Raw genomic sequence first — 57671 nt, 5'->3', positions numbered from 1 at the left:
GCGGGGGCGCCACCACTCGTAAGGCGGTGTCTGGGGCCAGCCTTCGGGTGAGTCCTCCCAGGTCTCGCCGCGGCCGTAGGGGGCCAGGTCCATCATGTTGAAGTCGAAGCGGATCCGGTCGCCCGCCCGCGCAGTGGCGAAGTAGGTCTGGTGGATGCCCTTGGGCGTCCTCAGGAACACGCTCAGGCCGAAGGAGTCGCCTGCGCCGCAGTCGGCGCTGAACGTGGTGCCGGCCGACGAGGCGAAGGGGAAGGCCCAGCCGAAGCGTGAGGCCAGCTGCCGGAGCCGGTCGATCGGGATGTCGGAGACCACTGCGAATGTGATGTCCCGCCGGTTCAGGTGGTCCAGGTGCGGGACGTTGTCGATCAGCGTGGCGCAGCCCGGGCACACGTGGTCGGGACCGGTGTCCATGAACTGGTACACGACCAGCTGGGACCGGCCCTGGAACAGGTCCGACAGCCGCAGCGGCCCGCCCGGGCCGGTGAAGTCGTGGTCGGACAGGGCGACCATGGGCAGGCGCCGGCGTTTCGCAGCGAGCGCGTCGAGGGCCCTGGTCAGCTTCTTCTCCTCGGCCAGGAGCTCGCCGAGGGCCTTCTGCCACTCTTCCCGAGTGACCACCGGCGGCGCCGCCGGGCCTCGATCAGGTTGTGTCGTGGTCATACGAACAAGGACCGCCGGGCCGGGCGGAACTCATCGCCGGTGTCCCGGTCAGTGACCCCGCACGCGGTTGCGACCGGCGGACTTCGCCTCGTAGAGCTGGGCATCGGCCCGCGAGAGCAGGGTGGCGCGGGTGTCCCCGGGCACGGCGACGGCCGTGCCCGCGCTGAAGGTGATCACCCGGCCGGGGGTGAGGCCGGACCAGTCCTGCCCGGCCACCTCGGTGCGAGCCCGCTCGGCCACCTCCCGGGCCCCGCGGCCGGCGTCGGCCGTCACGATCAGCAGCTCCTCGCCGCCGAGCCGGGCCGCGAACGAGCCGTTGCCCCCGGCCTCGGCCACGCAGGCCTGCAGCACCCGGGCCACCACCCGCAGCACCTCGTCCCCGACCTCGTGCGAGAACGAGTCGTTCACCGACTTGAAGTGGTCCAGGTCGATCAGCGCGACCCCGAGCGTGCCGGCCGTCTCGAGCAACCGGTTCAGCCTCTCCTCCACGAACAGCCGGTTGTGCAGTCCGGTCAGCGGGTCGCGCCGGGCCTCCTCGCGGTAGCGGGCGGCCTCCTCACGGGCCTTGTCCGTCTCGAAGATGGTCTGGCGGGAACGGGCGGCGGCCTCCCGCTGGGCCGAGAGAAGGTCCCGGTCGGCCGCGTGGAACGCCTTGTAGGCATGGAATGCGCCCTCGAAGTCACCCAGGGCAGCGAGCACCTCGGCTTCTTGCTCGAGGATGCGCACCTTCATCCGTCCGTGCCCCTCGGGCCCGCACGCCGCCCGGGCCCGCTTCAGCGTGAGCGCCGCCTCGGCCGGCTCGCCCAGGCTTCGCTGCGCGACGGCGAGCGTGAGCAGGTACTCGGGAGGCGCATCGGCGACCTTCGTGTCCATCTGGCCGGTGGCGTCCACTGCTTGCTGGGCGGTCTCGACCGCAGCGCGGGCGTCTCCGCGCAGGAGGTGCACGTTGGCGATGGTGTCGAGGACCCCGGCGTTCAGCGGGCGGTTGTGCTTACGGCTGAGCTCGATCAGCATCTGTGCCTGAGCCTCGGCATCGGCCGTGTCTCCGGCACTCAGCGAACCGTAGGCCCGGTTGTTGGCCACCATGATGCGCATGTGGATGTCGGTGTCGGCCAGTTCCTCGGCGCGGGAGTACCAGATCAGGCTGTCCTGCCGGGCGCCCAGGTCGTCGAGCAGGTCCGCCCCGGTGAGCATCACCCGGGTGCGCAGCCGACGGGAGACGTCCGGACCGAACGCCGCTACCGCGTCCATCACCCGGTCCAGGGCGGCGGCCTGATCGCCCAGGTCGTTCTGCACCCGCGACATCACCCATTCGCTACGGACCACCAGTTCCGGCTCCAGCTCGATGCCGAGCTCGCGACTGCGGTCGATCAGCTCCACCGCGGTGGCCTGATGCCCTTCCCGCCCCGCGGCCTCGGCCTGCCAGATCAGCGCGCACGCCACGGCGCCGACGTCGGAGAGGGCCTCGGCCTGCTGCTGCAGTTCGTGCGCGCGACGGCGGGCCTCGGAAGGCCGGGAGCCGACGAGCTCGTCGAGAGCAGCGAGCTCGGCCCGGATCCGGGCGTTCTCGCTGCGCCGGACCACGAGCGCCTCGTTGCCCGCCATGTTCCTCCCCCTGGTGCCCGCGTTCTGGTGCCCGCAACTGTTGGTTCAGTCGGTGCAGATCCGATTACGCCCGGCCGACTTCGCCGCGTACAGCTGCGCATCCGCCCGGGCCAGCAACGACGAGCGGGTGTCGCCCGGCACGGCCATGGTCATGCCCCCGCTCAACGTCACGATTCTGCCTGGCGTGATGTTCGTCCACTCGTAGCTCTCGACCGACGCGCGGAACCCTTCGACGACCGCGTAGGCCTCCGACTCGTCCTCAGTTATCAGAATCAGCAGCAGTTCCTCGCCGCCCAGACGGGCGGCGAACGACCCGGCGTCGGGAATCGCGGCCGCGTTCTCCAGCAGTCCGGCGACGATACGCAGCACCTCGTCGCCGACCTCGTGCGAGAACGAGTCGTTCACCGACTTGAAGTGGTCGAGGTCGAGCAGGGCCGCGCTGACCTGACCGGGCGGGCGCCGGCCGTCCAGCAGACCAGGCAGCCGTTCCTCCACGTACAGCCGATTGCGTAACCCGGTCAGCGGATCGCGCCGGGCCTCCTCGCGGTAGCGGGCGGCCTCCTCCCGGGCGGTGATCGTCTCGAAGATCGTCTGCCGGGCGCGGGCCTGGGCCTCGCGCTGCTGGGAGAGCAGCTCCTGGTCGGCCGCGTAGAACTCCTTGTGGGTCTCGAAGGCCGCCCGGTAGTCCCCCAGGGCCGCCTCCACCTCGGCCCGCTCCTGCAGGATGTCGGCCCGGGTACGGGCGTAGGCCTGGGTACCGCACAGGTCGTCGGCCCGCTTCAGGGTCATCGCGGCCACCTCTGGCAGGTTCAGGTGGCGCTGGGCGACGGCCAGGGTGAGCAGGTACTCCGGCAGCGCGTCGGCGACCTTGCTCTCCAGCTGCTGCGCGGCCTGCACGGCCTGCTGCGCGGTCTCGGCGGCGGCCGCCGGGTCCTGGCGCAGCAGATGGATCCGGGCAACGGTGTCGAGGGCGTCGGCGTTGAGCGGCCGCTTGTACCGGGCACTCAGCGTGATCAGGGTCTGGGCCTCGTGCAGCGCCTCCTCGGCCTCCCCCGCCTCCAGCGCGCCGTAGGCCCGGTTGTTGACCACCAGCATGTGCATCCGCCCGTCCCCGGCGGACAGCTCCTCGGCGCGGGAGTACCAGATCAGCGAGTCCTCGTGGGCCCCCAGCTCGTCCAGCAGGTCGGCGACCTTGATCAGCACCCGGGTGCGCAGGCGCCGGGGCACCTTCTCGTCGAACGCGGCCACCGCGTCCATCGCGTGTTCCAGGGCGGTCGGGCGGTCGCCGAGGTCGGTGTGGATCCGGGCCATCAGCCAGGCCGCCCGCACCGCGTGCTCGGGGCCGAGCGGGGCGTGGGCGTCGCGGACGTGGTTGATCAGCTTGGAGGCAGCGGCCGGGTCACCGTTGCGCTGGTTCGCCTCGGCCTGCCAGAGCAGGGCGGTGACCAGGGCGTCGTGATCGCCGAGCGCCTCGGCCCGCTCGCCGAGCGCCACGGCCCGCTCCAGGGCCGCGGCCGGGTCGAAGCCGACGATCTCGTCCAGGGCCGCCAGTTCCTCGGCCAGTTCGGCGCTCGCCACGATCGGGTCCTCGCGGGGTCGGTCCACCTCGATCACACCCCGCGCCTTTCTGCGATTCCGCTCAGGAGAACGACCGGACGACCACGCTGTCGTCCTGACCGGCCAGTCGGTGACACGGCCCGGACGGCCGCCCACAGTCTGACCGGATCCGGGCCTGGCCGCGCCCGAGGACCAGCAGTTGTCCAGATCTGTCCTGCACCCCCGGACGGCTGGTGGGCACCGTGTCATTATGGCCGCCGTCACGACGAATGCACGGTCAGTAAGCGTTCGACATTCACAAATTCCGTAACGGCCGTCACGCTCTGCTCTGACACCTCAACCACGCCCGGGCTCCAGACACCGCCCGCCTCAAGATCGGCAGACCGTTCTACCTGCTGATCCCGACCGTCCCCGCGATCTTCTTCTCGCCTCGGACGCCGATCGCGGCGCCCTCACCGTCGAGCGCCGATGCGGTCAGCTGCCAGCTGTAGGTGCCCTCGGCCAGTTCCTTCCCAGCCGCGTTGCGGCCGTCGAAGACCAGGTCCCGGATGCTGCCGTCCGGGCCGGTTCCGGTCAGGGTGCGCAGGACACTTCCGGTCTTGGTGCTGCGGATGGTCAGCTTCACCCCGGTGACCGGCTTGGACAGGTCGAACTGGGGCGTCCAGGTGTCGGCCCGGCCGTCGCCGTTGGGGGTGAAGCTCCCTGAGGCGAAGGTGCCGATCAGGCGGGGCCGGTAGGGCACGGTGTAGCTGCGGTAGACCACCACTGCGCCGGTGTTCACCCGGCGGGCCAGGAAGTGGTCGTCGAGCCGGAGCGTGCGCCCGGCGCCGGCGTACGCCCAGGGCCGGGAGGCCGGGTCGTCCACGTTCAGCGTGTACGTCTTCGCGTTCGCGTTCCAGGCCAGGGTGCCCTCGCCCGACGTCAGCTCGACCAGCGGCCCGGTGATCCTGATCTTGCGGACCTTCGCCGAACTCAGCGTGCGCAGACTGATCTCGCGCCCGCCGGACTGCCAGGCGACGGTGTTGCCCCAGATCGTCACCTTGGGCGAGTCCGCCTTGACCGTGGCCAGTTTGCCGGGATTGCTGCGGGATTTGGGCCGGTCGAGGTCTCGGAGCCAGATGTCCGTGTACCCCGGCTTCTTTGCCGTACGGGAGTAGACCAGCCGGGGCCCGTACAGGTCGTCCGTGCCGGACCAGGCGCCGATGTTGCCGGCCGCAGCCCCCGGCCGGGAGTAGATGAGCTTGCCCGTCGGGTCGAAGACGTGCCCGGCGGCGACCATGTACGGGCCGGAGGCGTTGGGATACCGGTCGTCCGACTCGCCCGTGGGCTGGAACGACCAGTCCTGCTTGACGGTCGCGGTCGTCTTGCCCCGGTCGAGAAGACGCCAGGTGAAGGTGCCACCTGTGATCGGGCCGCTCACCACACCGCGTCCGGCCGAGAACGACATGCTGTCGTCGGGACCGCCCGGTAGATAAGCGGTTCCGGCCTCCTCGGTCTCGTCCCCGAACACCGGGCTGCCCAGTCCGGTGACCGGGCGCGACCAGACCTGCATGGCCGGGGTCTGCAGCGGGCTGGAGTCGAAGGGGTCGAAGATCGGGTTGTCGGAGTAGTAGATCCGCCCGGCGGCGAACGAGATGCCCTGGACCGGTGCGTTCGGCGCGCCGACGGTAGCCACCCGGTCCACCGTGGAGCCCTGCACCTCGTACACCCCGATGTGCTCGCTCCGGCCTCCGGTGCCGAACAGCCAACGGTCCCCGTCCGCCATGAGGTAGGCCGAATCGTCCGGCACCTCGATGGTTTCCGCGACGCCGGAGGAGCTGACCGTGCGCAGACGCCAGATTCCGTCGCGCCAGTACAGGTAGGCGATCCCCTGCTGCCCGGCCACCTTCGGCACATTGTCGGCGTAGTCGTCGGTCTCCTCGTACCTGGTCACCGGCCCCCCGGAGCGTTCCCGGATCTTGATGACCTGCGGCTCGCCCACGGTCTGGTTGCTCCACCAGGTGATCGTGGTGGGTGAGATGTCGTACCCGAGCACGGACGTCTCGGTGGCCACCCGCTCGACCTCGCCACTGCCGAAATCGATCACGTCGAGGAAGATCTGGCCCTGGTTGTCACTGCTCACGACCAGCACGCCGTCGGTGGTCAGGTCGAGGTTCCAGAGGTTCTGGCCGACCTTGGCGAGGCGGGTGACGGTGCCGTCGGCGAAGCGGGTGGAGATCAGGTAGCCGCCGGTGGCACCGATCCAGCTGTCCGAGGTGTAGGCCAGCGGGCGGGAACTCACGGTTCCCAGAGCCGTGTCCACCCCGCTGATCACGTTCATCCGGTGCATCTCGTAGCGGGTCGGGCTGCCGGGCAGGTCGAGCACGTAGCCGAGGTGCTGGCCGACCACGCCGAGGAAGGAGACGTCCCACATCCGGTCGGCCGGCACCGGCAGTTCGCGCCTGGTCATCTGCTCACCGGGAGCACCGGTGAAAAGCCCGGAACCGGAGGCGTTGAGCACTCCCGCCTGTACCGCGTAGCCCTCGTCGGACCCCCCGAGCAGGGTGAGTGAGACCTGCTCGGACTTGTGCTGGGGCACCGGGGTGGAGTTCGTGTTGGCGTGGGCGGGCGTGGTAGGGAGGGCAAGGACCAGCCCCAGCAGGGCACTCACCCCTGCGACCAGCAGAACCCGCCTGGAACCGTGACCGGACATGGCCGCCCCTCACATCGCCGTGAAGCACCATTGTGACCACGCGACTACGCAGGAGAGCGGGATTCCACTCGCCAGGAGCAGTTTCGAGCCGAGCGGCCGATTGGCAGGTGGGCCCTTCGGTCCAGAGCTTGTGGACGGGTGGTGCCGGGTCGTGCGGGTCGGTTCACGGTTCGGTGGTGGCGATGTGCCCGTGCTGTTGTTTCCACGAGCCCACCACCACGGTGGCGGCCAACACCAGGGCCAGACCCAGCGCCGTCAGGGTCGGGCTGAGCGGCAGCAGGCTCACCGCGGCCACCACGGGCAGCGCGACCGTGGGCCACGGCCAGGCCGCCGACCAGCGCGCCGCCGTTCCGGCCATCACCAGAACCAGGCCGGCCAGGAAGAGCCCCACTCCGGCGCACAGGGTGAAGCGTCCGGCGGTGGTGAGCGCGCCGCTGGGATGCAGGATGTACTCCTCGATCCCGATCCCCACCGCGGCCAGGCCGATGAACAGGGGAAGGTGACCGTAGACGTACCGGTCGTGCCGCCCGCTGGCCGGCCGGTCGTCCTCAAGCAGACGGTGTTTGCCGGCAGCCCCGCCCAGATCGAAGTACGTCCACCAGAGCGCCGCAGTGATCACGAACCCGATACCGGCGGTGGTGAACGACGCCATCCGCCATTCGGTGTCGTGCAGGCCGACCACGACCGACGCCACGCACTCGCCGAGCACCAGCATGGCGAAGAGCCCGAAGCGCTCGGGCAGGTGTTCCTCGTGAAGCGGCACGTGCTCACCGAAGCGGGTGGCCAGCAGCGGCGCCGTGGCCTCCACGAGAATGCCCACGCCCCAAAGGATGTAACGCGCCGGGCCGGGCACGGCCAGCGACACCGACCACAGCAGCACCCCGAAGCCGGTGGCCCCCATATAGATCGACAGGGTGCGGCGGGCGTCGGGCACGTGGCGGTAGGCGCGGGCGTACAGAGCAAGCAGCAGGATCTGGGAAACCAGGTACCCGGCCGCGAACCAGACGGAACCGGTGGTGGTGGCGGTGGAGGCCGCCGCAGCCATCATGGCGATCGCGAACGTCTGCCCGAGTTTGGCCAGCCGATAGGGGACGTCGTTGGTGTCGAAGCGGTTGGAGTACAGGGTGGTGGTGACCCAGGACCACCAGATCACGGTGAAGAGCCCGGCGAACACCGCGGCCCCGCCCCAGGTGAGGTCCCGGGCGAACGCCCCGGTGAGCTCGGCGACGACCAGGACGTAGGCCAGGTCGAAGAACAGCTCCAGCCGGGAGGCCGAGCGGTCCTCCCCGGTCCGCAGGCGCGGCGGCTCGATCAGAGGGAGCGCGGTCGGCGCCGGCCCCTCCTGCTCGTTCGGTTCTGCCTGCTCGTTCGGTTCCGCCTGCTCGTTCGGTTCCGCCTGCTCGCGTGGTTCCGCCTGCTCGCTCGGTTCTGCCTGCTCGTTCTGGGCGGCCCGGTCGGGCTCGAACTCGTCGTCGGAGTGCCGGCCCGACTCCCAGCCCGACTCCCGGCCCGACTCCCGGCCCGATCTCTGGCTCGATGTCTGGCCGTCCGGGCCCTGTCGAACGGGCGCGCTCCCGCCCTCGTCCTGAACCTGCCCGTCCTGCTGTGCCGCATCCCTGCGCATACCGGCTTCCTCTTCCTGATCGCGCGTTCGGCGGAATGAGACGGCGAATCAGGCTCATCCTGGTCGTCCAGGTGAAACCCGCCAGTACACACGGGCCATCTGACAACGAAGGTGCTGTCGGCCAGAGGACACGCCAGCAAGAGAACGCGGGACGAACAATCCTGGCGACCAGCATCCGCCGACCAGAGATCGTCGGACCGGGCGCTCGCAACGAGCCAGCAGACACGGCGGCCCAGCGCGGCGAGGCAGGTGTCGGAACCAGACCACGCACCACTACGGCACGCGTGAGGGCCAGGCGGCCGGCCCGCCGAGACAGTGCCTCTACGTGTAAACAAAGCCTGCTGTGGCAAGACTTTGTTTACACGTAAGGCCTCGCGGACAGGGCTTTTCACGCAATTGACCCCACAGAGCGGCCAGACCGGCTGGTCGAGGTAGGACAACAGCCGTAACTACCGGAGAGGCGCACCCAGGCGCACGGGCACGCCGACAGCCACCCAGGCGGACAGGTGGCCCGGGCGCCCGTCACGGGGCGACTGCCGCGGTACCCGAACACCGCCGACCTGGCTTGGCCGTGCTCGCAAGGCTCCTCATCGTTCTCGATGGAGCATGGGTAACCGGTCTCGATCCAGCACCACGGCTACACGAGGTTGCGTGCGAACAAATAAACGTGCGTGGTCTCGTCGGCCGGTTCCACCAGGGGGACGCGGCGAACCTTCCATCAGCTGCCGGCTCGGCGGACGCAGTGGTCTCCTCGTTCGGGCGGCCGTGGCCGGGGCGGCCACCCCACGCCGAGGCGCAGATTCACACTGAGGCGGGCATGCACACCCAGGCCGCCACCCACGCCCACAGCCGCTACCTCGCCCGAGCGAACGGGCACACCAGGGGCGGACAAGTACACCCAGGTCGCCACTTACCCCAGGCGGACGAACACACCCACACCACCACCCACCCAGGCGGACGGGCACTCCGAGCCTCCACCCACTCTGAGGCGAACAGGCAGACACCGCGCGATAGGTGATGGTGCCCATTCAGCGGCGCGACCCCAGCGCGGCGAGGCCGCGCTGGGGAAGCCGGCGGTCCAATGCGAGCTCGCCGGGCCCGAACCACCGTGGAGCAGCGTGGTGTAGGCCCGGCGAGCGCGCAGGTCAGCCAGGTAGACAGCCAACCTCCCGCCGCCGCGGATCAGCCAAGCGAGCAGCGAACCCCCTGCCACCGCGAATCAGCAAGCAGGCAGCAAACCCTCCTGCCGCCCGATCAGCCAGGTAGGCAGCGAACCTCCTACCGCCGCGAATCAGCAAGCAAGCAGCAAGCCTTCTACAGCCACGGATCACCTGAGCAAGCAGCAAACCTGTTGCCACCGCAGATCAGCCAAGCAAGCAGCAAACTCCTGCCGCCGCGGATCAGCTAAGTGAGGGGCGACCCCTCCCTGCCGCCGCGATCAGCCGAGCAGGGGGCGGACCTCCTGGCCGAGGAAGCGGATGAAGCCTTCGATGTCGGGCTCGTCGGACGTGGCCTGCAGGATGACCGTGGAGCAGCCCAGGGCTCCGAGCCGGCGGACGTCGGCCGCGATCGCCTCGGCGTCTCCGGCGATGCCGTTGCCCGGGCCGGGCCGGCGGCCCCAGATGGGTAGTTCGGCGTCGACCCGGGCCTGGGCGTCGGGACCGGTGGCGGCGATCTGGCCGACCGAGATCTCGTGGCCGGCGGCGCCGCCCGGCTTGGACCGGGCCGCCTCCAGCACCAGCTGCACGCGGCTGCCGAGCTCCTCGTCGGAGCCGGCCCAGCTCAGCATCGAGCCGTCGCCGACCTCACCGGTGAGCTTCAGCGTCTTCGGGCCCTCGCCTCCGACGTAGAGCTTCGGCGGGGTGGCCGGCGGCCAGTCGAGCTGAACGTTGGTGAGGTTGACGTATTTGCCCTCGACGGTGACCTTCTCGCCGTGCAGCAGACGGCGCAGCGCCGTGGAGTACTCGCGCAGCAGGGTGAGGGGGGAGGCGGCGCGATTGCCGACCTGGCCCATCCAGTCCTGCACACCGTGGCCCACGCCGGGCAGGAGCCGGCCGGGGAACATCCGTTCCAGCGTCGCGATCTCCATCGCCGTGAGCGCGACGTTACGCAGCGGGGCGGGCATCAGGCCGATACCGACCCGGATGCGCTCGGTCCAGGCCAGGGCCGCGGCGGCGCTGGCGACCCCGCTCTCTTTGAAACAGTCTTCCCAGACCCAGAAATCGTCCAGCCCGGACTGCTCCGCAGCCACCACGAGGGAGCGCAGCCGCTCGGGTGGGACGACGGGCACGAAGGCGACACCCAGCCGGGGCGGCGGTGTCGCGCTGGTGTTGTCTGCCGTGGAAGTCATGACCTCTATCATGCCCGCGGGCACCGACAGTTTCACGGCGACCGGGAAGACAGGCCCAAACCAGCGATCGGCCCCCGGCACGAGGCCGGAAGCCGATCGACACAAGATCCGTGGAGCGGACCTAGCGGATGATCCTGCGCGAACGCAGCGAGGCCAGAGCCTCTTCCAGGATCGCCTGCCCGTCCGCGTCGCTCCGGCGTTCCTTCACGTACGCCAGGTGCGTCTTGTAAGGCTCGTTGCGGGGCGGCGAAGGCGGGGCGTTGCGGTCCTGCCCGGCCGGGAACCCGCAGCGCGGGCAGTCCCAGGTCTCCGGCGGCTGCACACCGGCCTCTTCCGAGAAGCTCGGCTTCGTCTCGTGCTTGTTGGCGCACCAGTAGGAGATGCGGAACCTAGGGGCCGTGTCGCCCCGCTCCGCCTCGCCCATCGGTCCGGCGCCAACTCGGCTACCGCGGATAGCGTTGCCACTCGCCACCGTGAATCCTCTCCTTCAGTACCCGGACTCGCGCCGGTTGCCGTATGTCCGTCAGAACGCGTCGGGGAAGAACCTGTAGATCAGGTTCAGCAGCACGATCACGATCGCCCAGGTGATCCCGATGGCGATGGTGAAGCGGTTGAGGTTGCGTTCGGCGACCCCAGAGCTGCCCATGCTGGAGGACATGCCGCCACCGAACATGTCCGACAGGCCACCGCCCCGCCCCTTATGGAGAAGGATCAGCAGTGTCAGGATCAGGCTGGTGATGACGAGAAGCACCTGAAGAATCAGGCGTAGCACGGACACGACGCGGACCTCTATCTCGTTTGCAGGTGTGGGGAAGCAGTCTCAGGACACAGAGTAGGCGATGCGCGGCCCCGGATCGGACAGATCGGAGGCCGCGCGCCGCCCGACACGCGGTTTTTACCAGACCTGAGCGTGCAGCTCAGGCTGTCTTATGGTCCCGATAGCGGACAATTGACGCGAATTCACCGGGATCGATGGACGCGCCGCCGACCAGAGCACCGTCGACATCTTCCTGCGCCATGATCCCGGCCACGTTCTGCGCCTTGACCGAACCGCCGTACAGGACCCGCACGGACGCCGCGACGTCCGCCGAGTACAGCTCCCCCAGCCGCTTGCGCACGGCCGCGCAGACCTCCTGCGCGTCGTCCGGGGTGGCCGTCTCGCCCGTGCCGATCGCCCACACCGGTTCGTAGGCGATCACCAGCGTCCCCGCCTTCTCGGCCGGGATCCCGGCCAGGTCGGCGTCGAGCTGGGCCAGGCAGTGCTGCACCTGGCGGCCTTCCTTGCGCACCTCGAGGCCCTCGCCGATGCACACGATCGGCACCAGGTCGTGCTTGATCGCCGCCTTGGCCTTGGCATTGACCAGGGCGTCGTCCTCGTGGTGGTACTGCCGGCGCTCGGAGTGGCCGACCACCACGTAGGTGCACTTCAGCTTGGCCAGCATCGCACCGGAGATCTCCCCCGTGTACGCGCCCTTGTCGTACTGCGACACGTCCTGCGCGCCGTAGCGGAAACCGAGCTTGTCCCCGTCCACCAGGGTCTGCACCGAACGCAGATCGGTGAACGGCGGAAGCAGCGCCACCTCGACGGCGTCGAAGTCGTGCTTCGCGTCGTCGAGGGTCCACGCCAGCTTCTGCACCAGGTGGGCCGCCTCGAAGTGGTCGAGGTTCATCTTCCAGTTCCCCGCCATCAACGGGGTCCGGGAAGGGGCGCCGTTGCCCTTGGCCGCCATCAGCTCTCCAGTACGGTCAGGCCGGGAAGGGTCTTGCCCTCCAGGAACTCCAGGCTCGCCCCGCCGCCGGTCGAGATGTGGCCGAAGCCCTTCTCGTCGAAGCCGAGGGTGCGCACGGCCGCGGCCGAGTCACCGCCGCCGACCACGCTGAAGGCGTCCGAGTCGACCAGCGCCTGGGCCACCGCGCGGGTGCCGTGGCTGTACGGCTCCATCTCGAAGACGCCCATCGGGCCGTTCCAGAACACCGTCTGGCAGTCGGCCAGCTTGGCCGCGAACAGCTTCCCGGACTCCGGGCCGATGTCCAGGCCCAGCCGGTCGGCCGGGATCGCGTCCGCCGCCACCACGTCGTGCTCCGCGTCGGCCGCGAAGGCGGCCGCCGCGACCACGTCGACCGGCAGCACCAGTTCGACGCCGCGCTCCTTCGCCCGTTCGATGTAGCCGCGGACGGTGTCGAGCTGGTCCTCCTCGAGCAGGCTCTTGCCCACCTCGTGGCCCTGGGCCTTGAGGAAGGTGAAGACCATGCCGCCGCCGATCAGCAGCCGGTCGGCCGTGTTCAGCAGGTTGTCGATGACGCCGAGCTTGTCGGAGACCTTCGACCCGCCGAGCACCACCGCGTAGGGCCGCTGCGGGGTCTCGGTGAGGCGCTTGAGCACCTCGACCTCGGCCAGCACCAGACCGCCGGCGGCGTGCGGCAGCTTCTGCGCCACGTCGTAGACGCTGGCCTGCTTGCGGTGCACCACGCCGAAGCCGTCGCTGACGTAGCCGTCGGCCAGGGCCGCCAGCTCGTCCGCGAAGGCGCCCCGCTCGGCCTCGTCCTTGCTCGTCTCGCCCGCGTTGAAGCGCAGGTTCTCGAGCACCAGGAGCTCACCGTCGCCGAGCGCGGCGACGGCGGCCCGGGCGGACTCACCGACCGTGTCGGCGGCCAGCGTGACGTTCACGCCGGGCAGCAGTTCCTTGGCCCGCTCGACCGCCGGGGCCAGCGAGTACTTCTCCTCCGGAACGCCTTTCGGCCGGCCGAGGTGGGCGACGACGACGACCTTGGCACCGGCGTCCAGGAGCCGCTGCCAGGTCGGCAGCGACGCCCGGATCCGGCCGTCGTCCGTCACCGCGCCGGTCTCCTTGTCCAGCGGCACGTTCAGGTCGCTGCGGACCAGGATGCGCTTGCCGGAGAGGGAACCGAGCTCGGTGGTGAGGTCGTCGATCGTCCTCATCGAGCTCACAGACCGGTGCCGACGAGGGCGACCGCGTCGACCAGGCGGTTGGAGTAGCCCCACTCGTTGTCGTACCAGCCGACGACCTTGACCTGGTTGCCGATCACCTTGGTGAGGCCGGCGTCGAAGATGCACGAGTGCGGGTCGGTCACGATGTCGCTGGAGACGATCGGGTCCTCGGTGTACTTCAGGAAGCCCTTGAGCTCGCCCTCGGCGGCGGCCTTGATCGCGGCGTTGACCTCCTCGACGGTGGTCTCGCGGCCGGCCGTGAAGGTCAGGTCGGTGGCGGAGCCGGTCGGGACCGGCACGCGCAGCGCGTAGCCGTCGAGGCGGCCCTTGAGCTCGGGGATCACCAGGCTGATCGCCTTGGCGGCACCGGTGCTGGTCGGCACGATGTTCAGGGCGGCGGCGCGGGCGCGGCGCAGGTCCTTGTGCGGGCCGTCCTGCAGGTTCTGGTCCTGCGTGTAGGCGTGGACCGTGGTCATCAGGCCCTTCTCGATGGTGAAGGTGTCGTTCAGGACCTTCGCCATCGGGGCCAGGCAGTTGGTGGTGCAGGAGGCGTTGCTGACGATGGTGTGCTTGGCCGCGTCGTACTGGGTGTGGTTGACACCCATCACGATCGTCAGGTCCTCGTTCTTGGCGGGGGCCGAGATCAGCACCTTCTTGGCGCCACCGTCGATGTGCGCCTTCGCCTTGGTGGCGTCGGTGAAGAAGCCGGTGGACTCGACCACGACGTCGACGCCGAGGTCCTTCCAGGGCAGGGCGGCCGGGTCGCGCTCCTCCAGCGCCTTGATCTCCTTGCCGTCGACCACGATGGCGTCACCGGTCGAGGTCACCTCGGCGTCCAGGCGGCCCAGGATCGAGTCGTACTTGAGCAGGTGCGCGAGGGACTTGTTGTCGGTGAGGTCGTTGACGGCAACGATCTCGATGTCCGCACCAGCCGCCCGGGCAGCGCGGAAGAAGTTACGGCCGATCCGGCCGAAGCCGTTGATGCCAACGCGAACAGTCACTTCTCGTTTCCTCTCGTCATCCACAGCGCGCCGGTGGCGACCGGCGCCGGTGTTGTGGTGTGCAGCACTCACCCTACGGGGTGCTTTTCGGCTACGGATGTCCAGACAGACCCTGTGAAGGTCCCGTGTCCGGACCGGTGATCGGAGGGCCAACGGCCCGTGAACCGGTGACGACCGGCCCATGGCCGGACCGGGCCGTCCCGCGCAGTGCCCACGACCCAAAAGGCCTTCGAACAGTGGACGTCCTCGAGGACGTCCGCTGTTCGGCCGGGTCGTGTCCCGGGCGGCTCAGGCGTCGAGCATGTCCGGCGTGAGGTTGGCGTCGGTGCCCGGTACGCCGAGGTCGGCGGCCCGCTTGTCGGCCATCGCCAGCAGCCGGCGGATCCGCCCGGCCACCGCGTCCTTGGTCATCTGCGGCTCGGCCAGCTGGCCGAGTTCCTCCAGGCTGGCCTGCTTGTGCGCCAGCCGCAGCTTGCCGGCCGACTTCAGGTGGTCGGGCACGTCGTCGCCGAGGATCTCCAGGGCCCGCTCGACCCGGGAACCGGCGGCCACCGCGGCCCGCGCCGAGCGCCGCAGGTTCGCGTCGTCGAAGTTGGCCAGCCGGTTGGCGGTGGCCCGCACCTCACGCCGCATCCGCCGCTCTTCCCACGACATCACCGCGTCGTGCGCACCGAGCCGGGTGAGCAGCGCGCCAATCGTGTCACCGTCGCGGATCACCACCCGGTCGACCCCGCGCACCTCGCGGGCCTTGGCCTGGATGCCCAGCCGGCGGGCCGCGCCGACCAGGGCCAGGGCGGCCTCCGGGCCGGGGCAGGTGACCTCCAGGGCGCTGGAGCGACCCGGCTCGGTAAGCGAGCCGTGGGCCAGGAAGGCGCCCCGCCAGGCGGCCTCCGCGTCGCAGGTGGCACCGGAGACGACCTGCGGCGGCAACCCGCGCACGGGACGGCCACGGCCGTCGACCAGACCGGTCTGGCGGGCCAGCGACTCTCCGTCACGGATCACCCGGACCACGTAGCGGCTGCCGCGGCGCAGACCGCCGGGCGCCAGAACCACGATGTCGCTGCTGTGCCCGAACACGTCGCTGATGTCTTTGCGTAGCCGCCGGGCGGCCGCGGCGGTGTCCAGCTCGGCCTCCACGACGATGCGGCCGCCGACGATGTGTAGCCCGCCGGCGAACCGGAGGGTGGCCGAGACCTCGGCTTTGCGGCAGCAGGGCTTGGTGACCTGCAGCCGACTCAATTCGTCTTTGACCAGTGCCGTCAATGCCATGAACAGCATCTTGCCACCGAGCGCAAGCATGGTTCGTGAACTTGTGAAACCCGGCGCCCGTCGGCCTCGGGCGAGGCCTGGGCGGCCGGATCACACACCGTCGTGCACTCCCCACCCGGGGAGCCGGCTCACCCGTTCAGCGTGATCGAGCCACTGAACAGATCACGGTAGGCGGCGGCCAGCCGCAGCGGGTCGTGCCGTGGCGTACCGTCACCGATCGCCACGTCGCGCGTGACCAGGACCGCGCCCATCCCGCGGGCCGCGGCGACCAGCGAGGCCTCGTCCTCGATCTGCGAGGGGTCGACCAGGACGGCGTCGATCCGCAGATCGGGGGCGTGCGCGGCGAGCACCTCGAGATGCTTCTCGGGCGAGAACCCGTCGGTCTCCCCCGGCTGCTGGCCCAGGTTGAGGGTCAGGCAGATCTTCGAGTCGGTGCGGGCCAGGGCCCGGGCCAGCTCGGGCACCAGCAGGTGCGGCAGGACGCTGGTGTACCAGGACCCGGGGCCCAGCACCGTCCAGTCGGCGTCGCGCACCGCGGCGAGCACCTCGGGACGGGCCGGCGGGTCGTTGGGGCTGAGCTGCACGCCGATCACCTGGCCGGGGGTGGTGGCCACGGCGACCTGGCCGCGCACCGTGGTCAGGCCGGCCGGGTCGTCCGGGTCGATCCCCAGCACGGTGGCCTCGATGTCGAGCGGCACCGCGGCCATCGGCAGCACCCGGCCCCGGGCCCCGAGCAGCCGGGCCACCCAGTCCAGGCCGCTCACCGGGTCGTCGAGCAGTTCCCAGAGGGTGACGATGAGCAGGTTGCCCAGGGCGTGGTCGTGCATCGCCCCGGCGCTGGCGAACCGGTGCTGCAGCACGTCGCGCCACAGCAGGCCCCACTCGCTGTCGTCGCACAGCGCCGACAGTGCCATCCGCAGGTCGCCCGGCGGCAGAACGCCGAACTCGCGGCGCAGCCGCCCGGACGAGCCGCCGTCGTCGGCGACCGTCACCACGGCGGTCAGGCGGTCGGTGAGGTGCCGTAGCGCCGACAGCGACGCGGCCAGGCCGTGACCGCCGCCGAGGGCGACCACGTTGGGCCCGCGGCCGCCCCCGGCTGCGGGCACGCCAGGGACTCGGCCGGGCGTGGGTAGCGTCACTCGCGCCCCAGATCACGGTGCACGGTGGTGACCGCGACGCCGTCGCCCTCGAGCTTCTGCGACAGCAGCTCGGAGATCGCCACCGACCGGTGCTTGCCGCCGGTGCAGCCGACCGCGATGGTGGCGTAGCGCTTGTTCTCGCGCACGTAGCCGGCCAGCACCGGCTGCAGGGCCAGGGCGTAGCGGTCGACGAACTCGGCTGCGCCCTCCTGACCCAGCACGTAGTCGGCCACCTCCTGGTCGAGGCCGTTGTGCGGACGCAGTTCGGGCACCCAGAACGGGTTGGGCAGGAACCGCACGTCGGCCACCTGGTCGGCGTCCAGCGGCAGGCCGTACTTGAAGCCGAACGACATCAGCAGGATCCGGATCGCCGGGTCACCGGCGTCGCCGAACAACGCGATGATCTTGCTGGCCAGCTCGTGCACGTTCAGCCGCGAGGTGTCGATCACGGTGTCGGCGTTGCCGCGCAGCTCCCCCATGACCCGGCGCTCCTCGCGGATGCCGTCGAGCGGGGCGCCGTCGCCCTGCAGCGGGTGCGGGCGGCGGACCGACTCGAAGCGGCGCACCAGCGTCTCGTTGGTGGCGTCGAGGAAGAGCAGGCGGGTGCGGATACCGCTGTTCTCGGCGGTGGAGACCGACTCGGCCAGGGCGCTGAAGAAGGACCGGCCGCGCACGTCGACCGCGACCGCGATCCGCCGCACCCGGGGTTCGGCGGTGGCCGCCAGCATCGCCAGCTCGGCGATCAGCTGGGGCGGGAGGTTGTCGACCACGTACCAGCCGAGGTCTTCCAGGGCCTTGGCCGCGGTGCTGCGGCCCGCCCCCGACATGCCGGTGATGATCAGGAGCTCGGACGCGGAGCCCGGGCCGGACGCCGCGCTGTCGTGATCGGTGGCGGGCGTGTGGGTGGACGAGGCCACCGTCTGCGCGATCGCGGTCACCATCGACTCCGAGTCCATCGCCTCGGCGGGCAGGGCCTGCGAGGCCACCGGTTCCGAGGTGCCGCCCGGGTTCGGGGCGGGCGGCTGCGGGGTGGAGGACTGCTGGGCCGATGGTGCCGGACCCGCCGGCCCGGGCACCTCGGGGGTGCTGGTCACGTGCACTCCAAATTTCTCGGGTCGGAACTTGTCGGGCGATGTCTGTGGATTCGCCGGGTCAGTCGAGCAGTTCCCCGGTGGCCATGTCCACCGCGACAGGCTGCTCCCCTACCACCGTGTCGCCCTCGGCGGCGGCCCGGTCGGGGTTCAGCGTGTCGGACACCGCCTGGGCCACCTTCGGCCCCACCCCCTGCACCGAGGCGATCGCCTCGACCGAGGCCGCGCGCAGCTTCTTGACCGAGCCGAAGTGAGCCAGCAGCGCCTTCTTCCGGGCCGGGCCGAGGCCGGGTACGGCGTCCAGCTCGCTGGCCGTCATGGCGGTGCTGCGACGCTGGCGGTGGTGCGTGATGGCGAAGCGGTGCGCCTCGTCGCGCACCCGCTGCAGCAGGTACAGGCCCTCGCTGGAACGCGGCAGGATGACCGGCTGGTCGTCGTCCGGGATCCAGACCTCTTCCAGGCGTTTGGCCAGACCGCAGAGCGCCACGTTCTCGATGCCCAGCTCGCGCATCGCCGCCGCGGCAGCGGCCACCTGCGGGGCACCGCCGTCGACCACGACCAGGTTGGGCGTGTAGGAGAACTTGCGCGGGCGCCCCGTTTCCGGGTCGATCCCGGACGGGACCCCGGCGGGCACGCCTCCCTCTTCCTCGAGAGAGGGCGCCTGGTCGAGGATCTCGCCGGTGGCCGGGTCGGCACCGGCGGCCACGGCGGCCCGGGTGGCCTGCTCCTGCTCGATACCGGCCTTCTCGTCGAGCAGCCGGCGGAAGCGGCGGCTGATCACCTCGCGGATCGAGGCCACGTCGTCGGAGCTGCCCTCGGCCAGGCTCTTGATCGTGAACTTGCGGTACTCGGACTTCTTGGACAGCCCGTCCTCGAAGACCACCATCGAGGCGACCACGTTGGAGCCCTGGATGTGCGAGATGTCGTAGCACTCGATCCGCAGCGGCGCCTCGGGCAGGTCGAGTGCCTCCTGGATATCCTGCAGCGCCTTGGACCGGGTGGTCAGGTCGCCCGCCCGGCGGGTCTTGTGCAGGGTGAGGGCCTGGCCGGCGTTGCGGGCCACCGTCTCCATCAGGGTGCGCTTGTCACCGCGCTGCGGCACCCGCACCTCGACCCGGGAACCCCGCAGCCCGGCCAGCCAGCTCTCGACCTCCTCGAGGGCCGGCGGCTCGTGCGGCACCAGCACCTCGCGGGGCACCGCCTCACCGTTGGTGTCGCCGTAGACCTGCTGCAGCAGGTGCTCGACCAGGTCGCCGGTGGAGACGTCCTCCACCTTCTCGACCACCCAGCCGCGCTGGCCGCGGATCCGGCCGCCGCGCACGTGGAACACCTGCACCGCGGCCTCGAGCTCGTCGTCGGCCAGGGCGAACACGTCGGCGTCGGTGCCGTCGGGCAGCACCACCGCGTTCTTCTCCATCGCCCGCGACAGCGCCTTGATGTCGTCGCGCAGCCGGGCCGCCTGCTCGAACTCCAGGTCGTGCGAGGCCTGCATCATGTCGCGCTCCAGGCGCTTGACGTAGCGCTCGGTGCGCCCGCCCATGAAGTCGCAGAAGTCGTCGGCCAGGCGCCGGTGCTGCTCGGCGTCGACCTTGCCGACGCAGGGCGCCGAGCACTTGTCGATGTAGCCCAGCAGGCAGGGCCGGCCGACCTGACCGGCCCGCTTGAACACCCCGTTGCTGCAGGTGCGCACCGGGAACACCCGCAGCAGCAGGTCGACCGTCTCGCGGATCGCCCAGGCGTGCGCGTAGGGCCCGAAGTAGCGCGTGCCCTTGCGCTTGGCCCCGCGCATGACCTGCACCCGGGGGAACTCCTCGCCCATGGTGACGGCGAGGTAGGGGTAGGACTTGTCGTCGCGGTACTTCACGTTGAACCGCGGGTCGTACTCCTTGATCCAGGAGTACTCCAGCTGCAGCGCCTCGACCTCGGTGTTCACCGTGGTCCACTCCACCGAGGCGGCGGTGAACACCATCGTCTGGGTACGCGGGTGCAGCCCGGCCGGATCGGCGAAGTACGAGTTCAGCCGCTGGCGCAGGCTCTTGGCCTTGCCCACGTAGATGACCCGGCCGGAGGCATCGCGGAACCGGTAGACCCCGGGTTGCTCGGGAATGGTTCCGACCGCGGGTCGGTACGTAGACGGATCAGCCACAGATCCACCTTAGGCGGCACCACCGACAGTTTCCGGTCGTGGGGTCGCCCGGCAGTGCTGCCGGTCCGGACGACCCCGCCGTCTCACTCCCGGTTGCGCGCCCGCAGCATCCGCGAGACCTCGTCGGCCCGGCCGAGCAACGTGGACGCCACCACCGGCGCCAGGTCTGCCTTGGTGGCCGCCAGCGCCCGGTCCACGAACTCCTGGTCCTGGCCGAACAGGGGGAACATCCCCTCGGTGTAGTAGAGCCCGGGGATCATCCCGCCGGCGTGGATGGTGGGCAGCAGGGCCAGGTACTTCTCGCCGTACCCGGCCAGGAGCTCGTCCTGGCCGGGCCGCCAGAAGGCGGTCGTGACCGAGCGCACCGCCCCCAGCGGCACCTCGCGGTTCGCCAGGGCCTGCCACACCTCCGCCTTGCTCTCGGCGTCCGGAGCCGCCGCCCGTACGGCGAAGGCCCGGGCCTTGGCGTCCGGGTCGGGGTCGGAGGCCAGCAGGTCGCTCACCGCCGGGCCGGTGTCGACCCCGAGCTCGGACAGCCGCACCAGGGCCCGCCAGCGCAGCTCGATGTCGTCGCCGATCAGCTCTTCCACGTCGGTGCCGACCCGGACCAGGGTGCGCAGCGCGGCCGCCCGCAGCGCCGGCTGCCCGGCCAGGTCACGGCAGACCTCGGCCAGCTCCTCGGCCTGGCGCTCCCGATGCGCCGCGGGCGACCAGAGCTCGGTCACGTTCGCGGCCAGCGTCAGGTAGGTCTCGGCGATGGAGGGCACGGTCTCGACCCGGAGCGCTGCGAGCAGACCGGAGAACGTCTGCCCCGCGCTCACCTCGCCGGCCAGCAACGCGTCCCAGATCGACGAGACCGCGACCGCGCGGGCGATCGTCGTGGGCAGTTTTCCGGCGACCTCGGCCGACGCCACCGGACGGGTGCTCGCGAAGGTGAGGTCGTCGTCGTTGAGCAGGTAGAAGTCCGCCCCGGCCGGCAGGTCCACGGGGGTGCGCGCCGCCTCGACCTCGACGAGCTGCTGGGCCTCGCGCACCAGAGTCCCGTCCTGTTCGCGGTAGGCACCGACCGCGAGCACCTGCGGGCGCGGCGCCCCGGCCGGGCCCTGCCCCACCAGAACCGGCTGCCCGGCCGCGAACTCCAGGGTGAACCGGTCGGTGCCGGCCGTCTCCAGCCAGCCCGCCCGCCAGGCGTCCAGGTCCTTGCCGGAGGCGGCCCGCAGCTCGTCCACCAGGTCCTGCAGGGTGGTGTTCTGCCAGGCGAAACGGCTGAAGTACGAGGTCATCCCGGCCCGGAAGGCCTCCTCGCCGACGTAGACCTGCAGCTGCCGCAGCACCGACGCGCCCTTGGGGTAGGTGATCGCGTCGAAGATCGACATCGCCTGGGCCACGTCGCGGATCGGCTGGCGGATCGGGTGCGAGACCGGCCCCTGGTCGGCCAGGTAGGCCTCGAGCTTCTGGTCGGTGAGGTGCCGGGCCCAGGCGCTGGTGTGGCGGGTGGCCGAGGCGGCCGCCCAGTTGGCCGCGAACTCGGCGAACGACTCGTTCAGCCACAGGTCGTCCCACCAGCGCATGGTCACGATGTTGCCGAACCACATGTGGGCCATCTCGTGCAGCAGGATCCGGGCCTGCAGCTCGTCCTCGCTGGGGGTCGGCGGGTTGCGCCGCAGGTGCACGTCGGCCCAGGTGACGCAGCCGAAGTTCTCCATCGCGCCACCGAACTCGGGCACGAACACCTGGTCGTAACGGCTCTGCGGGAAGGGCATCCCGAACTGCTCGCCGAAGAACTGCAGGCCTTCGGCGGTGACGGTGAACAGCTTGTCCGCGTCGCGCTCGAGCACCGCGGCCAGCGAGCGCCGGCAGTACAGCCCGAGGTCGTACTCCCCCACCGACCGGCGCACCTGGTGGAACGGGCCGGCGTTGACCACCGTGTTGTACGGCGACAGCGGCGGGGTCGGGGCGAACTTCCAGACCGTGGACGATCCGGCGGCCTCGGTCTGGGCCGCACCGGAGTTGCTGGTCACCGTCCAGCCGGTGGGGGCGGTCACCGTGAAGGCGTGCGGGGCCTTCAGGTCCGGCTGGTCGAAGCAGGCCCAGACGAACCGGGCCTGGTCCGGCTCGAACGTCATCCAGAGGTAGACCTCGCCGTCGGCCGGGTCCACCGCCTTGTGCACCCCGGCGCCCTCCCGGGTGTCGGCCTGCTCGCACTCGACCACCAGGACGTTGCTCTCGGCCAGATCGTCCAGCGGCAGCCGCCCCTGCGCCGCCGGGCCGAGCTCGCGGCCGTTCAGGGTGGCGCCCAGCACGCGGGCCGCGGCGTCGACGAAGGTGGACGCCCCCGGCCGGGCACAGGTGAAGGTGATGGTCGAGACCGTGCGCACCACCGGCCCGGTCGGCAGATCGGTCAGATCAACGGCGATGTCGTAGCGCTGCACGTCCAGCAGCCCCGCCCGCTCCTCGGCCTCGCCCTGCGTCAGGCTCTTGACTTCCCCCACGATCGCGCTCCCCACCTCTGCGACTTATCGGTCAAAACATCGATCAAACCCATCCTGGCCCCGCCCGTCCACCCTTTCCCGCAACCAACCCAGCGCCGCGTGTCCCTGGGCCCGCTGGAACGCGCGCAACGTGGGCAGGTTCTGCGGCGCGGGCAGTGAGGCCTGGTGCAGGAAGAATCCGGTGACGGCGGCCAGCACGGCATTCACGTCGTCGGGCGCGGCCGCGCGAGCCGGGCCGAACTGCGCCCAGGCCGATCCGGGCGCAACCCCACCGAAGGCTGCGGCGCTGGGCAGGAAGAGCAGGAAGTCGCACCAGGCGGCCCCCACCGCCGCGTGCGGCCAGTCCACCACGACCACCTCACCGTCGGCGGTGATCAGCAGGTTGTCGTCGCGCAGATCAGCATGCAGAAGAGTGGAGCCGCGCGCCGCGGCCGGGGCCCGGGCCTCCAGCGCGATCAGGGACTCCAGGTGCTCGCGGGCCCAGGGGTCCGGCACGAGATGTTCGCAGTCCCGGAACTCCCGCCATCCGCTGAGCTTCCGGGCTATCACGTCGGCGAACGCACGGGTGGCCGCCGGTGGGGCCGGGGTCAGGTCCTCGGCCATCCGTTCCAGCGCCGCCATGACCCGCGCCAGCTCCTCGGCCTGCCAGGGCAGCCGCGGCGGCCGGCCCTCCACGTCCTCGATGACCAGCGCCACCCAGTCACCGTCGTCATAGAAGTTCAACAGCCGAGGGGCCTGCACAGACGTGGGCAGGTAGTCCAGCACCTGTGCCTCACGCCGGTGGAAGTGAGGCGCGTCGGGATTCCGCGAGGTGCCGACCACCTTCACGAACACCCGGCGCCCGTCGGCCAACTGCAGCCGCGAGGCCACCCCGGGCGAGAAACCACCCGGCTGCGACTGTTCTCCGACCACCGGCGTACCGAACCAGGCCGCGACCTCGTCCCGGACGTGGGCCGGCAGGTCTCCCCACAAGATGCGCACACCCCAGTGTGCTCGGCGCCACACCCTTCCGGCCCCGAAACCCGCCCATACGGGTGCCGAACCACCCACGGTCCGGCGTCACCCCAGCCCAGCGCCGGATCCAGCGGCCGGAAGAGTGGACCGGCAGGCTCACCGACGTCCTTACTTCAGGTGCGGAACTGGCCCCCCGCGCGCCGGTGACTCCCCCGCAACTCGGCTTCTGCGTCGCTACCACGTAAACTTTTGACCGGCCAGGGGCGAGAGGCGCTGCAACGGGCACTGCGTGAGCAGTTCCCGCCACGCTCACCTGCGGCTTCGAGCACGACAAGGGCGCCCCTCTCAGAACGTGTCGTCATCCGTGTCGGAGTGGGGTTGCAAGAATGAGTCAGGATCGTACGAGCGCGCTGCGCGAGCTTCTGGACAGCCGGATCGCGGTGCTGGACGGCGCCTGGGGCACGATGTTCCAGAACGCGAAGCTGTCCCCGGACGACTACCAGGACCCGCGCCTGGCGAACCATCCGAAAGACGTGACCGGCGACCCGGACCTGCTCAACATCACCAAGCCCGAGGTCGTCCTCGACATCCACCGGCAGTACCTGGCCGCCGGGGCCGACATCACCACCACCAACACCTTCACCGCCACGAGCATCGGGCAGGCCGACTACGGCCTGGAGTCGATGGTGCGCGAGATGAACCTGGAAGCCGCCCGGATCGCCCGCCAGGCCGCCGACGAGGCCTTCGAGCAGACCGGTGTGAAGCGCTACGTGGCCGGTTCGGTCGGCCCGCTGAACGTCACGCTGTCGCTCTCGCCGAAGGTGGAGGACCCGGCCTTCCGGGCCGTCACGTTCGAGCAGGTCTACGCCTCCTACGCCGAGCAGATCGAGGCGCTGCGCGACGGTGGCGTCGACCTGCTGCTGATCGAGACCATCTTCGACACGCTGAACGCCAAGGCCGCCTCGGCCGCGGCCCAGGACGTCGCCCCCGACCTGCCGGTCTGGTTCTCGATCACGATCGTCGACGCCAGCGGCCGCACCCTCTCCGGGCAGACGGTGGAGGCCTTCTGGCGTTCCATCGAGCACGCGAACCCGCTCGTCGTGGGCGTGAACTGCGCGCTGGGGGCCGCCGAGATGCGTCCCTACGTGGCCGATCTCGCCCGGCTGGCCGGCACCTACACCGCCAGCCACCCGAACGCCGGCCTGCCCAACTCGTTCGGCGAGTACGAGCAGGAGCCGGGCGAGACCAGCCACCTGGTCGGCGGTTTCGCCGCCGACGGCCTGGTCAACGTGGTCGGCGGCTGCTGCGGTACCACCCCCGCGCACATCGCGGCGATCGCCCAGAGGGTGAAGGACCTGCCGCCGCGGCCGCGGCCCAGCATCGAGCCGCAGACCCGGTTCAGCGGCCTGGAGCCGATGAACATCACCGAGACCACCGGTTTCGTGATGATCGGCGAGCGCACCAACGTCACCGGCTCGGCCAAGTTCCGCCGGCTGATCGAGGCCGACGACTACCAGACCGCCGTCGAGGTGGCCCTGGACCAGGTCCGCGGCGGCGCCAACGTGCTCGACGTGAACATGGACGCCGACCTGCTCGACAGCGAGCAGGCCATGGTGACCTTCCTGAACCTGATCGCCACCGAGCCCGAGGTGGCCCGGATCCCGGTGATGGTCGACAGCTCCAAGTGGAGCGTGCTCGAGGCCGGGCTGAAGTGCCTGCAGGGCAAGGGGATCGTCAACTCGATCAGCCTGAAGGAGGGCGAGGAGGTCTTCCTCGAGCACGCCCGCCGGATCCGCCGTTACGGCGCGGGCGTGGTGGTGATGGCCTTCGACGAGACCGGTCAGGCCGACACCGCCGACCGCCGGGTGGAGATCTGCGGACGGGCCTACGACCTGCTGGTCAACGAGGTCGGATTCCCCGCCGAGGACATCATTTTCGACCCGAACGTGCTGGCCGTGGCCACCGGCATGAGCGAGCACAACGACTACGCGCGGGCGTTCATCGAGTCGCTGCCCCGGATCAAGGAGCGCTGCCCGGGCGTCCGGCTGTCCGGCGGTATCTCCAACCTGTCGTTCGCCTTCCGTGGCAACAACGTGGTGCGCGAGGCGATGAACTCGGCCTTCCTGTTCCACGCGGTGCGCGCCGGACTGGACATGGGCATCGTGAACGCCGGTCAGCTCGCGGTCTACGAGGACATCCCGAAGGACCTGCTCGAGCTGATCGAGGACGTGCTGTTCAACCGCCGGGAGGACGCCACCGACCGGCTGGTGACGTTCGCGGGCACGGTGAGCGGTGCGGGCACCAAGCGTGTGGTCGACCTCTCGTGGCGCGAGGCGCCGGTGAACGAGCGGCTGAGTTACGCGCTGGTGCACGGCAACGTGGACTACATCGAGGCCGACACCGAGGAGGCCCGTCAGCAGGCCGCCCGTCCCCTCGAGGTGATCGAGGGCCCGTTGATGGACGGGATGAAGGTGGTCGGCGACCTGTTCGGCGCCGGCAAGATGTTCCTGCCCCAGGTGGTCAAGAGCGCCCGGGTGATGAAGCGCGCGGTGGCCTACCTCGAGCCGTACATGGAGGCCGAGAAGGCCGAGGCGCTGCGGCTGGGCAACGTGCCCTCGGGGCGGGCCAACGCCGGCAAGGTCGTGCTCGCCACGGTCAAGGGCGACGTGCACGACATCGGCAAGAACATCGTCGGAGTGGTGCTGGGCTGCAACAACTACGAGGTGATCGACCTCGGGGTGATGGTGCCGGCCGCGAAGATCCTGCAGACCGTGGTCGACGAGGAGGCCGACATGGTGGGCCTTTCCGGCCTGATCACGCCCTCGCTCGACGAGATGGTCAACGTCGCCGAGGAGATGCAGCGGCGCGGCATGAACACCCCGCTGCTGATCGGTGGGGCCACCACCTCCCGTCAGCACACGGCCGTGCGCATCGCCACCGCCTACGAGGGCGCCACCGTGCACGTGCTCGACGCCTCCCGGGTGGTCGGCGTGGCCTCCGCCCTGCTCAGCCCCGAGCAGCACGACGGGTTCGTCGCCGACACCCGCACCGAGCAGGAGCGCCTGCGTGAGGCGCACGCCAACCGCCGCGCCAACCCCCTGCTCTCGCTCACCCAGGCCCGGGTGAACGCCGAGAAGGTCGACTTCTCCGAGATCCCCACGCCCACGTTCACCGGGATGCGCGCGGTCACCGCCGACCTGAACGAGCTGCGGGCGATGGTCGACTGGACGTTCCTGTTCCTGGCCTGGGAGATGAAGGGCAAGTACCCGGCGATCCTGGAGAACCCGGCCGCGCGCGACCTCTGGGACGACTCGCAGACCCTGCTCGACGAGATCATCGAGGCCGGGCACTTCACCGCGCAGGGGGCCTACGGCTTCTGGCCGGCCCACTCCGAGGGCGACGACATCGTCCTGGAGAACGGCGTCAAGTTCCCGATGCTGCGCCAGCAGACGGTCAAGCCCGAAGGGCGCCCCAACCGCTGCTTGTCCGACTACGTGGCCCCCGCCGGAATGGGCGACCACGTGGGCGGTTTCGCGGTCGCGATCCAGGGCGCGGAGAAGCTGGCCGCCTCCTACGAGGCGCAGAACGACGACTACCGCGCCATCATGGTCAAGGCCCTGGCCGACCGCCTGGCCGAGGCGTTCGCCGAGCACCTGCACCTGCAGGCGCGCCGCGAGTGGTTCGAGCCCGACGCCCAGCCGGTGCTGGAAGACCTGCACGCCGAGCGCTTCCGGGGCATCCGGCCGGCGCTGGGTTACCCGGCCTCTCCCGACCACGCGCTCAAGACGGAGCTTTTCGACCTCTTGAAGGCCCCCCAGGTGGGCATCACGCTGACCGAGAACTACGCGATGTCCCCCGCCGCCGCGGTGAGCGGCCTGATCTTCGCCCACCCGTCCTCCCGGTACTTCACGGTGGGCCGGATCGGTTCGGACCAGGTCGCCGACTACGCCCAGCGCCGCGGGGTCTCGCGGGCCGAGGTGGAGAAGATCCTCCGTCCCAACCTCGCCTACGATCCCCACTAGGAGCACCAACTGAAGACGCGTGTGGGCCTGGCCCACACGCGTCTTCAGTTCTGTACGGCTCGGGTCAGTCGGGCAGGCGGTCGAACGTGCAGTTCTCGCCGGCCACGACCAGCCGGGTGCCTTCCGTCAGCAGCGTGAGCACCTGATTCGGACGGTCCTTGCCGTCGTTGTCCAGCTCGGCGCCTTCGGTGTCGGTCTGTTGCCAGAAGCAGTTGGCGATCACCTCGCGGTCGAGGCCCCCGGAGTAGCGGCCCAGCTCGATGTCGCGGCCCACGACGTAGCTGCCCGCGCCGAACGAGGTGGCCGCAGTGGCCGCGGGCGTGGGCTCCTGGAACACCAGCGACGGACGCACGGTTCTCGTGGGCAGGTCGTCGGCGTTCGCCGCGGAACCACCCCGCGTTGCCACGACACCGGCCACCAGCAGGCCGGCCACCACCGCTACCCCGAGAAGGCCCAGTACGTATCGACTTCGTTGGGCCACTGTGCTTGTTCCTCCTGCCGAGGGCGCCTGACCTGTGAAGATGTCATGGCCGCGCCGGGCGGACATCGTGACCGATGCCGTCGGGGGCCGTCAACCACCGGGTGCGAGCCTTCACCCCAACGGCGGATGGCATCCTTCGCCCCCTCTCTGGATCGGCCTACGGCCGGCCCCCACCAAGAGGTGGCCACCGTGGTCCTGGGGCGCCGCTACGACAGTGCGCTGCGCGAGAACCTGCGGGCCACGGTGTCATGACCGGGCGGTTCAACGAAATGATCCACGCGCCGCACCGGCTGCGCATCTGCGCCTTTCTCCAGGCCACCACCAGCGCCGAGTTCGCGGTGCTGCGCGACCTGCTCGGGGTGGCCGACTCGGTGCTGAGCAAACACCTGAAAGCGCTGCAGGAGGCCGGATATCTGACGATGTCCAAGCCGACCGGCCGCGGGCGGGTGAAGACCTGGGTGCAGCTGACACCGGAGGGCCGGCAGGCCTACGAGGAGCACGTGGCGGCGCTCCGGAGTCTGATCGAGCCCTGACCACACGCGTCCTCAGGTTCGGTGGTTCGTCACCGCCTACCCTTCCGGTATGACGCAGTACGACCGCACATCGCTTCTGGATGCCTACCTGGCCGCCGGCACCCCACCGAACGAGTGGGAGTGGGACGAGGTCGACTCGTACGAGAACTGGCGCCAGGCGCGGATCGACGAGCGCAATGCCCGGGTGCGCACGCTGGAAGACGCTTTCGGCCTTCCGCTCTCACGTGGGCTGAGTGGTCTGGGCCGCTCCGACCAGAAGGTTCTCGGGCATCTGTTCAGGAGCACCCTGCAGTCTCTGGAGAACCTGAAGGGCCCTTTGGGCGGATTCCTCGATGCCGGCCTGCTCTTCAAGGCGCTCGAGCGGTCCGGGGCCGGGTCTGCGGTGGACGCCGAACTGCAGCGCATCGAACAGGCCAACGGCGAGGCTCGGCAGGCGCACCTACGTCTTCTCGACACCCTGTTGCAGGCCATGCTGGGTGATCGGGCCGATCTCGTGTTCTCCGACGAGGATCTGAGCTGCTGAGCCTGCTTTACGGCGCGGTGGCGTAGACGACGATGCGCTGCAGGCTGTCGAACTGTTCCAGCGACCGCCGGGCCTCTTGCTGGATCGAGGCCAGGGCCAGGTCGCGGCCGTCGTTCGGGGTGGCCACCACCTCTTCGTACAGCGCCCACTCGATCGCCCGCCAGCGGGCGCGGCGGGCCAGGGTGATCTCCTTGAACCCCAGGCGTTCGAGGTCGCGACGTAGGTGAAGGGCCTTGATCCGGGGCGGGGTACGCGGGTCGGGCCGGGTGGGTTGCCAGGTGGTGAGGGCCAGGCGGCCGCCGCTGACCAGCACTCGCCGGAACTCCTCGAGCGCGGCGGCGGGCGGCTCGGCGAACTGCACCGAGTCGGTGCACAGCAGAGCGTTCACCCCGTGCGAGGGCAGACTCGTGGCGGTGAGCGTGCCCACCGCGAAGCCGGCCCGGTGTTCTTCGAGGTGGCGGTGCGCGGTGGTCTCGGCGTGCTTCAGCGCCACGGCCGAGAAGTCGACTCCGAAAAGGCGCGCTCCGCAACGTCTTGCCAGCTCGATGCCGTACCCGCCACGTCCGCAGGCGATGTCCGCGAGCGCATCGCCGGGCTGCAACCGCAGCTCACGGGCGATCTCGTCGAGGCCTTCCCAGGGCAGGGCCCCGGTGGAACCGGCGTAGGTCCCGGGGACGCCGAGGTGCCGCGCCATGATCTCGTCCTTGACCGGCGAGATGTCCATGTCCGCGTACCAGCGGTCGAAGTAGGCGCTGTCAGGAACCCGGCCATTGGGTTGTTCTGCGGACATCACGACATCGTGGCCTACCGAAGGGGCAGAAGATAGTCGATCTGCCCCTTCGGGACGGCCGGTCAACAGGTCACTGGGTCCACTGCTCCGTCCAGACCTTGCGGAACGTCCAGCCCACCTTGGTGGACGGAAGCTTGTCGCCGGAGTGGAAGGTGACCTCGACGACGGCGGTGGGCTCCTTGCAGACCTTGTAGGAGCGCACCTCCTGGGTGTAACCGTGGCTCTCTTCGCCCAGGCTCTCGCGGGTTCCCTTGGTACCGAAGATCTTTGCCACCTTGGCCTTGGACATGCCCACGTCCACCTTGCCGAACTCCTTCAGGGTGACGCACGGCTTGTTCTTGGGCGCGGCCTCGGCGGCGGTGGCGCCACCCAGGGCGAGGGTGGCGGCGAGGCCGGTGGCGATCAGGATGCGACGCATGACGTTGGATTCCTCTCCAGAGGACCGGGATTTCCTGGCTCGGTCCTCAGACGCCCGCCGAGGACGATCGGTTGTCCTGCGCGCACTGCACTATTGGGCGAAACCGGGGTGCCCGTAACCGTGCTCCAGGCCCTTGGGGTTCGGGCCCCACTTGTTCTGGCCGGCTTCGCTGTCGAGCACCGCGAAGACCAGGAGCACGAGCGAGCCGAGCGGTACCAGGGCGATGAGCATCCACCAGCCGCTGCGCCCGACGTCGTGCAGACGGCGGACCTGCGCCGCCAGGAGCGGGATGAGCGTTCCGAGGTAGACCACGGCGTAGATGATCCCGGCGACCACGGCCACGGCGGGCAGGTCCTCGGCGACGGCCAGGCCGAGGGCCAGGATGATCGTGGCCACGAAGTTGACCAGGACCGCGGCCAGGAAGAACCACCAGTACTCCGAGCGCCGGGCGCGGCCCGAGAACGTGGCGTACTTCTGCTTGAGAACCGTGTTGACGGCCTCTGAAAAGGACACGCGGAAACTCCTGACGACGTAAGGAAAAGAGGGCACGGCGAAGTCGGCCCGGCTCCGGTGATGACTCACCGGAACTGGTCAGGAAAAGTATGTTGCCAGCCAAAGCCGCAATTCGCGCTTTGTGGTCACAACCAGACAACGGCGCTCGGGCAGGACCCGGGCCGGCTGGGAACGTGTCGCGTTACCGACAGCCAGGGCTTCCTGGGTGTGCCGTCCCCTCGGCATCCGACGATCCGGTGCCCGGCAACGAAAAAGACCGTGCGGATCAGCTGCGGGCGAGCGATCCACACGGTCTTTTCTCGTTCGGGTCAGCTGCGGCGGGTGCCCACCTTGCCGGTGCCCTCCAGGTCGATCCGCTTGGCCGCCGTGCGGGCCGAGGGGGTCGCCTTCTTGGCCGGGGCCTTCTTCGCCGGGGCCTTCTTGGCGGCCGGCGTGGTCTTGGCCGCGCCGGTGCTCCTGGTCCCCGTCTTCGCGGTGGCCGTCGCCGTGGCCGGAAGAGCCTTGGCGGTGGCCGCTTTCCGGGTGCCGGTGGCGGCCGCGACCGAGCGCGACTTCTTGATCGCCGCCACCCGGCCCTCGACCGCGTTCGGGTTCTCGATCTCGAGCATGTCGGCCAGGAAGCGACCGGTGTGGCTCTCCGGGACAGCCGCCACGTCTTCCGGGGTGCCCTCGGCGACCAGGGTGCCGCCGCCGCTGCCGCCCTCGGGACCGAGGTCGACGATCCAGTCGGAGCTCTTGATCACGTCGAGGTTGTGCTCGATGACGATGACCGAGTTGCCCTTGTCCACCAGCCCCTGCAGCACCAGGAGCAGCTTGCGGATGTCCTCGAAGTGCAGACCGGTGGTCGGCTCGTCGAGCACGTAGACGCTGCGGCCGGTGGAACGCTTCTGCAGTTCGCTGGCCAGCTTCACCCGCTGCGCCTCACCACCGGAGAGGGTGGGGGCGGACTGACCGAGCCGGACGTAGCCCAGGCCGACGTCGACCAGGGTACGCAGGTGCCGGGCGATCGCCGGGACCGCCTCGAAGAAGTCGGCCGCCTCCTCGATCGGCATGTCCAGCACGTCGGCCACGGTCTTGCCCTTGAAGTGCACCTCCAGGGTCTCCCGGTTGTACCGGGCCCCGTGGCAGACCTCGCACGGCACGTAGACGTCGGGCAGGAAGTTCATCTCGATCTTGATCGTGCCGTCACCGGAGCACGCCTCGCAGCGCCCGCCCTTGACGTTGAACGAGAACCGGCCCGGCTGGTAGCCGCGGACCTTGGCCTCCTGGGTCTGCGCGAACAGCTTGCGCACGTGGTCCCACACGCCGGTGTAGGTGGCCGGGTTGGAGCGCGGGGTGCGGCCGATCGGGCTCTGGTCGACGTGGACCACCTTGTCCAGGTGCTCCAGGCCCTTCACCGTCTTGTGCCGGCCCGGCACCTGGCGGGCGCCGTTCAGCTTGTTCGCCAGCACGGTGTAGAGGATGTCGTTGACCAGCGTGGACTTGCCCGAGCCGCTGACCCCGGTGACCGAGACCAGGCACCCCAGGGGGAACGAGACGTCCAGGCCCTTGAGGTTGTGCTCGCGGGCGCCGACCACGGTGAGCTGACGCTTGGGGTCGCGCGGGCGGCGGATCTGCGGGATCTCGATCGCCTTGCGGCCGGACAGGTACATGCCGGTGAGCGACTCGGGGTGTTCGTACAGCTCCTTGACGGTGCCGGAGTGCACGACGTGACCACCGTGCTCGCCGGCGCCCGGGCCGATGTCGACCGCCCAGTCGGCCGCGCGGATCGTGTCCTCGTCGTGCTCGACCACGATCAGCGTGTTGCCCAGGTTGCGCAGCCGGGTGAGAGTGTCGATCAGGCGCCGGTTGTCGCGCTGGTGCAGGCCGATGCTGGGCTCGTCGAGCACGTAGAGCACGCCGACCAGACCGGAACCGATCTGCGTGGCCAGCCGGATGCGCTGGGCCTCACCGCCGGACAGGGTGCCGGCCGCGCGGTCGAGCGAGAGGTAGGTCAGGCCGACGTCGAGCAGGAAGCCGATGCGGGCGTGGATCTCCTTCAGCACCTGGTCGGCGATCTGCTTCTCACGCTTGTTCAGCTGCAGGCCGCCCAGGAACTCGGCGGCCTCGGTGAGCGGCAGCGAGCAGACCTCGGCGATCGACTTGCCGCCCACGGTGACGGCCAGCACCTCGGGCTTGAGCCGGGTGCCCTTGCAGACCGGGCACGGGATCTCCCGCATGAAGCCCTCGTACCGCTCCCGGCTCCACTCCGACTCGGTCTCGGAGTGACGGCGCTGGATGAACGGGATCACCCCCTCGAAACCGGTGGTGTACGAGCGTTCCCGGCCGAAGCGGTTCTTGAACTTGACGTGGACCTCGTAGTCCTGACCCTGCAGCAGGGCCGTCTTCGCCCGCTCGGGCAGCGCCCGCCAGGGCGTGTTCACGGTGAAGCCGAGGTCCTTGCCGAGCGCCTTCATCAGCCGCAGGAAGTACTCGGCCGAGCCCTGGGTCCAGGGCACGATCGCGCCCTCGGCCAGCGTCAGGTCCTCGTCGGGCACCAGCAGCTCGGGGTCGACCTCGAGCTTGACCCCGATACCGGTGCACTCGGGGCAGGCACCGAACGGGTTGTTGAACGAGAACACCCGCGGCTCGATGTCGTCGATCGCGATCGGGTGCTCGTTGGGGCAGGCCATCTTCTCGCTGAAGCGACGCTCGCGGGCCGGGGAGTCTTCCGGCTCGTCGACCATCTCGGCCACCACGATGCCGTTGGCCAGCTGCAGGGCGGTCTCGACCGAGTCGGTGAGGCGCTGCTTGGAGGAGGCCTTGGCGGAGAGCCGGTCGACCACCACCTCGATGGTGTGCTTGTAGCGCTTGTCCAGGGTGGGCGAGTCGGCCAGGGACACCACCGCCCCGTCGACCCGGGCCCGGGAGAAGCCCTTGGTCTGCAGGTCGGCGAAGAGGTCGACGAACTCACCCTTGCGCGCCCGCACGACCGGGGCCAGCACCTGGAACCGGGTGCCCTCGGGCAGCTCGAGCAGCCGGTCGACGATCTGCTGCGGGGTCTGCTTGGTGATCGCCTCGCCGCAGACCGGGCAGTGCGCCCGGCCCGCCCGGGCCCAGAGCAGCCGGAGGTAGTCGTACACCTCGGTGATCGTGCCCACGGTGGAGCGCGGATTACGCGACGTGGACTTCTGGTCGATCGAGACGGCCGGTGACAGCCCCTCGATGAAGTCGACGTCGGGTTTGTCCATCTGGCCGAGGAACTGGCGGGCGTAGGCGGACAGCGACTCGACGTACCGGCGCTGCCCCTCGGCGAAGATGGTGTCGAACGCCAGAGAGGACTTGCCCGACCCGGACAGACCGGTGAAAACCACCAGCGCGTCACGAGGAAGGTCGAGCGAGACGTCCTTGAGGTTGTGCTCGCGGGCTCCGCGAACGATAAGTCGGTCACTCACGCAGGCCATGCTAGGTGCCCCCACCGACAGTCTTCGATTCGAACGGTCTCCAGGCACCGGCCGATCCGGACAAGAAGAACATCAGCCCCTCCGGGGCACCACGTCCACTCCGGTCACGCACGCACCTGCGGCCCCTCCGGCTGCACCGGAAACCCTGAGTCGATGCCCGTTCTTCCAGACTTTCGCTGCGGCCGGGCCCACGACGTGCGCGGTGCTGCGTCCTTGCCGCCGCCCTGCCCGCCGTCCCCGGAGGGGGATGGCAGGGTATGCCCATGGTCTACAGCGGAGAAGTCACCCAGGGCGGGCCGGCTGACGTGCGTGAGCTGCCCGACGCGGTGATCCGGAAGGCGAGCGTCTCGCCGCAGGACAACAACGCGTACCTGATCACCTGCCGGGCCACCGGCGAGCAGTTGCTGATCGACGCGGCGGACGACGCCGAGAGAGTTCACGCCCTGATCCGTGAGGGGGGCGGGCCGCTGCGCGGCATCGTCACCACGCACCAGCACTGGGACCACCACCGGGCCCTGGCCGAGGTCGCGGCCGGCACCAAGGCTCCCACCCTGGCCGGCGAGGACGACGCCGATGCACTCCCGGTGCCCCCGGACGCCCGCCTGCGGCACGGCGACCAGGTGGCGGTGGGTGAGCTCACGCTCGCGGTGGTGCACCTGCGCGGCCACACGCCCGGCTCGGTCACCCTGGTGCTGACCAGCTCCGACGGCAGTGTGCACGCGTTCACCGGCGACAGCTTGTTCCCGGGCGGAATCGGCAACACCTTCGACGACGAGGAGAACTTCGAGAGCCTCATCGCCGACGTGGAGCAGCGGCTCTTCGCGGTCTACCCGGACGAGACCTGGGTGTATCCGGGCCACGGCAAGGACACCACGCTCGGCGCCGAGCGCCCGAGCCTGCCCGAGTGGCGCGAGCGCGGCTGGTGACCGGAGCGGGGGTGCCTCGGCCGGGGCACCCCCGCCGCACCTCGCGGCCGTAGCCGGGAGCACAGCGAACCCCTAGGATCCGTGCTCGGAAACCGCCTTCCCCCAGCTCGCATCTCGAGCTCGATGCGAGGAGTACCCGACGTGATCCGGTTCCTGCCCGTGCTGATCCAGCTCGGCCTGCTGATCTACTGCCTGATCGACTGCATCCAGACCGACTCGGCCCTGGTGCGCAACCTGCCCAAGCTCGGCTGGATCCTGCTGATCCTGTTCTTCCCCTTCGTCGGCGGCATCGCCTGGCTGGTGGCCGGCCGCCCGAAGCAGTCGCCCGGCCGTCCGGCGTCCGGGCGACCGGGGCCGGCCAGTGGTTTTCCCGAGGCCGAGCGCCCGCAGCGGTCCCGGCCCGACACCTCGGACATCGACGACCGGCTGCGGCAGGACCAGGAACGCATCGACCGGGAATACGACGAGGCGCTCAGGAAGTGGGAAGAGAACAAGCGCAGGCGCGACTCCGGTAACCCCGAGGCCGACCCGTCCTGAGGCCGCTCAGGAACAGTGCAGCTGCAGTTCCATCCGTTCCCGGGCCGAGGCCAGCACCACGCCTTCCAGCTGATCCAGCCGGCCCACCTCACCGTCCCAGGCCAGGCGGTACGCCCCCGCCGCAAATGGCTGAGCCCCGTTGTCGGTGGCGAACGTAGCGATCTCACGCGCCAGCCCCCAGGACCCGCCGGCCTGGTAGATCGAGCCCCCGCCGGCGCGCAGAAAAGTGCTCTCCCCCGCGACGATCAGGCATCCCCTCGGAGCAGCCGGCGTGAGCTCGGTGGTGTTCGAGGCGTAGAGCAGGTGCGCCCCCTGAACCAGGACGCTGAGCAGCAGTGCGCAGATGACCAGCAGCTTGCGCACGGGCGCCGGAACCGTCTTGTCCAGCTTCGACAGAACCGGCTTGCCCGACGTGACCACGCGGCGGGCACCCGGCCAACGCCGACGGCCGACGCCGAGCGCCCCCAGCGCCAGTCCCCCGAACGCCAGGGCCTGCACCGGCACCCGCCCCGGCAGCACCGTCCCACCCAGCACGACCAGCAACCCGCCGAGCACGTCCGCGAGCCAGAAGAAGAAGGACGCGATGGCGCAGGCGGCCGCGGCCAGCCACCATCCGGTGCCCGGGGCAGGCGCGAGATGGTGGCTGCGCGCCAGCCGCGTGGGCGTTTCGTCCCGCATGCCCGGATCGTGACACGGCTACGCGCTTTTTGCGACGCCCCGGCAGCGCTCACCGAATGAACGTGAACAACCTCCGCGACGCATCCAGCGGCACCGTCTCGCCGTCGTGGCGCATCACGCCCAGGGCCGGCAGTTCCCCGTCCGCGTCGTCGAGCTTTTCGTAGGCGACCTCGCTCAGGCCGGCCTCGGCGTACCAGGCGCGGACCTTCTCGTTCAGGTCGAGGATGTCCGCGTCCCGCCCACGCGACCAGATCAGCGTGCCTCCGGGGCGGCAGAAGGCCGGGGCCGCGCGGATCGCGCGCTCCAGATCCTCGTCGCTGATGTTGCCGAAGATCCCGACCATCAACACCAGATCGGCCGGGATCAGCCCTTCGCAGACCGCCGGGTCGCCGGCGTCGGCCTCGAGCACCTCCAGTCGCAGGTCGCCCGCGGCAATGGCGGTCCGCGCCCGCCCGGCCAGCTGCGGATGCAGTTCGACCAGCGTGCCGGACACCCGGTCCCGGTCCGGCCGGGTCGACAGAACCCCGATCAGGTCTCTTCCGTCACCGGCGCAGAGGCTCAGCACCTTCACTGGGCGCCCGGCCGCCGCGTCCAGTACCTGTTCGACGTGGTGCCGCACCCGCGACAACCGCCAGGACAGTGGCGAGCCCGAATCGCGGTACGCCTCGTCGTGCCAGGACAAATAGTCACGCATGTCCTGATCTTCACACGGCCGGGATGAGGAACGCTACGCATAAGCCGTATCATCGATCCATGACTGTCTCGGAACGGACTCGCGCAGATGACGACGCCACCCTGCGCGCCGCGCTCGTCGAGGCCGCCGAGCGCCTGCTCACCGAATCCGCAGACAACGACATCGCCACCCGGGCGGTCTGCGAGGCCGTCGGGGTCACCCAGCCCCGGCTGTACCGGCTGTTCGGCGACAAGCGCGGTCTGCTCGACGCAGTGGCCGACGCCGGGTTCGAACGGTACGCGCAGCAGAAGGCCCAGCTGGAGAAGACCACCGATCCGGTGGCCGACCTCTACGCCGGCTGGGACGACCACCACGCCTTCGCCGAGGCCAATCCCGCGCTCTACCAGCTGATGTTCGCCCCCCGGGCGCGTTCGCACAGCAAGGCCCGGCGTCGCATCCTCGGACTGCTCGAGGCCGCCCTGCTGCGCTGCTCAGCCGTCGGCGCACTCCGGATGGAAGTGAATCAGGCCGCGCAGCTCATCCTTTCGGCCAACGTCGGAGTCGCGCTGAACCGCATCGCCCAGCCTGACCTGTTCGACGAGAGCCTCTCCCATCGCGCTCGTGATGCCGCGTTCGCAGCCGTGCTTACGGAACCCCTTTCACGGAGCAACGCCGATCCGGTGGCCGACGCAGCACGGCAGCTGCGCTCGCAGCTCGCTCTTACCGGCAGCGGCATTCTGGAGCCGGTGGAAGAAGCGATGCTCCAGCACTGGCTGACCCGGATCAGCGAAGAGCAGTAGAACCAAACTGCTCAATTGTGGACGTTTGTGGGCCTCGATCGCTGCTCACAAACGTCCATCGGCGGTTGCCTTGGAAAACTTTGTTGCCCGAATGGGAAGCAGCGAACCGGCCCCGGAGTTGGCCACTGACGACCCACCTGGCCTGATTCGACGGAGGCAAAGATCCATGGCAGTAGCCGACAGCGGGACCATCGAGCTCGGCGGCCGGAAGGTCGCCCGCCTGGGATTCGGGGCGATGCGGATCACCGGTGAGGGCATCTGGGGCCCGCCGAAGGACCACGACGCCGCGATCCAGGTGCTGCGCCGGGCGGTCGAGCTCGGGGTGACGTTCATCGACACGGCCGACAGCTACGGTCCCTACATCTCCGAGGACCTGATCAAGGAAGCCCTGCACGACGGCACCGGCTACGGCGACGTCGTCATCGCCACCAAGGGCGGCCTCACCCGCAGCGGCCCCGACGTCTGGCCCCCGCTGGGCCGTCCGGAATACCTGCGTCAGTGCATCATGATGTCGCTGCGCCGGCTGGGTCTGGAGCAGATCCCGCTGTGGCAGCTGCACCGGATCGACGCCAAGACCCCCCGCGAAGAGACGTTCGCCGAGGTCAAGAAGTTCGTCGACGAGGGCCTGGCCCTGCAGGTCGGGCTCTCCGAGGTCAGCGTCGAGGAGATCAAGGCCGCGCAGGCCGCCGGCCTCCCCGTCGCCTCGGTGCAGAACCGCTACAACATGGGCGACCGCCGGGCCGAAGACGTGCTGGACTACTGCGAGCAGCAGGGCATCGCGTTCATTCCGTGGGCGCCGGTCAACGCCGGCAGCCTGGCCCGCCCGGGCGGCCCTCTGGAGAAGGTCGCGAGCAACCACCCCGGCGCCACTACGTCGCAGCTCGCGCTCGCCTGGCTGCTGCGCCGCTCCCCCGTCATGGTTCCGATCCCCGGCACCGGCTCGGTGAAGCACCTCGAGGAAAACCTCGGCGGCGCTGACGTGAAGCTGACCGACGAGGAGTTCAAGACGCTGGCCGACGCCGTCTGACCTACCCAGCAAACCCCAATGGGGGACGTTTGTGGGCCCCGTGCCCACAAACGTCCCCCATTTGGTTTTGGTCACCTCATGGCGGACAGGAGCTCATTGGCGGTGGCCGGGACCGAGAACATGGGGAAGTCGAAACGTAGTGCGTTGTCGTGCTCCTCGGCGGAGGTGGCGGCCATACAGTCGGACAGGGTGATCACCCGGTAGCCGTTCTCGTAGCCGCTGCGCATGGTCGACTCGACACAGCAGTTGGTCAGGAACCCGCCCAGGACGATCGTGCGGATGCCCTTGCTGCGCAGGATGAAGTCGAGGTTGGTGCTGGCGAACGTGTCCAGGCCGCGCTTGCCCTCGATCACGATGTCACCGCTCTGCGGCGCCAGTTCGTCGGTGATCGCCGCACCCCACGAGCCCTTGACGAACGCCTTGCCGTCGACGACTCCCTTGAGGATGCCGTACGGGTGCGAGCTGATCTCGTTGTACCCCTCGGCGAACGTGATGGGCGCATGCATCACGGTTACCCCCGCCGTGCGCGCGGCCTGCACCACCGCGCTGGTCTTGCTCAGCATCCCGGTGCTCTCCATCACCGGGGCCACTGCGCCGTGCAGCACCCCGCCCTCGGTGGTGAAGTCGTTCTGGTACTCGATCAGCACGAGCGCGGTGGTCGCCGGGTCGATCTGCTCGATCGTCATGTCATTCCCTTCGGCAGCGTCTTCGGGCCTTGGAAAATCTTTCTGACTCAGGACAACCATAGGACGTGGGTAGGCGTGTTGAGGGGGACGACAGGGAAGTGCCGTGCGGGGAAAAGGACCGGAAGCACAGGGGATGACCAGGATGGTTGGCAGGGGACTCGCGGCGACGTTGGTTGTCGCCGGCGTGGTGACGGGGGCGCTGGCGGGGTGCGGAGGGGATTCCTCGGCCGATGCCCCTGAGCCGACGGGCGCCGTAAGCAGCTCGCCGGCGGCGCTGGTGTTGTCGGACACCGGGATCGGGGAGCTGAAACTGGGGATGAGTGTGGCCGAGGCGAAGGAGACCGGCCTCATCGGGAAACGGGTCTCCCCCACGGGCGAACTGTGCGACCAGTACTCCGGCAACGACGGGGTCGAGTACGCCTACTTCAGCGACGACGAGCTCATTGTCATCTACACCGATCCGAAGATCAGGCTGGACAGCGGAATCGGGGTGGGCGACACCTACGAGGACCTGAAGAGCGCCTACGGCGATCAGGTCCTTCCCGATGCCGGATTCGCCCGAGCATACGTGGAGGCCCCGCAGGCCCCCTTCCCCACCAGCTATCGCCTTGAACTCAGCGACGAGTACGCCGAGCGCGACTCCGTGATCATGAGTATCGGCCTCGAGGCGGTGAACCCGGGATGCTACGAGTAGCGCTCGCCGGGGTAGGGCTCGTGCACAGCGAGCCCGCACCCCGCAGGCAGCACCACCGGGCGCAGTTGGCCGCCGTTCCCGAGCCTGGGCAGGACGAGGTGCTGGGCGGAGTCGTTCCCGGTTCCGGGTTCGTGGAGTTCGCTGACTACGTCACCGCCCGGCTGCCCGATCTGCTCCGTCTGGGCCACGCGCTCACCGGGAACCCGCACGACGCCAGTGATCTCGTGCAGGACGTGCTGGAGAAGGTGGGTCTGCGCTGGAACTCGCTGCAGCGGCGGGGCACGAACATGGACGCCTATGTGCGCCGTTCGATGGTGAACGCCCGCACCAGTCGCTGGAGACGGCGGCGCCGCGAGACGCTGGTGGCCATCCCGCCCGAGCGCGGTGTGGCCCAGCCCGATCGCTTCGACGACGAGCCGCTGTGGCAGGCCCTGGCCGAACTTCCCGCCAAACAGCGGGCAGTGCTCGTGCTGCGTTACTACGAAGGGCTGAACGAGTCCGAAATAGCTGAAACGCTGGGCATTTCTGCGGGAACGGTGAAGAGTCACACGTCCCGCGCGATGGCCGCACTGCGCAACAACCTGAAATCCGAGGGAGGTGTTCGATGAGTCACGACGACCTGGAAGACCGGCTGGAAGCCCTGTTGCACGATCGTGGTCTCGATCTGCCGCCCCGCCCCGGGGCCACCGACATCGTCGAGGGGCAGGTTCGGCGGGCCCGGCGGCGTCGTCGGGCTGTGCAGACTGCGTTGCCGGCGGCACTCACCGTGGTTGCCCTGGCCGCCGGACTTGCGCTGACCGGGGACGATTCCGACGAGACCCCGGCCCAGCCCACCTACGACATCCTAGATGGGCAAGGCCTGGGTGACCTGCGGATCGGTATGGACATCGCCGACGCCCAGCGGGCCGGTCTGGTGCGCGACGTTCTCGAGGAGGGCAAGGGGAATTCAGGTACCTGCAGCCAGTACGAGGGGGTCGGTTCGGTCGACTACGTGGTCACTGACGGAGGTGTGGTCGTCCAGATCGCGGTGGATGCGCTGGCCGAGACTTCCGAGGCCATCCACATCGGTGACACCTACGGCGATGTGGTGAAGACCTATCCGCAGGTGGGACCGGTCGGCCGGGAGGCTCCTGGAGAGATCCAGTTCAACGCCCCTGGCGGTGACGGCAATCAGTACCGGATCACCTTCGAGACCCTCCACGGCAGCCTCGACGTCAGAGACCCCCGGCCGGCTTCGGCTGTCAACGTCATCGGCCTGTCCCTGCTGGCCCCCAGTCAGGTCGGCGAGGACTTCTGCCGGTTCGTCAGCTGACCAACTTCTCAGCCGGGCACCCCGTCCCACACGGTGACCTGCACGGCCAGCTCGTCGTCCTTGTCCGCCCCCTCGCCCACCCGCAGCCAGGCGATCCGGCCCTCGGACGTGTTCAGGCAGAACTGGTCTCCGGGGAAGACGTCGAGCGAGGGGTAGCCCTCGCGGTCGGCGGCCACCTGGGCGGCGCAGCGTTCGGCGGCGCCGGCGGGCAGGCCCTGGTCGATGTACAGGCGGCCCTCGGTCTTGGACAGGCCGTTGCGCTGGGACCAGAAGACGTCCTGGGCGGAGCCGGTCTTCTCGCTCTTGAGCTGGTCGAGGTCCAGGCCAAGTCCGGCGCCGATCGTCACCGGACCGTCGAAAAGAACCACCGGGCGGTCGATCGCGGCCGGGTTCTCGCCGTCCTCTCCTGGTTGGGGCGATCCCTCGACCCGCCAGGGCAGGGGGCCGCCGGTGTTCTTCGGGGCGGCCTGGTCGGAGGCGGAGCTGTTGCCGATGAAGGCGCTGGCACCCCAGGCCACGGCGCCCAGCACCACCACGGTGCCGACGGCCAGGAGGACCTTGGTGGTGCGGGCGGGCCGGTGGTCAGGGTCGTCGGAGGGCGTGTCGGTCTCGCTGGGCCGTGCGGACGTCACTGGTGGGATCCCCTGTTGGTGAAGCGTTTCGGGCATGACGAATCAGCCCGGCCGACCGCCCCGGGGGTGAGGTCGGGACGGCCGGCCGGGCTGTTGACCGGTGCCGGGCGCGGGGCCCGTCACCGGTCGTCAGGGGTGGCCGGCCGGTCCGGGAAGGACCGGCCGGCCACCGGAACCGGTTCTCAGCTCACGACGGTGGTGACCGAGCTACCGACCACACTGCCGTTGACCGAGGCGGAGACGGCGTAGGTGCCGGACACCTTGTACCGGATCCGGACCTCGGCCTCACCGCGACGGTCGACGACGTCGGTGTCGCTGTAGGTCGCTCCGCCACCGGACCGCACGGCGGTCACGGTGACCGTCGTGCCCGGCTCCAGACCGGTCAGGCTGTACTCGACCCGGTCCTTCACGGCCGCGGTGCCGGGCCCGCTGAGCTGCGCGTTCGGGATGACGAACTCGCTACGAGCCCGCTCCTTCAGGTCGCAGTCGATGGTCCGGGCCCGCACCCGGTTACGCCCCGAGGTGTTGGGGATCGGGGCGCTGAGGGTGGTCTGCCCACCGGTCAGCGTGCCGAAATAGTTTCCGTTCACCGTGATCTCGGTGGCGCAGCGCGGATCGGCGTTGCCCAGGCTCACGGTCAGGACGGTCTGGCCGTTGGCGGTGCTGGCCGAGGCCGAGACGGTCAGTGGAACACCCGACGGATAGGCGTAGGCCACACCGGCCACACCACCGCCGACCGCTACCAGGGCCGCGACGCCGACGGCGGCGGCCTTTCTGCTCAGCATTCTGGTCATGGACTCGCTGGTCTCCTCTGATGCGGGAGGCGGATCGGAGGCGATGGTCAGCCCCCGACGACGGATGAGGTCTTGCAGGCGGTCAGCGGCTCGGCGCTGCTGGTGGCCGGCTTCACCATCGGCTGGTTGAGCACGACCGGGATCTGCCCGGCGTCGTCCTCGACGACCGGGGTGGACATCACGACGTTCACCGTTCGCTGCTGACCGGCCGCGATCGGCACGCTCAGCCGCCACACCGGGTGGTTGTTGTCCAGACCGGTGACCGGCACGATGGTTTCGCCGTCGAGCTGGGTGAGCACGGCAGTGCTGCCCACCGGCCCGTAGATGTCCAGGACGATCCGGTTGCTGCCGTCCCGGGTCTGCTTGCCGGTGATCCCCCGCTGCAGGAGGTCGGTCCGGACGTTGACGTAGGACGGCAGTCCTTCCCCATCCTTGGGAGCCGTGTTGTCCAGGGTGACCGAGATCTGGCCGTTCCTGGCGCTGTTGGTGCAGGTTCCGGGGTCGTACTTGGTGTCCACCTGCAGATAGGCGTCCATCTTGTTGCCACCACCGTTGTTGATCACGGTCATGGCGAACGGGCCCGGGTCGTCCGGGATGGTGCCCGAGATGCTGAGCTGCTCAAGCTGGGACTGGACGTCCTCGTCACTCGCCCAGAGCAGCAGCCGACGCTCGCGGACCGGGTCGCGCAGCGACTTGATCAACGTCGGCAGACTGAACTCGCCGCTGGAGAACTTACCGAAAACCGCCTCCACGAGTTCGGTGGTCACGGCATCCACCTCCTGCGGATCGCTCCAGCGCGCGTAGACCCCCCGGCTCAGGAACTGCACGGCGTTGGCCGAGTCCACCTGCACACCACGCACCCGCACCGGGCCGGTGGCGGCGAGCATGGCCGCCACGACGTTCTGGTCGACCCCGGCGACGAAGTCGGCCTGCTGCCGGGTACGCGCCTTCCAGCCCTCGGCCGCGAGCACGCCGGTGTGCGGGAAGTGCGGACTGGCGTTGAATCCCGCCCACTCGGTGAGATCTCGCCCGTAGTGCCGGCGCAGGCCGTCCGGGGCGACCACCGCCGGGATGGCCGGGCCCCGGTCCAGCTTGGAACGAGATTCTGCGTCGGCCAGCTTCATTCGGCCCTGATGGGTCCTCAGCTCGGCGAAGGCACCGACCAGGCCACCGGTTCCGCGGGCCTCGGCGTCCTGCTGCAGGAGCACCAGCCAGGTCTTCGGCCCGTCCGAGCCGAGCATGGTGGGCAGCTGCTGGAGCATGGGCACGGAGTCGGCGAAGGGGCCACGGGCGGAGTCGAGCGCGGAGCTCAGGGTGTTGACGCCGTCGGCCACCTCGGGGCGGAGCTTGCCGGCATCGAGCTCTCCGACCTCGACCGCCCCCGAGGAGACGGCGGCGGACAGCTCGGGCATGGCGGCACCGATCGCCTCGAGCGCCTGAGTGTCGAGTTGCCCCTGGTTACCGGAGGTTCCCTTGGGAGTCAGCCTGGGGAGCGCGGATTCGAGAGGCTGGGCCGCGGTGGTGATGTCTGCCATCACCGAGCTGACGCGGCGGGCGGCGTGGAGGTCACGCCCGAGCACCGGGACGTAGCCGGCGATGCCCCAGACCGGGTCACCGGTGAGGCGTTCGGCCCGATGGGCGTCCTCGCGGACCTTGCCCAGGGTCTCGCCTGCTGCGGCCAGGTCGTAGGCCTCGAGCTGGGCCTGCAGCACCTTGCCGTCGGCCCGCAGCGCCTCGACCGCGGCCTGCGCCTCGCGGGCCCGGAAGGCCAGCCAGCCCCCGGCCCCGACCACGACCAGCACCCCGGCCGCAGAAGCCACGACCCACGGCCTCCGCATCCGGAACCGTGGGCCTTCACCCGTCTCGTTCGCCTCGTTCGCACGCCGCCCCACGGCGCGAGTCTGACACAGAGTGAACGCAGAGACACTCTTGGTCTAACCGGATGGGCCGAACGCCTGATGATCCGGGCCGACTCCGGGCCTCCCGGAACAGGGAAGACGGCCACCGCACCTCGTGCGGGGCCGACGCTGCCCCTATCGAACCGCTGGAACGGCGTTCACGGCCAGTCACCAGTGAAGGGGGCTCGTGTTAATTCGGTGAAGCGCTTCACCCGCACCCCTCCCCCTGCGCCCGCGCGAGCCCTAGTCTGCGGCTAAACAGGCAGGGAAAGGAAACACCTGATGACGATCGAGCCGAGCCGAACGCACGCACCGCTGGACCTGCTGGTCATCGGCGGTGGCGTGATGGGGCTGTTCACCGCCTACCAGGCGAGCCGGCGGCAGGCCCGGGTGGCAGTGATCGAGGCCGGCGAGATCGGCGACCCGATGACCGCCTCGTTCGGGCGCACCCGCTCGTACCGGCGCGACTACCTCGAGGCCGGGTACACCCGCTTCGCCGACGAGGCGGTCCGGCTGTGGACCGAGTTCGAGACCGAGACCGGCGCCGAGGTGCTGGTGCGGTGCGGCTGCATGAACATCGCGAGCCGGAAGATCACCCCCGATCTCGAGAACACCTACGCCACCCTGAGCACCACCGTGCTCAACCGTCTCGGCATCCCGGTCACCTCGTTCGACACCGAGGGCATCGCGGCCCGATTCCCCTATCTGCAGGCCGATCTCGGCGATCTGGACCCGGTCGGTGGGCTGGTCGACCTGCGCACCGTCACCGCCACGCTGCAGAAGTCCCTCGCCGAGGCGGGGGTCACGGTCCACGAACGGACGTCCACCACGGCGATCGAGACGGGCGAGGGTCTGGTCACGGTCACCACCTCGGCCGGCACCTTCACCACCCGCTCCCTGGTGATCACCGCCGGGCACGGGACCAACGACGTCCTGAAATTGTTGCCCGGTAACCAGCTCCAGGTACCGATCACCAAGGACCGGCCCAGCGAGGCGCGCTACTACACGCCGCCGGCCGAGACCCGGCACCTCTACACCTCCGACCAGATGCCGGTGATGGCCTACCTCGACACCGGGATCTACCTGCACCCGATCGTCGAGGGGGTGTTGGACGCAGTGAAGATCGGTTTCTACAACCCGCCGGACATGCCCCGCGGCACCACCAGCATCAACAGCGTCGGGGACTTCGTCGAGCAGTGCCTGCCCGGGCTGCTGGAGGCGGAGTCGACACCGGTCACCGACGTCGACGGCTGCGACTACGACCTGGTCGCCGACGACGACTTCGTGCTCGGCCCGGTGCCCGGTCAGCCCGGCGTCTACGTGGGCGTGGGCTGGCGCGGCACCGGCTACAAGTACGCCCCCTGGGTCGGCCGGGTCCTGGCCGAGCTGGCCTGCCAGGAGGGCACCGTCTACGACGTGGCCCGGTTCAACCCCGGCCGTTTCGTCACCCCCTGAACCCTTTTCACGACAAGGACAAGCGCATGACCCGACCGAGCTCCCGCACCTTCACCGAGCGGCTGGCCGACGGCGTACTGATCGGCGCCGAGGGATACGTCTTCGAGCTGGAGAGGCGCGGCTACATCAAGGCCGGCCCGTACGTGCCGGAGGTGATCCTCGACGAGCCGGAGGCGCTGCGACAGCTGCACCGCGAGTTCCTGCGTGCGGGCGCCGACGTGATGGTGGCTCTCACCTACTACGCACACCGCGAGAAGCTGAAGGCCGTGGGCCGCGACGGACAGCTCGAGGAGCTGAACCGGCAGGCCGTCCGGATCGCCAACGAGGTGGCCGCCGAAGGTGGCGCGCTGGTGGCCGGAAACATCTGTAACACCTGGTCGTACGACCCGGCCCGGCCGGCCGAGTCCGGCGCGGTGGTGCGCGAGCAGTACCGCGAGCAGCTGAACTGGGCGGTCGAGGAGGGCGTGGACTTCGTCATCGCCGAGACCAACGACTTCGTCGGCGAGGCGCTGATCGGGCTGGAGGTCTGTCAGGAACTGAACCTGCCCGCAGTGGTCACCTTCGCCAGCGTCCAGCCCGACCAGACGTACGACGGCTACGACTACATCGACGCCTGCAAGCGCCTGGCCGACGCCGGGGCCGCAGTGGTCGGGTTCAACTGCTCGCGGGGCCCGGAAACTCTGCAGCCCATGCTGGAGAAGCTGCGCGCCGCAGTAGACATCCCGATCGCGGCGCAGCCGGTGCCCTACCGCACGGATGCTGCTACCCCGGCATTCGAGTCGCTGAAGTCGCCCGGAGGCGGGCGGGCTTTCCCGATCGCCCTGGAGCCGTTCGCGCACACGCGTTTCGAGATGGCCGACTGGGCCCGCAAGGCCGCCGATCTAGGCGTTGCGTACGTGGGGATCTGCTGCGGCGGCGCTCCGCACTACGTCCGGGCGATGGCCGAGGCCCTGGGACGGGAGACCACGGCCAGCCGCTACTCCCCCGCCCTGGATCTGCACCCCGTGCTGGGCACCTCGGCCGAGACCGCGGCCCAGGACGTAATGGGCGACTGGAGCGCGGCCGCCCCGGCCTGAACAACGCCGATGGGGGACGTCTGCCACCAGTACGGTGGCAGAGTCCCCCATCGGGGTGGTCGAGTCGCGAACTCAGGCGTGCCTTTCGGGAGCGGCAGCAGGCATGTCCGGCAGCAGGATCAGCTCGGCGTGCTTCTCCCAGCGGTCGCGCGTCTCCTGCGTGTGGTGCGGCAGGCAGGCCAGGACGACGTGGAACGGCACCGGCGGCCGATCCCACCACTCGCCGAGTTCGACCGGGGTGCCCCACTCGACCGTGACCATGCGCAGGACATCGAGCAGGACGTCGAACTGGGCCTCGTCGTCCTGCCCCAGCACCAGCTCGGGTTCCTTGATCATCAGCACGTGCCCGGTCTGCTGCGGGATCCAGTCCAGGTCGGCCAGGCAGTCGCCCAGCGCGTCCCAGTTCTCGCCGAAGTACCAGGGGAACTGCAACGCCGCCGAGAACTCGTCGAACAGGCCCTGCCGGGTGCGGCACTTGCGGCCCCGCACGGCCCGGACCGCCAGGCCGGCCTCGGACCAGCCCCGCTGGGCCAGGGCATGAGAGCGCTCGTCGCCCGGCCGCAGCAGCGGCCGGAACGTGCTCTCCGTGCGCAGGAGGATGGGCGAGGGTTTCATCCCGGCCATGTTCTCAAGCCGACCGGGCTGCCAGGGGCCGTGACTCACGGATGGAGCACCAGGAAAACCGCGCCTGAACAGCCTGCATGCTCGAGCCCGGCCCCCTCTGCCCCGCCACACCTCACCTAACGCGCAAGCGCCGCCTCCCGCCCCTACGCCCTCTGGAGGCCCTGCACCTCTACCCGCAGGCCGCCGCCCGCCGCTCAGCCCTGGCCGCTACGCGTTGGCCGCCTTCATGCCCCGCAGCTCCTTCTTCAGCTCGCGGATCTCGTCACGCAGCCGGGCCGCCAGCTCGAACTGCAGCTCGGTGGCCGCGGTGTGCATCTGGTCGGTCAGCTGCTGGATCAGGTCGGCCAGGTCGGTGGCGGGGACGTTCGCCACCCCGGCCGCGCGGGCCTTGGCGCTGGTGGCGCTGCTCATGCCCGGCACCGGCGCCTTGCCCCGGCTGCGCTGACGACCACCGCCACCGAGGAGCTCCTCGGTGTCCTCGTCCTCGCGGGAGAGCATGTCGGTGATGTCCTGGATCTTCTTGCGCAGCGGCGTGGGGTCGATGCCGTGCTCCAGGTTGTAGGCGACCTGCTTCTCGCGGCGGCGGTTGGTCTCGCCGATCGCGTATTCCATCGAGGGCGTGATCTTGTCTGCGTACATGTGCACCTCGCCGCTGACGTTACGCGCGGCGCGGCCGATGGTCTGGATCAGCGAGGTGGAGGAACGCAGGAAGCCCTCCTTGTCGGCGTCGAGGATGCTGACCAGCGAGACCTCGGGCAGGTCGAGACCCTCACGCAGCAGGTTGATGCCGACCAGCACGTCGAACTCGCCCTTACGCAGCTCGCGCAGCAGCTCGACCCGGCGCAGCGTGTCCACCTCGGAGTGCAGGTAACGCACCCGCACCCCCTGCTCGAGCAGGTAGTCGGTGAGGTCTTCGGACATCTTCTTGGTCAGCGTGGTGACCAGGACGCGCTCGTCCCGCTCGGCCCGCTCGCGGATCTCGCCGAGCAGGTCGTCGATCTGGCCCTTGGTCTGCTTGACCACGATCTTCGGGTCGATCAGGCCGGTCGGCCGGATGATCTGCTCGACCACACCGTCGGCGCGGCCCAGCTCGAACTGCCCCGGGGTGGCGGAGAGGTAGACCGTCTGCCCGATCCGGTCGGAGAACTCTTCCCACTTCAGCGGCCGGTTGTCCATGGCGCTGGGCAGGCGGAAGCCGTGGTCGACCAGGGTGCGCTTACGCGAGGCGTCACCCTCGTACATCGCCCCGATCTGCGGAACCGTGCTGTGCGACTCGTCGAGCACCAGTAGGAAGTCTTCGGGGAAGTAGTCGAGCAGACAGTTCGGCGCGCTGCCCTTGGGCCGGTCGTCCATGTGGAACGAGTAGTTCTCGATGCCGGAGCAGGACCCGACCTGCCGCATCATCTCGATGTCGTAGGTGGTGCGCATGCGCAGCCGCTGGGCCTCGAGCAGCTTGCCCTGGCGCTCCAGCTCCTCCAGCCGTTCGGCCAGCTCGACCTCGATCGCCTCGATCGCCCGGCCCATCCGGTCGGGACCGGCGACGTAGTGCGAGGCCGGGAAGATGTACATCTCCTTCTCCTCGCGCACGATCTCACCGGTGAGCGGGTGCAGCGTGTAGATCCGGTCGATCTCGTCGCCGAAGAACTCGATCCGGATCGCCAGTTCCTCGTAGACCGGGATGATCTCGACCGTGTCACCGCGCACCCGGAAGGTGCCGCGGGTGAAGGCCAGGTCGTTGCGGGAGTACTGCATCTGCACGAACTGGCGCAGCATGACGTCACGGTCGATCTGCTGGCCGACCTTCACCGTCTGCATCTGGTCGATGTACTCCTGCGGGGTACCCAGGCCGTAGATGCAGGACACGGTGGCCACCACGACCACGTCGCGACGGGTGAGCAGCGAGTTGGTGGCCGAGTGCCGCAGCCGCTCGACCTCCTCGTTGATCGAGCTGTCCTTCTCGATGTAGGTGTCGGTCTGAGGCACGTAGGCCTCGGGCTGGTAGTAGTCGTAGTACGAGACGAAGTACTCGACCGCGTTGTTGGGCAGCAACTCGCGGAACTCGTTGGCCAACTGGGCAGCCAGGGTCTTGTTCGGGGCCATGACCAGCGTGGGCCGCTGGACCTGCTCGATCAGCCAGGCGGTGGTGGCGGACTTACCCGTACCGGTGGCGCCGAGCAGGACGACGTGCTCCTCGCCGGCCTTGACCCGCTGCGCCAGGTCGGCGATCGCCTTCGGCTGGTCGCCGCTGGGCTGGTACTCCGAGACGACGGTGAAGGGAGCGACCGTGCGCTTGAGATCGGTGACTGGCCTCATGATGAATACCGTAAGCGCACCCACCGACAGTCTTGTTCCGCAGGCCGGTCGGATGCGGACCCGAGTTGCTTCGGGCTGCGCTCACAGCCTGTTATCGCCGCGGTGCGCGTCAGGCGTTGCTACGGCGCAGTGGCTCGATCCGGTTGCGCCAGCAGGCGTCGACCTGGGCCAGGGTGGCCGCCAGCGACCCGGAGTTGTCCAGCACCACGTCGGCGATCGCGGCCCGCTGCTCGTCGGTGGCCTGGGCCCGGATCCGGGCCTTCGCGTCCTTCTTGGTCATGCCCCGGTCGTTCACCAGGCGGCGGATCCGCTCCTCCTCGGGCGCGAACACCACCATGACCAGGTCGTAGCTCGCCCGGTGGGGGTTCTCGGCGAGCAGCGGCACGTCGTGCACCAGCACCGCCTCGTCCGGGGCGGCCTGCACGATCTCCTCCATCCGGGCGGCGACCCGGGGATGGACGATCTGGTTGAGCCGGGCCAGCTTCTCGTCGTCACCGAAGACGATCTTGCCCAGTGCGGGGCGGTTCAGGCGGGCGTCCTCGGTGAGGATCTTCTTGCCGAACGTCTCGACGATCTCGGCCAGGCCGGCGCTGCCCGGCTCCACCACCTCGCGGGCGATCACGTCGGCGTCCAGGATCAGAGCCCCCAGGTCGGACAGCCGGCGGGAGACCGTGGACTTGCCGGCGCCGATGCCTCCGGTGAGCGCGGTGCGGACCATGGGGGAAGTCTAGGGTGCCCCGACTCGTCACCCGGTCGGTCCTGACCACCCACCGCGTGTGATCCATGGCAAGCGCGGTGCATCCACCGACCCGGCCACCCCGATCAGCCGCCGCCACCCCCGCAGGCGCTACCGACGTCCTCAGTTCTGCCCCCGAACGGCCGGAAGGCCCGGCCCCCTTCGAGAAGGGGACCGGACCTTCCGGACGAACCGCTACCGGCGATCAGTTGCCGCCGGTCAGCTTCTCCCGCAGAGCGGCCAGCGCCTCGTCGGTGGCGAGGGTGCCCTCGGCCGCCGCCGGCTCGCTGGAGTAGCTCGAGGACGAGGAGGACGAACCGCTGGACGACGAGGTGGTCTCGTCGACACCGGCGGCGCGGGCCTCGGCCTCGGCCGCGCTCGCTTCCTCGATCTGCTTGCGGTGGGCTTCCCAGCGCTCGTGGGCGGCGGCGTACTGCTGCTCCCACTCCTCACGCTGCTTCTCGAAACCTTCGAGCCAGTCGTTGGTCTCGGGGTCGAAGCCCTCGGGGTACTTGTAGTTGCCGGCCTCGTCGTACTCGGCCGCCATGCCGTACAGGGCCGGGTCGAACGTCTCGGCGCCCGCACCGGAGCCGGCCTCGTTGGCCTGCTTCAGCGAGAGGCTGATCCGGCGACGCTCCAGGTCGATGTCGATGACCTTGACGAAGATCGGGTCGTTGACCTGGACGACCTGCTCCGGGATCTCCACGTGGCGCTCGGCCAGCTCGGAGATGTGGACCAGGCCCTCGATGCCCTCGTCGACGCGGACGAACGCACCGAACGGCACCAGCTTGGTGACCTTACCCGGCACGACCTGACCGATCGCGTGGGTCCGGGCGAACTGCTGCCACGGGTCTTCCTGGGTCGCCTTCAGCGACAGGGACACGCGCTCGCGGTCCATGTCGACGTCGAGGACCTCGACCGTGACCTCCTGGCCGACCTCGACAACCTCACCCGGGTGGTCGATGTGCTTCCAGGACAGCTCGGACACGTGCACCAGACCGTCGACCCCACCGAGGTCGACGAAGGCGCCGAAGTTGACGATGGAGGAGACCACACCGGAGCGGACCTGGCCCTTCTGCAGGGTCTGCAGGAAGGTCTGGCGCACCTCCGACTGGGTCTGCTCGAGCCACGCACGGCGGGACAGGACCACGTTGTTGCGGTTCTTGTCCAGCTCGATGATCTTGGCCTCGATCTGCTTGCCCACGTAGGGCTGCAGGTCACGGACGCGGCGCATCTCAACCAGCGAGGCCGGGAGGAAGCCGCGCAGGCCGATGTCGAGGATCAGACCACCCTTGACGACCTCGATCACCGTACCGGTGACGATGCCGTCCTCTTCCTTGATCTTCTCGATGGTGCCCCACGCACGTTCGTACTGGGCACGCTTCTTCGAGAGGATCAGGCGCCCCTCCTTGTCCTCCTTCTGGAGAACAAGAGCCTCGACCTCGTCGCCGACGGTGACGACCTCGTTGGGGTCGACGTCGTGCTTGATCGAGAGTTCACGCGAGGGGATGACACCCTCGGTCTTGTAGCCGATGTCGAGGAGCACCTCGTCGCGGTCGACCTTGACGATCGTGCCGGAGACGATGTCCCCGTCGTTGAAGTACTTGATCGTCTCGTCGATGGCCGCGAGGAAATCGGCCTCGGAGCCGATGTCGTTGACCGCGATCTGCGGGGTGCGCGCCTTTTCGGCCGTGCTGGTGGTCATAAAGTAGGGGCTCCGATGCGGACTGTTTGTAGATGGGACAGGACACGTTTCAGTGTTCCGGCGCGGGAAAGACCCATGAGCTCCCGAAACCGGTCAATTGTGCTTCGGCCGATCGCAGACGCCGGGTAAGCCTAGGTGCGCCTTCCTTACCTTATCCCTCGCGGGAAGGCAGGGCAAAGCCGCCCCCGCTGCGACACGCCCGGGCTCGGGACGCACGCTGACCATCGGCGCCCGATGAGCGGTAACACCCCCGAAACGACCAGAGGACGTCGGTGGGCACCATCGGTTCCCGGTCCACCGGACCTCGGGCCGGGGTGGTCGGGATGCGCTTGGATACCCGGGTGACACCTGCGGATCTGCGATCAGCCGGCTACCGCGACGCCGGGGCCGAGGAGAGTGTCCGGGCGGGCCGCTCGTGGTGGGACGAGAACGCCGCCGACTACCACCAGGAGCATTTCGCCGACCTGGCCGGGCGGCTGGTCTGGGGCCCCGAACTGCTGGACGAGGCCGAGGCCGGGCTGCTCGGCCCCTTGGCGGGCAAGGACGTGCTGGAGGTGGGCGCCGGCACCGCCGACAGTTCGGCCTGGCTGCAGGCCCAGGGCGCCCGGGCGGTGGCTACTGACCTCTCACTAGGCATGCTGCGGCGTGCGGCCGGCACTCCCCCGCCGCCGCGCCTGGTCTGCGACGCCCGGGTCCTGCCCTTCGCCGACGCCGGCTTCGACATCGTCTTCACCGCCTACGGCGCCCTCCCCTTCGTCGCCGACCCCGAACGCGTGCACGCCGAGGTCGCCCGGGTGCTACGGCCGGGCGGACGCTGGGTGTTCTCGGTGACCCACCCGGTGCGGTGGGCGTTCCCCGACGACGGCGGGGAGGGCGGCCTGACCGTGAGCCGGCCCTACTTCGACCGCACGCCCTACGTGGAGACCGACGAGAGCGGCGCCGTCAGCTACTCGGAGCACCACCGCACGATCGGCGACCGCGTGCGCGAGCTCGCCGCCGCCGGGTTCCGGCTGGTCGACCTGGTGGAGCCGGAATGGCCGGAGGGAGTCAGCCGGGTGTGGGGCTCATGGAGTCCGCTGCGGGGCCGGCTGATCCCGGGCACCGCGATCTTCGTCAGCGACCGCATGCCCTGATCAACGAGCGGCTGACGGACTCGGCCGACGCGCTCACCGTTGGAGTTTCGGCACCTTGAAGGTGTCGTGGGTGAAAGTGGCACCGCTGTCTCGTGCCACTTTCACCCACGACGGGTCTAGTGCGCGGCCTCGTGCCAGGAGCGGCCGACCCCGACGGAGACGTCGAGGGGCACGTTGAGCTCGGCGGCGTCGGCCATGGCGTCGCGCACCAGTTCTTCGACCTGCTCGCGCTCGCCGGGCCAGACCTCGAGGACCAGTTCGTCGTGCACCTGCAGCAGCATCCGCGAGCGCAGCGCCTGCTTGTTCAGCTGGTGGTCGACCTCGAGCATGGCGACCTTGACGATGTCGGCGGCGGAGCCCTGGATCGGCGCGTTCAGGGCCATCCGCTCGGCCATCTCGCGGCGCTGGCGGTTGTCGCTGACCAGGTCGGGCAGGTAGCGGCGGCGGCCCAGGATGGTCTCGGTGTAGCCGGTGCGGCGGGCCTCGTCGACCACGCCGTGCAGGTAGTCGCGCACCCCGCCGAAGCGGTCGAAGTAGTCTTCCATCAGGGTTTTCGCTTCTTCGACAGGGATGTTCAGCTGCCGGGAGAGACCGAAGGCGGAAAGGCCGTAGGCCAGGCCGTAGCTCATCGCCTTGATCTTCGAGCGCATCGCGGCGGTGACGTCGGCCGGCTCGACCGAGAACACCCGGCTGCCGACGAAGCGGTGCAGGTCCTCTCCGGAGCGGAAGGCCTCGATCAGGCCCTCGTCACCGGAGAGGTGGGCCATGATGCGCATCTCGATCTGCGAGTAGTCGGCCGTGAGCAGGCACTCGAAATCGGGCCCGACCACGAAGGTCTCGCGGATGCGGCGACCCTCCTCGGTGCGGATCGGGATGTTCTGCAGGTTGGGGTCGGTGCTGGAGAGCCGGCCGGTGGCGGCGATGGTCTGCAGGTAGGTGGTGTGGATGCGGCCGTCGTCACCGACCGATTTGAGCAGGCCCTCCACGGTCTGGCGCAGCTTGGTGGCGTCGCGGTGGCGCAGCAGGTGGGCCAGGAACGGGTGCTCGGTCTTGGCGTAGAGCTCGGCCAGCGCGTCGGCGTCGGTGGTGTAACCCGTCTTGGTGCGCTTGGTCTTCGGCATCTCGAGCTCGTCGAACAGCACCACCTGCAGCTGCTTGGGCGAGCCGAGGTTGATCTCCTTGCCGATCGCCTCGAACGCCTGCTTGCCCGCGTCGGCCACCGCCGCGGCGAAGTAGCTGTCCAGCTCGCCCAGGGCATCGGTGTCGATCGCGATGCCGTGGTGCTCCATCGTGCGCAGCACACCGGACAGCGGCAGCTCGACGTTGGTGAGCAGGCCGGCGGCGTTGCGCTCGGTGAGGTCTTTCTGCAGCGCGCCCCACAGGTCGATGACGGCCCGGGCGCGGACCATGGCCAGCTCGGCCTCGTCGGGTGCGTCGTCGCCGACCTCGAGGGTGAGCTGCTGGTTGGCCGGGGCCTCCTCGGCCTTCAGCTGCCGGCCCAGGTGCCGCACGGTGAGGTCGGCCAGGTCGTAGCTGCGCTGGTCGGGCAGGCACAGGTAGGCGGCCAGGGCGGTGTCGCCGATGATGCCCTCGACCGGCAGACCCCGGTCGGACAGGGCGGTGAGCGGGCCCTTCGCGTCGTGCAGCACCTTGGGGCGGGAGGCGTCGGCCAGCCAGGCGGTGACCGCTTCGAGGGCCTGCGGGTCGGCCTCGACCAGGTCGACGAAGGCGGCCGGGCCGGGCGTGCCCGGCGAGGGCTCGGGGGCGGCGATCGCGATGCCGGTGGCGTCGCCGTGGCCGGCCTTCCACTTACCCAGCACGGTGATCCCGACCGGCACCCCGGCGTGGGTCTGCAGCCAGGTGCCGACCGCCGCGCCGGTGAGCTTCTCGGTGGCCAGGTCGAAGCCGCCCTCGACCTCGGGCTCGGGGCTGGCCAGGGTGGCGAACAGCCGCTCGCGCAGCACCCGGAACTCCAGGCCGTCGAAGACCTGGTGGACCTCTTCGCGGTCCCAGCCCGGCAGCCGCAGGTCGGCCGGGGCCAGGGGCAGCTCGACATCCTTGACCAGACCGTTGATCTGGCGGTTCAGGATGACCTGGGACAGGTTGTCACGCAGGCTCTGCCCGGCCTTGCCCTTGATCGCGTCGGCGTTGGCGACCACGCCGTCCAGATCGCCGTACAGGCCGATCCACTTCGCCGCCGTCTTCGGGCCGACCCCCGGGATGCCGGGCAGGTTGTCGCTGGTCTCGCCGACCAGGGCGGCCAGGTCGGGGTAGCGCTCGGGCAGCAGGCCGTACTTGTCCTCGACCGCGGACGGCGTCATGCGGGCCAGCTCGGAGACCCCGCGGGTGGGGTAGAGCACCGTGACGTTGTCGCGCACCAGCTGGAAGGTGTCGCGGTCACCGGAGCAGATCAGCACCTGGTACCCGGCCTCGCCCGCCTGGGTGGCCAGGGTGGCGATGATGTCGTCGGCCTCGAAGCCGGGTTTCTCCAGCACCGGCACCCGCAGGGCAGCCAGCACCTCTTTGATCAGCGAGACCTGGGGGCCGAACTCGTCCGGCGACTTGGACCGGTTGCCCTTGTACTCCGCGTAGGCCTCGGTGCGGAAGGACTGCCGGGAGACGTCGAAGGCCACGGCGACGTGGTCGGGGGCCTCGTCGCGCAGGACGTTGATCAGCATCGAGGTGAAGCCGTAGACCGCGTTGGTGAACTGCCCGGTGGCGGTGGAGAAGTTCTCGACCGGCAGCGCGTAGAAGGCGCGGTAGGCCAGGGAGTGACCGTCGATCAGCAGGAGGCGCGGGCGGGACGCCTGGTCGGCAGCCCCCGGGGCGGTTGTCTGGCTCACGTCTGACACCCTATGACCCATGTCCGACAGTCTTGGTCTCCCGACGGCCGACGGCGCCGACGTTCCGGGTTTCTCCTCCGCCCTGACCGACCGGATGGGCATCGTGGTCACCGAGATCAGCGCCCAGCGCACGGTCGCGACGATGCCGGTCGAGGGCAACACTCAGCCCTTCGGACTGCTGCACGGCGGGGCATCGGCGGTGCTGGCCGAGACGGTCGGCTCGATCGCCGCCAACGAGCACGCGGGCACGATGGGCATGGTCGCCGTCGGGCTGGAGATCAGCGCCACGCACCACCGCGGCATGCGCAACGGCAAGGTGATCGGCACGGCCGAGCCGGTGCACCTGGGCCGCAGCACCGCGACCTACCAGATCGAGATCACCGACGAGGGCGGGCGGCGAGTCTGCACCTCCCGCCTCACCTGCGTCTTCCTGCCCGCTCCGGGCAAGGCCTCCACCTGATTGGCGTGCCGCTTCGCCGCTACGTATGAACAAACTGCCCTCTAGCAACAGCTAATTCATATCTAGCGTCCGCTTTACCAATCGATAGCCTGTTATCACAAACTTTGGGCGGGAGGGGCTAGGGCTGAGGGGGTCCTGGCCAGGTCGGGGCTGAGGCGGAGGGCTGAGGCGGAGGGCAGGGACTCGGGTTGGGCCAGCGAAAGCCTGTTATCGCGGCTGCTCGGGGGGAAGTCGTAATGGCCGAGCGAGCCGGGCGGGGCCAGGCGGGGCCGGGCCGGTCTGGGTCGGTCTGGGCTGGGCGGGTCGGGTCGGGGCCGGGCGGGGCTGGGCGGGGCGGGGGTGGGGGGGGGGGGGGCGGGGGGGGGGGGGGGGGGGGAGGGGGGGGGGGGGGCGGGGCGGGGGGGTGGCGCAGTTCT

Annotated in this window: 49 protein-coding genes (1 of these 49 running past the window's edge); 16 read left to right on the top strand and 33 right to left on the bottom strand. The window is 69.7% G+C overall.

Going from position 1 to position 57671, the window contains the following annotated elements; all coding sequences use genetic code 11:
• From LWF15_RS32570 to LWF15_RS32550, 5 genes are all read right to left on the bottom strand, one after another.
• A protein-coding gene (locus tag LWF15_RS32570; protein WP_269811238.1) for a DUF899 family protein crosses the window boundary here: on the bottom strand, positions 1-660 show its 5' portion. Its footprint begins 12 nt before the window's first position; the window shows 660 of its 672 coding nt (coding positions 1-660); its start codon is at positions 658-660; the stop codon falls past the left edge of the window.
• A 48-nt stretch (positions 661-708) separates the two neighbouring features.
• Positions 709-2265: a GGDEF domain-containing protein gene (locus LWF15_RS32565; RefSeq protein ID WP_232814834.1), complete on the bottom strand. Its 1557-nt coding sequence runs from the start codon at positions 2263-2265 to the stop codon at positions 709-711.
• A 45-nt stretch (positions 2266-2310) separates the two neighbouring features.
• Positions 2311-3879, bottom strand: coding sequence for a GGDEF domain-containing protein (locus LWF15_RS37975; protein WP_232814833.1), 1569 nt, complete (start codon positions 3877-3879; stop codon positions 2311-2313).
• A 331-nt stretch (positions 3880-4210) separates the two neighbouring features.
• The gene (locus LWF15_RS32555; protein WP_232814832.1) at positions 4211-6514 is read right to left on the bottom strand and encodes a FlgD immunoglobulin-like domain containing protein; all 2304 of its coding nucleotides are present in this window, start codon (positions 6512-6514) and stop codon (positions 4211-4213) included.
• A gap of 163 nt (positions 6515-6677) precedes the next feature.
• Complete coding sequence (locus LWF15_RS32550; protein ID WP_232814831.1) at positions 6678-8138, bottom strand: low temperature requirement protein A; 1461 nt, start codon at positions 8136-8138, stop codon at positions 6678-6680.
• Between the two features lie 571 nt (positions 8139-8709).
• Between LWF15_RS32550 and LWF15_RS38300 the strand changes: the two genes are divergently transcribed.
• Positions 8710-9156, top strand: coding sequence for a class I SAM-dependent methyltransferase (locus LWF15_RS38300; protein ID WP_408624486.1), 447 nt, complete (start codon positions 8710-8712; stop codon positions 9154-9156).
• Positions 9157-9576: 420 nt separating this feature from the next.
• Here LWF15_RS38300 and LWF15_RS32545 read toward each other — a convergent pair whose 3' ends face one another.
• The 12 genes from LWF15_RS32545 to LWF15_RS32490 form a co-directional block, all read right to left on the bottom strand.
• Positions 9577-10488 carry an LLM class flavin-dependent oxidoreductase gene (locus LWF15_RS32545; RefSeq protein WP_232814830.1) on the bottom strand — a complete coding sequence of 304 codons (912 nt, stop codon included), beginning with the start codon at positions 10486-10488 and terminating at the stop codon, positions 9577-9579.
• Positions 10489-10609: 121 nt separating this feature from the next.
• Entirely contained in the window at positions 10610-10960 is a 351-nt protein-coding gene (locus tag LWF15_RS32540; RefSeq protein ID WP_285622081.1) for an RNA polymerase-binding protein RbpA, read from the bottom strand.
• Positions 10961-11011: 51 nt separating this feature from the next.
• Positions 11012-11266, bottom strand: coding sequence for a preprotein translocase subunit SecG (secG, locus tag LWF15_RS32535; RefSeq protein WP_232814828.1), 255 nt, complete (start codon positions 11264-11266; stop codon positions 11012-11014).
• A gap of 139 nt (positions 11267-11405) precedes the next feature.
• Positions 11406-12218 carry a triose-phosphate isomerase gene (gene tpiA, locus LWF15_RS32530; protein ID WP_232814827.1) on the bottom strand — a complete coding sequence of 271 codons (813 nt, stop codon included), beginning with the start codon at positions 12216-12218 and terminating at the stop codon, positions 11406-11408.
• Positions 12218-13429 (bottom strand): phosphoglycerate kinase, encoded by a 1212-nt coding sequence (locus tag LWF15_RS32525; RefSeq protein WP_232814826.1) that lies wholly within the window; start codon positions 13427-13429, stop codon positions 12218-12220. The genes tpiA and LWF15_RS32525 overlap by 1 nt, the downstream gene beginning before the upstream one ends.
• 5 nt (positions 13430-13434) lie before the next feature.
• Positions 13435-14439 carry a type I glyceraldehyde-3-phosphate dehydrogenase gene (gap, locus tag LWF15_RS32520; protein WP_232814825.1) on the bottom strand — a complete coding sequence of 335 codons (1005 nt, stop codon included), beginning with the start codon at positions 14437-14439 and terminating at the stop codon, positions 13435-13437.
• Positions 14440-14727: 288 nt separating this feature from the next.
• Positions 14728-15708, bottom strand: a complete 981-nt coding sequence (gene whiA / locus LWF15_RS32515) for a DNA-binding protein WhiA (RefSeq protein ID WP_232814824.1) — start codon at positions 15706-15708, stop codon at positions 14728-14730.
• Positions 15709-15836: 128 nt separating this feature from the next.
• Positions 15837-16814 (bottom strand): gluconeogenesis factor YvcK family protein, encoded by a 978-nt coding sequence (locus LWF15_RS32510; protein ID WP_232814823.1) that lies wholly within the window; start codon positions 16812-16814, stop codon positions 15837-15839.
• Between the two features lie 29 nt (positions 16815-16843).
• Positions 16844-17788, bottom strand: coding sequence for an RNase adapter RapZ (rapZ, locus tag LWF15_RS32505; protein WP_269811245.1), 945 nt, complete (start codon positions 17786-17788; stop codon positions 16844-16846).
• A gap of 211 nt (positions 17789-17999) precedes the next feature.
• Positions 18000-20084, bottom strand: coding sequence for an excinuclease ABC subunit UvrC (gene uvrC / locus LWF15_RS32500; RefSeq protein ID WP_232814821.1), 2085 nt, complete (start codon positions 20082-20084; stop codon positions 18000-18002).
• 83 nt (positions 20085-20167) lie between these two features.
• Complete coding sequence (gene pepN / locus LWF15_RS32495) at positions 20168-22576, bottom strand: aminopeptidase N (RefSeq protein WP_232814820.1); 2409 nt, start codon at positions 22574-22576, stop codon at positions 20168-20170.
• 24 nt (positions 22577-22600) lie between these two features.
• Positions 22601-23557, bottom strand: a complete 957-nt coding sequence (locus tag LWF15_RS32490; protein ID WP_232814819.1) for a phosphotransferase family protein — start codon at positions 23555-23557, stop codon at positions 22601-22603.
• A 359-nt stretch (positions 23558-23916) separates the two neighbouring features.
• Between LWF15_RS32490 and metH the strand changes: the two genes are divergently transcribed.
• Positions 23917-27552 (top strand): methionine synthase, encoded by a 3636-nt coding sequence (gene metH, locus LWF15_RS32485; RefSeq protein ID WP_232814818.1) that lies wholly within the window; start codon positions 23917-23919, stop codon positions 27550-27552.
• 64 nt (positions 27553-27616) lie between these two features.
• Here the strand turns inward: metH and LWF15_RS32480 are convergent, their stop codons facing one another.
• Entirely contained in the window at positions 27617-28033 is a 417-nt protein-coding gene (locus LWF15_RS32480) for a hypothetical protein (RefSeq protein ID WP_232814817.1), read from the bottom strand.
• A gap of 126 nt (positions 28034-28159) precedes the next feature.
• Here LWF15_RS32480 and LWF15_RS37090 point away from each other — a divergent pair, with 126 nt between their 5' ends.
• The 3 genes from LWF15_RS37090 to LWF15_RS32470 are packed head-to-tail and all read left to right on the top strand — an operon-like array spanning position 28160 to position 29089.
• Positions 28160-28285 carry a hypothetical protein gene (locus LWF15_RS37090; protein WP_269811237.1) on the top strand — a complete coding sequence of 42 codons (126 nt, stop codon included), beginning with the start codon at positions 28160-28162 and terminating at the stop codon, positions 28283-28285.
• Between the two features lie 17 nt (positions 28286-28302).
• Positions 28303-28566, top strand: a complete 264-nt coding sequence (locus LWF15_RS32475) for a transcriptional regulator (protein WP_232814816.1) — start codon at positions 28303-28305, stop codon at positions 28564-28566.
• Between the two features lie 49 nt (positions 28567-28615).
• Entirely contained in the window at positions 28616-29089 is a 474-nt protein-coding gene (locus LWF15_RS32470) for a hypothetical protein (protein WP_232814815.1), read from the top strand.
• A 7-nt stretch (positions 29090-29096) separates the two neighbouring features.
• Here the strand turns inward: LWF15_RS32470 and LWF15_RS32465 are convergent, their stop codons facing one another.
• From LWF15_RS32465 to uvrA, 4 genes are all read right to left on the bottom strand, one after another.
• On the bottom strand, positions 29097-29879 hold the full coding sequence (locus LWF15_RS32465) for a class I SAM-dependent methyltransferase (RefSeq protein ID WP_232814814.1): 783 nt from the start codon (positions 29877-29879) through the stop codon (positions 29097-29099).
• A gap of 70 nt (positions 29880-29949) precedes the next feature.
• Positions 29950-30297, bottom strand: a complete 348-nt coding sequence (locus tag LWF15_RS32460; RefSeq protein ID WP_232814813.1) for a hypothetical protein — start codon at positions 30295-30297, stop codon at positions 29950-29952.
• Between the two features lie 90 nt (positions 30298-30387).
• A complete protein-coding gene (locus LWF15_RS32455; RefSeq protein WP_232814812.1) occupies positions 30388-30810 on the bottom strand; it encodes a DUF805 domain-containing protein in 423 nt (140 codons plus the stop codon).
• Positions 30811-31118: 308 nt separating this feature from the next.
• Positions 31119-34244, bottom strand: a complete 3126-nt coding sequence (gene uvrA, locus LWF15_RS32450; RefSeq protein ID WP_232814811.1) for an excinuclease ABC subunit UvrA — start codon at positions 34242-34244, stop codon at positions 31119-31121.
• A gap of 272 nt (positions 34245-34516) precedes the next feature.
• On the opposite strand from uvrA, the gene LWF15_RS32445 reads away from it, so the two are divergent.
• On the top strand, positions 34517-35179 hold the full coding sequence (locus tag LWF15_RS32445) for an MBL fold metallo-hydrolase (protein ID WP_232814810.1): 663 nt from the start codon (positions 34517-34519) through the stop codon (positions 35177-35179).
• 141 nt (positions 35180-35320) lie between these two features.
• Positions 35321-35716 (top strand): PLD nuclease N-terminal domain-containing protein, encoded by a 396-nt coding sequence (locus LWF15_RS32440; RefSeq protein ID WP_232814809.1) that lies wholly within the window; start codon positions 35321-35323, stop codon positions 35714-35716.
• Positions 35717-35722: 6 nt separating this feature from the next.
• On the opposite strand, the gene LWF15_RS32435 is transcribed toward LWF15_RS32440, so the two are convergent.
• Positions 35723-36394, bottom strand: a complete 672-nt coding sequence (locus tag LWF15_RS32435; protein WP_232814808.1) for a hypothetical protein — start codon at positions 36392-36394, stop codon at positions 35723-35725.
• A 49-nt stretch (positions 36395-36443) separates the two neighbouring features.
• Positions 36444-37088: a class I SAM-dependent methyltransferase gene (locus tag LWF15_RS32430; RefSeq protein WP_232814807.1), complete on the bottom strand. Its 645-nt coding sequence runs from the start codon at positions 37086-37088 to the stop codon at positions 36444-36446.
• A 59-nt stretch (positions 37089-37147) separates the two neighbouring features.
• On the opposite strand from LWF15_RS32430, the gene LWF15_RS32425 reads away from it, so the two are divergent.
• Positions 37148-37867 carry a TetR/AcrR family transcriptional regulator gene (locus LWF15_RS32425; protein WP_232814806.1) on the top strand — a complete coding sequence of 240 codons (720 nt, stop codon included), beginning with the start codon at positions 37148-37150 and terminating at the stop codon, positions 37865-37867.
• A 166-nt stretch (positions 37868-38033) separates the two neighbouring features.
• Positions 38034-38894, top strand: coding sequence for an aldo/keto reductase (locus LWF15_RS32420; RefSeq protein WP_232814805.1), 861 nt, complete (start codon positions 38034-38036; stop codon positions 38892-38894).
• A gap of 71 nt (positions 38895-38965) precedes the next feature.
• On the opposite strand, the gene LWF15_RS32415 is transcribed toward LWF15_RS32420, so the two are convergent.
• Entirely contained in the window at positions 38966-39580 is a 615-nt protein-coding gene (locus LWF15_RS32415; RefSeq protein ID WP_232814804.1) for a cysteine hydrolase, read from the bottom strand.
• Between the two features lie 142 nt (positions 39581-39722).
• Here LWF15_RS32415 and LWF15_RS32410 point away from each other — a divergent pair, with 142 nt between their 5' ends.
• The 3 genes from LWF15_RS32410 (at position 39723) to LWF15_RS32400 (ending at position 41586) form a co-directional block, all read left to right on the top strand.
• The gene (locus LWF15_RS32410; RefSeq protein WP_232814803.1) at positions 39723-40274 is read left to right on the top strand and encodes a hypothetical protein; all 552 of its coding nucleotides are present in this window, start codon (positions 39723-39725) and stop codon (positions 40272-40274) included.
• Positions 40275-40375: 101 nt separating this feature from the next.
• Positions 40376-40882 (top strand): SigE family RNA polymerase sigma factor, encoded by a 507-nt coding sequence (locus tag LWF15_RS32405; protein WP_408624491.1) that lies wholly within the window; start codon positions 40376-40378, stop codon positions 40880-40882.
• Positions 40879-41586: a hypothetical protein gene (locus tag LWF15_RS32400; RefSeq protein WP_232814801.1), complete on the top strand. Its 708-nt coding sequence runs from the start codon at positions 40879-40881 to the stop codon at positions 41584-41586. The genes LWF15_RS32405 and LWF15_RS32400 overlap by 4 nt, the downstream gene beginning before the upstream one ends.
• A gap of 8 nt (positions 41587-41594) precedes the next feature.
• On the opposite strand, the gene LWF15_RS32395 is transcribed toward LWF15_RS32400, so the two are convergent.
• The 3 genes from LWF15_RS32395 to LWF15_RS32385 all read right to left on the bottom strand — a co-directional run bounded on the left by LWF15_RS32395 (position 41595) and on the right by LWF15_RS32385 (position 44832).
• Positions 41595-42218, bottom strand: coding sequence for a hypothetical protein (locus LWF15_RS32395; RefSeq protein ID WP_232814800.1), 624 nt, complete (start codon positions 42216-42218; stop codon positions 41595-41597).
• A 182-nt stretch (positions 42219-42400) separates the two neighbouring features.
• Complete coding sequence (locus LWF15_RS32390) at positions 42401-43012, bottom strand: hypothetical protein (RefSeq protein ID WP_232814799.1); 612 nt, start codon at positions 43010-43012, stop codon at positions 42401-42403.
• Between the two features lie 47 nt (positions 43013-43059).
• Positions 43060-44832, bottom strand: a complete 1773-nt coding sequence (locus tag LWF15_RS32385) for a DUF4012 domain-containing protein (RefSeq protein WP_232814798.1) — start codon at positions 44830-44832, stop codon at positions 43060-43062.
• 360 nt (positions 44833-45192) lie between these two features.
• On the opposite strand from LWF15_RS32385, the gene LWF15_RS32380 reads away from it, so the two are divergent.
• Together LWF15_RS32380 and LWF15_RS32375 are read left to right on the top strand one after the other, a co-directional pair.
• Positions 45193-46365 (top strand): NAD(P)/FAD-dependent oxidoreductase, encoded by a 1173-nt coding sequence (locus LWF15_RS32380; protein ID WP_232814797.1) that lies wholly within the window; start codon positions 45193-45195, stop codon positions 46363-46365.
• A 26-nt stretch (positions 46366-46391) separates the two neighbouring features.
• Positions 46392-47441 carry a homocysteine S-methyltransferase family protein gene (locus LWF15_RS32375; protein WP_232814796.1) on the top strand — a complete coding sequence of 350 codons (1050 nt, stop codon included), beginning with the start codon at positions 46392-46394 and terminating at the stop codon, positions 47439-47441.
• Positions 47442-47513: 72 nt separating this feature from the next.
• Here LWF15_RS32375 and LWF15_RS32370 read toward each other — a convergent pair whose 3' ends face one another.
• The 4 genes from LWF15_RS32370 to rpsA form a co-directional block, all read right to left on the bottom strand.
• Positions 47514-48056, bottom strand: a complete 543-nt coding sequence (locus LWF15_RS32370; protein ID WP_232814795.1) for a barstar family protein — start codon at positions 48054-48056, stop codon at positions 47514-47516.
• Between the two features lie 216 nt (positions 48057-48272).
• Positions 48273-50378 (bottom strand): excinuclease ABC subunit UvrB, encoded by a 2106-nt coding sequence (uvrB, locus tag LWF15_RS32365; protein WP_232814794.1) that lies wholly within the window; start codon positions 50376-50378, stop codon positions 48273-48275.
• A 109-nt stretch (positions 50379-50487) separates the two neighbouring features.
• Positions 50488-51096 (bottom strand): dephospho-CoA kinase, encoded by a 609-nt coding sequence (gene coaE / locus LWF15_RS32360; protein WP_232814793.1) that lies wholly within the window; start codon positions 51094-51096, stop codon positions 50488-50490.
• Between the two features lie 223 nt (positions 51097-51319).
• Entirely contained in the window at positions 51320-52819 is a 1500-nt protein-coding gene (rpsA, locus tag LWF15_RS32355; RefSeq protein ID WP_232814792.1) for a 30S ribosomal protein S1, read from the bottom strand.
• A 341-nt stretch (positions 52820-53160) separates the two neighbouring features.
• Between rpsA and LWF15_RS32350 the strand changes: the two genes are divergently transcribed.
• Positions 53161-53952: a class I SAM-dependent methyltransferase gene (locus LWF15_RS32350; protein WP_232814791.1), complete on the top strand. Its 792-nt coding sequence runs from the start codon at positions 53161-53163 to the stop codon at positions 53950-53952.
• 116 nt (positions 53953-54068) lie between these two features.
• Here LWF15_RS32350 and polA read toward each other — a convergent pair whose 3' ends face one another.
• A complete protein-coding gene (gene polA, locus LWF15_RS32345) occupies positions 54069-56816 on the bottom strand; it encodes a DNA polymerase I (RefSeq protein ID WP_408624473.1) in 2748 nt (915 codons plus the stop codon).
• On the opposite strand from polA, the gene LWF15_RS32340 reads away from it, so the two are divergent.
• Entirely contained in the window at positions 56815-57255 is a 441-nt protein-coding gene (locus tag LWF15_RS32340; RefSeq protein WP_232814789.1) for a hotdog fold thioesterase, read from the top strand. The genes polA and LWF15_RS32340 overlap by 2 nt on opposite strands.
• The last annotated feature ends 416 nt before the right edge of the window (positions 57256-57671 follow it).

Origin of the sequence: Kineosporia rhizophila, from assembly GCF_021277265.1 — a bacterium.
GTDB lineage: Bacteria > Actinomycetota > Actinomycetes > Actinomycetales > Kineosporiaceae > Kineosporia > Kineosporia rhizophila.
This window is presented reverse-complemented; position numbering and strand designations above follow the sequence as displayed.

Excerpts from the sequence above, each read along its gene's own strand:
- LWF15_RS37090 (WP_269811237.1), top strand. The coding sequence starts at position 28,160 with ATGGCATCCTTCGCCCCCTCTCTGGATCGGCCTACGGCCGGCCCCCAC.
- LWF15_RS32370 (WP_232814795.1), bottom strand. The coding sequence starts at position 48,056 with ATGAAACCCTCGCCCATCCTCCTGCGCACGGAGAGCACGTTCCGGCCG.
- polA (WP_408624473.1), bottom strand. The coding sequence starts at position 56,816 with ATGGGTCATAGGGTGTCAGACGTGAGCCAGACAACCGCCCCGGGGGCT.
- LWF15_RS32525 (WP_232814826.1), bottom strand. The coding sequence starts at position 13,429 with ATGAGGACGATCGACGACCTCACCACCGAGCTCGGTTCCCTCTCCGGC.
- LWF15_RS32460 (WP_232814813.1), bottom strand. The coding sequence starts at position 30,297 with ATGCGTCGCATCCTGATCGCCACCGGCCTCGCCGCCACCCTCGCCCTG.
- metH (WP_232814818.1), top strand. The coding sequence starts at position 23,917 with ATGAGTCAGGATCGTACGAGCGCGCTGCGCGAGCTTCTGGACAGCCGG.
- LWF15_RS32390 (WP_232814799.1), bottom strand. The coding sequence starts at position 43,012 with ATGACCAGAATGCTGAGCAGAAAGGCCGCCGCCGTCGGCGTCGCGGCC.
- LWF15_RS32555 (WP_232814832.1), bottom strand. The coding sequence starts at position 6,514 with ATGTCCGGTCACGGTTCCAGGCGGGTTCTGCTGGTCGCAGGGGTGAGT.
- LWF15_RS32550 (WP_232814831.1), bottom strand. The coding sequence starts at position 8,138 with ATGCGCAGGGATGCGGCACAGCAGGACGGGCAGGTTCAGGACGAGGGC.
- LWF15_RS32545 (WP_232814830.1), bottom strand. The coding sequence starts at position 10,488 with ATGACTTCCACGGCAGACAACACCAGCGCGACACCGCCGCCCCGGCTG.
- LWF15_RS32465 (WP_232814814.1), bottom strand. The coding sequence starts at position 29,879 with ATGTCCGCAGAACAACCCAATGGCCGGGTTCCTGACAGCGCCTACTTC.
- LWF15_RS32400 (WP_232814801.1), top strand. The coding sequence starts at position 40,879 with ATGAGTCACGACGACCTGGAAGACCGGCTGGAAGCCCTGTTGCACGAT.
- rpsA (WP_232814792.1), bottom strand. The coding sequence starts at position 52,819 with ATGACCACCAGCACGGCCGAAAAGGCGCGCACCCCGCAGATCGCGGTC.
- LWF15_RS32420 (WP_232814805.1), top strand. The coding sequence starts at position 38,034 with ATGGCAGTAGCCGACAGCGGGACCATCGAGCTCGGCGGCCGGAAGGTC.
- LWF15_RS32415 (WP_232814804.1), bottom strand. The coding sequence starts at position 39,580 with ATGACGATCGAGCAGATCGACCCGGCGACCACCGCGCTCGTGCTGATC.
- LWF15_RS32375 (WP_232814796.1), top strand. The coding sequence starts at position 46,392 with ATGACCCGACCGAGCTCCCGCACCTTCACCGAGCGGCTGGCCGACGGC.
- tpiA (WP_232814827.1), bottom strand. The coding sequence starts at position 12,218 with ATGGCGGCCAAGGGCAACGGCGCCCCTTCCCGGACCCCGTTGATGGCG.
- LWF15_RS32380 (WP_232814797.1), top strand. The coding sequence starts at position 45,193 with ATGACGATCGAGCCGAGCCGAACGCACGCACCGCTGGACCTGCTGGTC.
- LWF15_RS32475 (WP_232814816.1), top strand. The coding sequence starts at position 28,303 with ATGATCCACGCGCCGCACCGGCTGCGCATCTGCGCCTTTCTCCAGGCC.
- LWF15_RS32445 (WP_232814810.1), top strand. The coding sequence starts at position 34,517 with ATGGTCTACAGCGGAGAAGTCACCCAGGGCGGGCCGGCTGACGTGCGT.
- uvrB (WP_232814794.1), bottom strand. The coding sequence starts at position 50,378 with ATGAGGCCAGTCACCGATCTCAAGCGCACGGTCGCTCCCTTCACCGTC.
- LWF15_RS32470 (WP_232814815.1), top strand. The coding sequence starts at position 28,616 with ATGACGCAGTACGACCGCACATCGCTTCTGGATGCCTACCTGGCCGCC.
- LWF15_RS32435 (WP_232814808.1), bottom strand. The coding sequence starts at position 36,394 with ATGCGGGACGAAACGCCCACGCGGCTGGCGCGCAGCCACCATCTCGCG.
- LWF15_RS32425 (WP_232814806.1), top strand. The coding sequence starts at position 37,148 with ATGACTGTCTCGGAACGGACTCGCGCAGATGACGACGCCACCCTGCGC.
- LWF15_RS32430 (WP_232814807.1), bottom strand. The coding sequence starts at position 37,088 with ATGCGTGACTATTTGTCCTGGCACGACGAGGCGTACCGCGATTCGGGC.
- whiA (WP_232814824.1), bottom strand. The coding sequence starts at position 15,708 with ATGGCATTGACGGCACTGGTCAAAGACGAATTGAGTCGGCTGCAGGTC.
- LWF15_RS32410 (WP_232814803.1), top strand. The coding sequence starts at position 39,723 with ATGGTTGGCAGGGGACTCGCGGCGACGTTGGTTGTCGCCGGCGTGGTG.
- LWF15_RS32565 (WP_232814834.1), bottom strand. The coding sequence starts at position 2,265 with ATGGCGGGCAACGAGGCGCTCGTGGTCCGGCGCAGCGAGAACGCCCGG.
- coaE (WP_232814793.1), bottom strand. The coding sequence starts at position 51,096 with ATGGTCCGCACCGCGCTCACCGGAGGCATCGGCGCCGGCAAGTCCACG.
- rapZ (WP_269811245.1), bottom strand. The coding sequence starts at position 17,788 with ATGGTGACCGCGATCGCGCAGACGGTGGCCTCGTCCACCCACACGCCC.
- LWF15_RS32340 (WP_232814789.1), top strand. The coding sequence starts at position 56,815 with ATGTCCGACAGTCTTGGTCTCCCGACGGCCGACGGCGCCGACGTTCCG.